Raw genomic sequence first — 48,613 nt, forward strand, 5'->3', positions numbered from 1 at the left:
GTGCAAAGATAGGGAGCGTAACATTACCAACAATCAAGCGTTTCTAAATAAGTTCTTAATAGTTTATTGGGCTATAATTATTGCTTGAACTGAACACCTGATGTCCATTTCATTATTTTCTAGTCCACACTTCATATATATGATCGCCTCTGGAACTCTTTCCACTGTGATGCCACGCTCCATTTTCCAATTTCCCATTAAACGAAAGACTTGCCCCTACCCTGCTGCTATCCCTGGAGAAGAATGCGATATGCTCGGTGTACTTACCCTCCTTAAAGGTGTACTCACCACCACCTGTTCCGTAAAAGCCTTTTGCACCCGGATCAATAGCTACCCACTGAAACCTGGTACCTGTTAGCAGTTTAATTGTTTTTCGTGATCCTGTTTGGTGAATGGTTTGCAGGCTACCCTCCTGCATTCTTTTTGTAATCTGCCAATTACCAGATAAACCCGAAGTACCATAATCCAATTGCTTCCATTTTTTTGGCAACGCTACATTATTATATATAGGTGCTTCAACATCCGTAAGCATTTCCTTATTGAAGCGCATGGGCAATAGTAAAGGTGTACCAACCTTGGTAGTGTCCAGGGAGTGGAACTCGCAGGTTAGCTCCAATTGATCTTTCTTTACCTGCACCGGTCCGCCTAACGTATACAGGAACAATCGATCTTCCTGATTGTAAGCAGTCAGGCTTAGGTAATTGTCTGTTACCAGTAAAACATGTGTAACCCCGTTTTCCTGGCCAATCCAAGCACCTGCTACTTTTTGTTGCAAACGTGTTGCAGGCACAAAAGCCATACAAACAAGTAAAATCATGGTTGTGGCAAGGTATCGCATGGGAAATGATTAGCCAACCAATTTACGCAATGCCATTCGGAAAACAACAACAGGCTGAAACCCAGCAATAACTGGCTTTAACAAAGCTTTGCCGATAAAAATTCCGTCTTTGCCGATCCGGCAATACATTCAATAATATCCCCAAGTATTTTTGCTTCACTTAAGAAAACCACCACAATCGTTACCATACATGAAAAAGTATTTCTCCGAAAAGAACGCCCTTACCGTGATGGTAAGCTTGTTTTGCTTTATTATGATGATCGTTTCCTTTGTTAAAGAACAATCGCTGTGGCAGGCCATTGCTTTTGCCCTTGCATTCAGCTTTTCAATAGAAATCATTTGTCACCGCACCAAAGAGAATTCTTAAGAACGTAAAGCTTCGAAAAAGTACCGGGCCTCACTCCAGAATGCATCGAGCGCAATGATGCGCGGCTTTAGAAATGAAACCAGTTTTGGCCAATCGTCCTTGCGCATCACGCTTACACCATCCAGTTCCAGCACCACCCTGCTGATGGTGCGACCGTGATCGTCGGTAAACGCAGGCTCCCAGGACCAGCTTTCCTGAAGGTGTGCTTCTAATGAGGGTTTTAATTGCAGCAGTTGTTCGTAGTAAATCTGTCGCAAACCATCATCGTGGTGGCGGAGTTCAATGGCAATTAAGGCAGAACGGTTCCCGGCATCCATGCGGAAATGAAGGTTCTTTTCACCTGTTTTATAATTGACCCAATTGATTTTTTCTCCTTCAGCAGAAAGCACGGGATGCATGTATAACCCAAAGGCGGTCCAGAATTCCTGTCTTATTTGTGAAGCTTCGTTACGCGCATACATAAGAGCGCAAAAGTAAAAAGAATGCCAACGGGCAATAACCCTCTAAGTTTAAAACTTGCCCATACACTAAAGAGCGCCTACCTTTGAGCCGTTTTAGTAAAAATGGCACGTTATTCCCCTAATGGAACAAAAACGGTCATTATGAAAAACTATAAATCCCGCCCCATGGAACAACCTAGCTTCAAACAGATCCAAAACAAGATCGCTTTTTTCCTGATCCTGTTCTTTGTACTTTTTGGTGCAGCAAGTTTGTACCTGTTGCTGAACAGTCCTGCTTAATCCGGCATTGATCCAACCGCCCAACTGCGACCGAAAGAATTAACAGCCTTATCATGCAAGGCTGTTTTTTATTATATACAAGCCAATACACCACGTATTGAGGTCGCCCCTCCCCACCTTACCCTTGATATTCTTGAAGTTTAAACAGGAATTAAAAGCGGCATGCTTTTGTGCCTATATCGTTATAGGCAATAAAAACACGAAGCATGAAGCAGCAAGACACCGTGCGTACTTTTCAGGTAATTGAAAACAAAGATGATTTCAACTGGGGTGCCACCATAACCGTGATGGTGCTGATACTGACCTTTATTGGCGCTATCTTTTATGTTCTGGTAAGCAGTTTGAAAGACTTAGCATCCTGATCATTGTGCATCACCCGGTGCACATCATATAATATGGATCCATTCCTGTGAACAATCAAGGTCGCACCCAGGAAACTTCCGAAGAGCCGCATGCGGCTCTCTTTCTTTTCTGCGCACTTTATCTTCGCGCCATGTCTACAACATTCACCATTTCGGCAGCAACCAAGCAAGACATAATGGAGTTGGATAAGTTGGTGAACAGCGCTTACCGGGGTGACAGCTCCCGGGCCGGCTGGACCACTGAGGCCGACCTGCTCGACGGCATCCGCATCACAGCAGCAGGCCTGAACGATATCCTGAACAAACCCGGGGCGACCATTCTGAAAGCTACAGACCAGGCAGGAGCCCTGGCAGGCTGCGTTTACCTGGAGCAGCAACCCGATGCTATGTACCTGGGTATGCTGACCGTGAACCCACAATTGCAAAACAGCGGTATTGGCAAGCAGTTAATGTATGCAGGCGAAGACCTGGCAAAAAAGGGTGGTATTTACAAAATGCGGATGACAGTAATAAGCGTCAGAGACACGCTTATTGCGTGGTACCAACGACATGGCTACCACCCAACGGGTGAAAAACAACCTTTTCCCAATGATCCTAAGTTTGGCTTACCTAAACAGCAATTGGAGTTTATTGTTATGGAAAAAGAACTGAACCGCTGATTTGTATGATTAAAAATGATTACCAAGAATTATAATCATACAGGAGCGTTAACGATAAAGCGGGAATATGCATAAAAGGTAAATTGAACATCGATATTTCGGTACAATTTAACCGGCAGACTCTAGCCTAACATTTGTTCGAGAGCTTTAGTCTCCGAAAATTCTTGTAAAATCAAACGAATACAGATCCAATTAGAAGTAGAAAAACCACATCTATAAAAACCATTTTTAACCATACAAATCTGCGGTTCCGAACTATTCTTCTTCTATTGTTGTTTACCCATCCACATGGTACAGTTATATAACTTTTTAGGCAGCTGGCAGTTGTTTCCGGAGAAAGGTAGTTATGAAGACGGCAGCAGGCCACAAAGCGGTTTGTACCAACTGGAAAGTGTGGAAGGAGAAAAACTGCTTTCTGTAAGCCATAGCTGGGTTACCCTGGAGCAACAAGGTTTCAGCACGAGGTACCAAGTAATTGCGGACGGCGCACCACATTGTTTTCCCTATCCTGAAATAGCAGATAGCGTAGAGGTGAAGATAATTGACTCTATCTCTTTTGACCTGCTTTTTTTTCGTGCAGGCACCCAGGTGCTTCACATTGCACACGAAATTCAACCCAACGGCTACCTTAAAGTAATGCAGCAAGGACAAAAGCCTGATGGGAAGGCTTTCACCAACACAGAGCTGTACCATAAACAAATGAGCGTACTGCCCTATGCTGCGTCCGTGTCAGGTGCGGTAATCAGGCCCACCAAGGAAGGAGTTATCAAACACAAGGCGCTAACTGCCATGGAGGAGCAGACCAACATGCAACTGGAGCAGATCAGAAAGCAGGTGGAACTGCTAGCCATGCAGGCACAGGAAATCCACAAACGAAAGGAGCTTTCGATGATGATTTACAGCGCAAAGCTTTCCTTCAAACCAGAAATCGGCCAAGTGTATTATTTATATGAAAAGAACGACGGCAACCATATCCTTTCCCTGATCTCACCAAGGGAGTGGGGCGGCGCCATGCCCTACAACCGCCACGTAGCCGCTGTGCAATTGCTGGCCGATCATACCTGGAAGGAAGTGGGGTGAGGGAATTTGAGATTGGTGATTAGGTATTAGGTATTGGGCTTAAAGAATGCTCCATTATTTGTTTTGAGCAAGCCAGCTTGCTGAACAGGCTTGAAACAAATATTCAATAAATAATAATCATCAATCAACCCTTCCTATTCATCTTTCCCAATTCTGCAAATCACAGGTTCTTACAAATCATTTCTAATCATACAAATCTCCGGTTCTGGTTATCTTCAATCATCAACCCCGATGATTATGGTGCGGCTTACCCTGGCGTTGCTATTGATTTGTACCCAAAGTTTTGCCCAACAGTTTGGCGGCTTTTCGCCCTACACCCGGTGGCAGCAGATTAACACCGACACTGCCCGCATTATTTTCCAGGCGCCATCGGAAGCATTGGCTCAAAGGGTAGCCACACTGGTGCACCGCATGGCGGCAACAAAGCCCACAGCATTGGGCAACCGCCTGCAAAAGATCAACATTGTACTGCACAACAATACCACGCTTGCCAATGGATACGTGGGCCTGGGCCCCTTCCGTAGCGAGTATTACCTCATTCCCGGCTCCGACCTATTTGAGCAGGGCGCCATTCCCTTCCACGAGCAACTGGCCATACACGAGTACCGGCATGTGCAACAGTACAACAACATGTACCGGGGACTTACCAAAGCCTTCCGCGTTGTGCTGGGAGAAGAAGGACAGGCACTGGCCAACGCATTAACGGTTCCCAACTGGTTTTTTGAAGGCGATGCCGTACATGCCGAAACAGCGCTTACACCACAGGGCCGCGGCCGCACCCCTTATTTCACCAGTGGCCCGCTCAGCATCTGGGAAGCGGGCCGCGACTACAGCCTGATGAAGTGGATGAACGGCTCGCTGAAAGACTATGTGCCCAACCACTACCAGTTTGGTTACCTGCTCGCCAATTTTGGATATAAAACTTATGGCGAAGATTTTTGGCAAAAGGTTATTGCCGATGCCAGTGCTTTCAGGCGTTTGCCCACACCCATGCGTTCGGCAATAAAAGCACATACGGGTAAAAGCTTCCGGACCTTTGTTGCGGACGCTTTTGCCAATTACCAGCAAGAGGCCGAGGTAGAAAAACGCAGCCAACCTGCGGGCCTGGTACGCAACCAGTACTTTCCCATGGCTATTGGTAAAGACTCATTATTGTACCTGGAACAAACTTATCGCTCGCTTTCGCGTTTTATGTTGCAGGATGCCAAGGGCACGCATATCATCAATTTGCGCGACATCAGCAGCGAAAACTGGCTAAGCTACCGCAATGGCACCATCGCCTACACGGCATATGCTACTGATCCACGCTGGAACCTGACCGACTATAGCAATATTGTTTTGCTGGATATCGCTACCCGGAAAGAACGCACCCTAACCCGCAAAGCCCGTTACTTTACCCCCGACCTTTCGCCTTCAGGCAAAAAGATCGTAGCGGTACATGTGGATTCGGCAACAAGAACCCGCCTGCACATATTGAATGCAAACACCGGGGCACTGCTGCAGGAACTGGTGGTAGGCGAAGGCACCTTCTTTTTCCATCCCCGCTTTTTGGATGAAGATCATATCGTGGTGGTACACCGCAGGCGCAATGGTTCGGTGGCCCTGCACCAATGGGACCTCCAAACCGGAAAGCAGCAGATTCTTGTTTATGGCGGGTTCAACGCCATGGGTTATCCATTTGTCCAGGGAAAAAAGGTCTTCTTCAGCGCATCGGCATCGGGCAGTGACGATGTGTATGCCTACGATGTGACAAATGACCAACTAAGCAGGTACACGAGGGCCTCCACAGGCAATTACTTTGTTTCTGTACATGGTGATAGTCTTTTGTTTTCCAATTTTACAGTTAATGGATTGCGCATCCAGGGCTTCCCGGTGCAGGGTGTGCCGCTTTCAAAAGAGGCTTTGGCCGGTGTGTCGCCCCGCTTCGCAGTTGCCGGGGACAGCATCAACCTGTTGCAAACAGAAACCCAGCGTTTTGCAACCAGCCGGTATGCAAAAGGAACCGGGTTGCTGAACCTGCACAGCTGGCGCCCTTTTTACGAAGATCCCGAACTGAGTTTTACTGCCCTAAGCAATAATATCCTCAACACCCTGGATGCATCGGCCTTTTACCGCTACAACCAGAACGAACGTTCCCATGCATTTGGGGCCAACCTGGCATATGGCGGGTTTTACCCCGTACTTACTGCCGGTGCCGATTACACTTTTAACAGGCAACTGCGTACAACCCGGGGCACCCAGGTTTTTCAACAATGGGAAACAAGGGCGGGTTATACCATACCGCTCAACTTTACGCAAGGCAAGACCTACAAAATTTTACGGTTTGGCAGCAGCATCAATTTCAACAGGCTGATGCCCCAGCATAAAGAAAATCCTTTTCTTGCCCGCAACCGCACCTACCTGGCGCATGCCATCAGCTGGAGCCAGTACCTGCCAAGGGCAAGGCAGCATATTTTTCCAAAATTGGGTTATACCCTTTCGCCATCCTACCGCCATCAACTGGGTGGCAACCGATACCAATGGCTGGCCAGCGGACAGCTGTACCTCCCCTCCTGGCGCAACCATAGCCTCGTGCTTTCAGGTGCGGTACAGGCAACCGATACGGCACTGGCACTTTTCTCCAACCGCTTTGCCAATGCACGGGGTTATGCTGATTACTACTTACCACGTATGTGGCGGGTGTCGGCCAACTACCATTTTCCTATTGCCTATCCCGATTGGGGATTTGGCGGCCTGGTATACCTGCTCCGCTTGCGCTCCAACCTCTATTATGACTATTCGGAGGTATGGCAATACAATCAGGCGGATAGGCGGAGACTGCGTAGTGCCGGCACAGAGTTGTTTTTCGACCTGAAGCTCATGAACCAACTGGAAACATCCATAGGCATTCGTTACAGCTACCTGCTCGACCCGGGCTTCAGCCGGGGCAACCGAAATGTTTTTGCCATCATTTTACCTACCGACCTGATCCCGAGATAAGCTCTGAAAAGCAATAACTCCCCAATAAAGCAGGAACAACAACAGCCGCTGTTTTACCCAACAAAGCCATTTTAATAGGAAATAAATTATCTAACCGGCAGCTCTACTTTTATCTAAAAAAGCTTCCCGATTACTAAATGAAAGCAACTTTAACCTGGAATTTGTTGCATGAAAAAAGGTTTTCGCCTACAAAGCTTTAACACCATCGTTTTTATGCACAACTCTTAACAAATCACAACTTTAGCACGCCGGAAAGTGTTGGTGCAAGGGTGTAACTTTGGCACCTTAAATAAAGCACCCCTTTATATGAGCTTTTTGGAAAGACAAGCAACGGAGTTTCAGCGCCGGCATATTGGTCCCGATGAATCGCAGATGCAGGAAATGCTCCGCGTGATTGGTGTATCAAGCCTCGAGGAACTGATCGACAGCACCGTACCCGCAGAGATCCGGATGAACAAGAGCCTCGACCTGCCTGCTCCCATGAGCGAGTTCGAGTACCTCCAGCACATCAAGGAAGTTTCGCTGGAGAACAAGGTGTTTAAAAATTACATCGGCCAGGGTTATTACGATACCATCACGCCCAGCGTGATCCTGCGCAACATCTTCGAGAATCCAGGTTGGTATACGCAGTATACGCCCTACCAGGCCGAGATCGCCCAGGGCCGACTGGAAAGCCTGCTGAATTATCAAACCATGGTAAGCGACCTCACCGCGCTGCCTATTGCCAACGCATCCCTCCTGGATGAAGGCACTGCCGCCGCCGAGGCCATGGCCATGTTCTTCTCTTTCCTCAACAAGAGCGAAAACATCACCCGTCCCAAATTCTTTGTGGACCATGATACGTTCCCCCAAACCAAGGACCTGCTGGTAACCCGCGGCACACCGCTGGGCATCGAACTGGTATTTGGCGACTACCGCCAGGCGCAGTTGGATGAAACCTATTTTGGTGCGCTGGTGCAATACCCCAACGACAAAGGCTCTATCGAAGACTATCGTGGCTTTGTACAAAGTGTACACGCAGTAGGTGCCTATATTGCCATGGCTACCGACCTGCTGGCGCTTACCCTCATCACGCCTCCCGGTGAGCTGGGTGCCGATGTGGCTTTTGGTTCGGCACAACGCTTTGGTGTGCCCCTGGGTTACGGTGGTCCGCACGCTGCTTTCTTTGCAGCCAAAGACGAATTCAAACGCAACATGCCTGGCCGCATCATTGGGGTGAGCATCGATGCACAGGGCAACCGCTGCCTGCGCATGGCGCTGCAAACCCGCGAGCAACACATCAAGCGTGAGAAAGCCACTTCCAACATCTGTACCGCGCAGGCACTGCTGGCCAATATGGCTGCCATGTATGCCGTGTTCCATGGTCCCGATGGCTTAATTAATATTGCCAAGCGCATTGCCCTGCTGGCGCAAACCCTTGCCAACAAGGTGAGTGAACTGGGCTTTGAAGTAGTGCATAACAACTTCTTTGATACTGTGGTGATCAAGGTTGATGATGTGACACCGTTCCGCCAAAAGGCAGAGCGCCAGCACCTCAACTTCCGTTTTTACGACAACCAGCACATTGGCATTGCCATCGATGAAACCACGGCTACAACCGATCTCTTCGATGTAATCAATTCGTTTGTAAACGATGTAGACCCCGTGGCTTTCCAGATCGAGCACAATGCTACGCTGGAACATATTCCTTCTGCGTTGACCCGTACGTCGGAGTTCCTTACGCACCCGGTGTTTAACAGCCACCACAGCGAAACGCAGATGATGCGTTATATCAAAATGCTGGAGAACAAAGACCTGTCGCTGAACCACAGCATGATCTCTTTGGGTTCCTGCACCATGAAGCTGAACGCCGCTTCTGAAATGATTCCCCTGAGCTGGAGCCATTGGGCTAAAATCCATCCCTTTGCTCCCAAGGAGCAGGCCGGTGGTTACCAGTACATGGTAAAGGAACTGAGTCGCTACCTCTGCGAGATCACTGCTTTCGATGCCTGCAGCATGCAACCCAACAGCGGTGCGCAGGGCGAATACGCCGGCCTGCTGGCCATCAAAGGCTACCACGAAAGCCGTGGTAACCACCACCGCAACGTGATGCTGATTCCCATTTCGGCACACGGCACCAATCCTGCATCGGCGGTAATGGCAGGTATGAAAGTCGTAGTAGTAAAAGCACTGGAGAATGGTTATATCGACGTTGAAGACCTGAAGGCAAAAGCCGAGCAGCACTCCGCCAACCTTTCGGGTATTATGATCACCTACCCCAGCACCTATGGTGTGTATGAAGAAACCGTGAAAGATATCACGGCCATCATCCACGAGCATGGCGGACAGGTATATATGGATGGCGCCAACATGAACGCACAGGTTGGTTTGACTGCGCCTGGTTTGATCGGTGCTGATGTTTGCCACCTCAACCTGCACAAGACCTTTGCTATCCCGCACGGCGGTGGTGGTCCCGGCATGGGCCCCATCTGTGTGAAAGAGCACCTCGCTCCTTTCCTCCCCGGTCATGTGAACGAAGGCAATACCGGTTCGGTATCGGCAGCCCCCTTTGGCTCCGCATCCATCCTCCTGATCTCCTATGCCTACATCCGTATGCTGGGTCCTGATGGTGTTCGCAAGGCTACCGAGTATGCGATCCTCAACGCCAACTATATGCGTGCCCGCTTGAAAGATCAATTCGATATCCTGTACACCAACCATAACGGCGAGTGTGCACACGAGTTCATCGTAGACCTGCGTCCCTTTAAGAAGAGCGCAGAAATCGAGGCAGAAGATGTGGCCAAGCGCCTGCAGGACTATGGCTTCCATGCGCCTACCATGAGCTTCCCTGTACCAGGCACCATCATGATTGAGCCTACAGAGAGCGAAGACAAGGAAGAACTGGACCGCTTCTGCGATGCCATGCTGAGCATCCGCCGCGAGATTGCGATGATTGAGGAAGGTGCACTCGACCGCAAGGACAACCCGCTGAAGAATGCACCGCATACACAGTTCCAGGTGTGCAGCGACGAGTGGCACAAACCTTACAGCCGCGAACTGGCAGCATTCCCCCTGCCTTACGTTAAGCTGAATAAGTTCTGGCCTTCGGTTAACCGGGTAAACAACACTTATGGCGATCGCAACCTGCAGTGTACCTGCGAGCCGGTGAGCGCTTACGCTGAGGAATCTTAAAGGAGCCTAAACCCGGAGTGCACAAAGCCCTTCAGGTTTTATATAAGAACACAAATCAAAACAATAGCCCCGCATCTGCCGGGGCTATTGTTTTACCGCAAGGCAACAGCCGCGATATTTATACTACACCTTCATAAACAAAAACAGGCTACATTTATACGTAAAAATACCTATCCAAACCAAGTATTAACCACATGCTTCTTTACACCGCCCTAACCTACATTCGTGCTACAATACTTAACCATGACCGTAAACACCACAATGCATAACATCGACCTCTGGGAAGCCTGGGTTGATATAGAACATACCACCGAATCTACCACTGCAACCCTATATGTTATTGGCGAGATCTGCGTTAACAATACCATGCTGGAGCCCCGGTTCGAAAAGCTCCAAGACCAGTCCACTAATGGCCGCCTTTTTCTTGAAATTGTTCCCAACATCCTCTGCGAAAACGGGCTGGAAACAGAAATTCTTTATTCCGAAAAACTGGATCACCCGCATCAATACAATGCCATTACCATCATGGTGCACGGCGAAGTAATGTTTGAGATCAATGACCTGGAGTTTCTATACGGGTAAAACCAGTTTACAGCTGCATGTGCGCATGGTTCACGCCGTTTAAGCCTGCGGTAGCAGCCGCATCCGGTAGGCGTTCCTGGCCGTGTCTCCCAACTGCCGGAGCAAACGGTAGTTGACTACCACACCCACAACTGCTCCAATTCCCGGTACCAGTTGCGCCATCTTTGCCAGGTCAATATAATCCCGGTACTCCTGCTGAAATGAACGCCAGTCAAAGGCATGTACATCCTCCGGAAGCGTTGTTTTCTTTTGATCCCAATCCCTCATTTTTTCAAATACCAGCTTCCGGTGTTGCTGGCTGCTGAATGCCAGCTCAAAAATGTGCAGGAGGTAAACCCTTTCGCGGTAGTCCGATGCATCGAAGCCGTACATGCCTGCGATATCAAAAAGCATCTTCAGTTTAAAACCCAATAGCAGGGGAAAATCGGCTAGCCCAAGCAGGATGCCCCCTGCCCCGGTAATGCCACCTTCGGTGGCTGCTGCCGTCTGGTAAAATTTGATCCGTTGCTCCACCAGCATTTCCCGCTCTGTAAGGGATGAGGGCGGTGGATAGGTTTTGCCAATATACCCGGCTCCAAACAGTACACCCCGCACCATTTGCTTGATGGCAGTAGTAACTGCTTTATGTACCTGCTCCGGAATGATCCGGTTGATACGGTTTTGAACCGCCTTGCTGAGGTAACCGGCAACAGACGGCCTCCGGGTCATTTTCTTTTCCCAAAGGCGCAATTCCTCGATGATGGCTGGATCGTAGATCATAGCGGTGACAAGTTAAAACTAAATGCCGCGATACAGGTGTTGGGTCAATGCCATAATTGTTCTTACTTCAATCAGTAAAACCCAGCCACTATGCGTTCAATCAGTTTGCTATTCTCTTTGCTTTTGTTTACCCTGCAAGGTATGGCGCAGCAAGCCAGCAAGGTCAGGCCTTTTGTTATCTCCTATTATTCCGGAACTGCGGAGCGGCTGGACAGTTTTGATGTACGGCAAATGACCCATCTTATTTATTGCTTTGGTCATGTGCAGGGCAACCGTTTTCACCTGTCCTCGCGTAAAGACACCCTGTTGATTCAAAAGATGGTAAGCCTGAAAAAAAAGAACACACAATTGAAAGTGCTGCTGTCGCTTGGCGGCTGGGGCGGCTGTGCGCCCTGCTCCGATGTGTTTGGCACCGATGCCGGCCGAAAGGCATTTGCCCGTTCTGTAAAAGAAATGAACAGCTACCTCAAAACCGATGGCATTGACCTGGACTGGGAATACCCGGCCATTGAAGGCTATCCTGGTCACACGTTCAAGCCTGAAGACCGGAACAATTTCACCGAACTGGTAAAAGACTTGCGCCGCGAACTGGGCGCAAACGCTACCATCACCTTTGCCGCAGGCGGCTTTCAGAAATTTTTGGATGAATCGGTTGACTGGCAGGCAGTGATGCCCCTGGTAAGTTTTGTAAACATGATGACCTACGACCTGGTGAGTGGTTTTTCTACCGTCACCGGCCATCATACACCCTTGTACAGCACAACGGAAAATAAAGAGTCTGCCGACCATGCCATTCAGTACCTTCTTGGCAAAGGCGTACCAGCCAGTAAGATCGTGCTGGGTGCTGCATTTTATGCCCGTGTTTGGGAAAACGTAGCGGATGTAAATAACGGTTTGTATCAATCCGGCAAGTTCAAAGCCTTTGTGCCTTACCGCACCTTTGGAAAAGAACTGGCAGGCTATACCACCTATTGGGACAGTACAGCAAAAGCACCCTATGCTTACAACCGCGATCAGAAACTGTACGCCACCTTTGACGACAAACGCAGCATTGCCCTAAAAACACGTTATGTACAGGAACACAACCTTGGTGGCATCATGTACTGGGAGCTGGGGCTGGATGAATACCGCAACGGGTTGTTGCAAACCATCAATGAAAACCTGAAGTGATTTCGGATGTGTGATTTCGGATTTCGGTAATTAACTACAGTTGTAAACAAACTGTTGTAGTACAGATTCCGAAATCTGAAATCCCACATCTTACATCCCCTACCTGCTTTGTGGTGCCATGGTAAACTCAGCCTCGTAACCTTTTTCCCGCAACAGGTGTTTTACCATATCAGGAGTCAGTTTCTGGGTTTCCACTACCAGCACCTTTTCAGGACTTTGCAGGTCCACTTCCCAGCGGTCTATTTCGTTGTTTTGCTGCAATGCATCCAGTCCGGGCTTAATGGTATCTACACAACCGGAACATTTAAGGTTGGTTTTAAAATGATAAGTACTCATGGGTAATTTGCTTTAATCGGTAGTGGATAGTCCAAAGGTTGTTCCAATATTGCAAGGCCGTAGCTTGTAGCCAGCAATTAATGGACAGCAGCAAAACCTAAAATCAAATTGGTAATATTCATTTTCCCTTACCTTCGCACCAGTTCTTACAAAATCGCTTATCAAGAAAGGCTGAGGGAAATGGCCCACAGACGCCTTGACAACCTGTCCCGTTACAAACGGGGTAAGGTGCCAATACCATCCCGTAATGGGAACGATAAGTCAGATCCTGCTGTTTTCTATACCTCATTATACGAATAGCGCTTCTGACACCGGAAGCGCTATTTTTTTGCCTTTCCTGGTAAGCTACCCCTCAAAACCGCGGCTGCGGCCGCACAAAATATCTTTCATGAACACCGCGAATAAACTGACCATCGGTCTTTTTGGTTTTGGCGTAGTAGGCGAAGGCATCTACCAGGTACTGCAGCAAACGCCATCCTTACAGGCAACCATCAAGAAAATTTGTGTTAAGCATCCCGAAAAGCCCCGCAATGCACCACCTGAACTGTTTACCACCAATGGTGACGAACTGCTGAATGATCCCGAGATCAATGTGATTGTGGAGCTGATCAACGACGCGGATGATGCCTACCACATTGTAACCACTGCATTGAAAGGTCGCAAGGCCGTGGTGAGTGCCAACAAAAAACTAATTGCCCACCACCTGCCCGAATTACTGCAACTACAGAAGCAGTATGATATTCCCTTCCTGTACGAAGCTGCGGTATGTGGCGCCATTCCTATAATCCGCAACCTGGAAGAATACTACGACAACGACCTGCTGCGCGGCATTTGCGGTATTGTAAACGGCTCCACCAACTTTATCCTCACCAAGATACTGGCCGAAAACCTGCCCTATGCCAAAGCATTGCAGCAGGCACAGGACCAGGGTTTTGCAGAAACGGATCCCACGCTGGACGTGGAAGGCTACGATGCAGTGAATAAACTCACCATCCTGCTGGCACATGGCTATGGCATTGTTACCCACCCCGACCAGCTCCTGTTCCGTGGCATCAACCAGATACATGCATCGGATGCTACTTATGCGGCGGAAAAAGGATTGCAGATTAAGCTTACCGCACAGGCCAAAAAACTGAGCAATGGCAAGGTGGCCACCTTTGTGTTACCCCAGCTGGTTACCAACCAAAGCAAACTGTTTGATGTACCCAACGAAAACAACGGCGTGGTGATCGAGAGCTCTTTTTCCGATAAGCAGTTCCTGTATGGAAAAGGCGCAGGGCGCTTCCCTACTGCTTCAGCTGTTTTGAGTGATATTTCCGCGCTGCGCTACCAATACCGCTACGAATACCGCAAACTGAAGTCGGCACTCCGCACCGAGCTTACGGATGATTTCTACCTCCGCGTGTTTGTAAGCTGTGCCAGCGACAGTGATGTGAGCCGTGAAGATTTTGAATGGATCGACGAAGCTTATATCACCAACAAGCGCCAATTCTTTGTTGGCGTGATCCGCTTCGACAAACTGAAAGCTGCCGAATGGCTGCGCAAGCCGCAGGTATCGTTGCTGGTTTGCCCTGATGGCATTATCGAAGGCATCGAGGAACGCCAGCTTAAAAAGCGAAGCCTTGAACTTGCGGGTGTCAACAGCCTTGCAGGAGCTTACCTGCTTAATTGATAAATACGGCAGGTAATTGGATTTGCTGAATCCACAGGTAACAGACCACAGACGACTGACTTCTTAGTACATCTCCCATTGGCGCCTGTTGTCCGTCAGCTGTGGTCCATTTTTACCACCTGCTGCTAAATTGTTATCGGTTTTAGTTGTGTTGTGAAAGGAAGGCATTGCCTTCCTTTTTTTGTGCGACATCCAGTTTTTCTATTGCAAAAGAGGTATTGGTATGAATGTTTCAAGTAAACTGAAAAACCAATTATGGCAACTCCCGACAATACACCCAACCGCGGCGAATCGGATCACCTCACGGATAGCCCTCGTGGCGAACAGCAATCTTCCGTGCCTTTTGATTTACCAGACAGTCCTGAAGACCAGGAAAAGTTGAAGCCCGAAGTAACGACCATTAACCTGCCCGATGTTTCGGACATACCGGGCCAGGAAAATGTAACCGTTCCCCAATTGGGTGAATATGCAGATACCACCATTTCATCGGATGATGAAGAAGGCACCCGCATATTTGGCGATGATGCCAACTTCAACGACAGCACTGCGCACACTGCCCGGGGCAACGATGAGGTGGGCCGTGACGGCAATACCATTGAAGGCACACCCTAAAGTTTTTCCAAAACAGCTGGGCTGATGCAGGCGAAGCAATTTTCCTGCATCATTGTTGTGCGGGTAAAGAAATAAACCCCTGGGGTAATGCCGCCGAAAGGGTAAAGCAGTTAACTTGAATATGCAGTCAAAATCGAATCTTATGATGCCCAGCAAACAAACCCTGCTCCATATTGCCGCCGGCAGCCTATTGACCCTGGGCCTGCTGGGTGTATTTGCATTTCGCGACGATCAAAAAAAGCTTGGAAACGAAGTGGAGACCCGCTGGCAACCACCGGCACTACCGGAGGAAATCAGCTTTGCCGGCGAGGCTGTGCCGCTGGATCGCTGGGATGTACAGGAGCGCTTTGACCGCGAACTGCTGTTCAATTACTACAGTCCTGCCAACGTATTGTTTTTGAAAAAACTATCCAACCGCTATTTTCCCATTATTTCCGAAAGGCTGCAGGCCAATGGGGTACCCGATGATTTCAAATACCTCTGTGTTGCCGAAAGCAACCTGCTCAGTGGCGCTACCTCCCGCTCCGGAGCCAAAGGGTTCTGGCAGTTTATGGATGCCACCGCTCCGGGTTATGGGCTTACTGCTAACGACCAGGTAGACGATCGCTCCGATATCATTAAATCCACGGACGCAGCCTGCAAATACCTGAAAGCTGCTTACCAGAAATTTGGTAGCTGGACGGCAGCTGCTGCATCATACAACTGCGGTATGGGCGGCTATAATGGCCAGGCTACCTACCAGCAAACCACCAACTACTACGACCTCCTGCTGCCCGAAGAAACCAACCGGTATATTTTCCGGATCCTCACCTTCAAGCACCTGCTGGAGAACTCCGAAAAGCTGGGCTTCAAACTGGAAGAAAAGGACCTGTATAAAGAAGTGCCCTACCGCGAAGTGGAAGTAAGCAGTTCTATTCCCAACCTGGCACAGTTTGCCATCGATAATGGCACCACCTTTAAGGTACTGCGCGCCATGAACCCCTGGCTTAAAGGACGCTCCCTGACGGTAAGTGGTGGCAAAACCTACAAGATCAAATTGCCCGCAGCAAGTTAATACTACAAGGAAGTTTGTGGTTTGTTGTTTGCGGTTCTGGAGCAGGTTTCTCTTCGTACTTTCGAAAAGCATCTATTGACAAAACACCAAACACAAACCACACATCTTTCATGTCCCAACTGCCCGACCTTTCGCAACCCTTGTGGTTCCTGGCCGTAACGGCAGTGGTATTTGCCATTGTAGTTGGCCGCTACTTTCTGATTGCCGGATTGTTTCACCTGGCATTTTACCGCTGGCAGCCACAGCGGTGGCAACAAAGAAAGATCAGCAATAAAGCGTATAAAAAAGACCAGTTCCGCAAGGAAGTACAATGGAGCATGATCACAGCTTTGCTTTTTGCCGTTGCGGGCGCCATAATGGGTGTGTTGTGGCAAAAAGGCTATACGCTTATATATACCGATTGGGCCGCATACCCTGTTTGGTGGCTGCCGGTGAGCCTCGGCATTGCCATGCTGCTCCACGAAACTTATTATTATTGGCTGCACCGCTGGATGCACCACCCCAAGGTTTTCCGCATTGTGCATAAGGTGCACCACGACAGTAATATCACCTCACCCTGGACGGCCTTTTCTTTTCACCCGCTTGAAGGGGTATTGCAGGCCTTGTTTCTTCCACTGCTGCTACTGGTGCTGCCCATGCATATTTATGTGTTGTTGCTGCAGCTTACCCTCATGACCTTCAGCAGTGTCATCAACCACCTGGATATTGAAGTATACCCGGCCAAATTCCACAAGCACCCACTTGGCCGGTGGCTGATTGGCGCCACCCACCATTCGCTGCACCACAAGCAGTTTAAATATAACTACGGCCTCTATTTTACTTTTTGGGATAAATGGAAAAAAACGGAAAGCCCCAGCTATGCAGTTTTGTTTGAAGAAAAAACAACAGCAGCAGGCGTGGGCCACGAAGTGGTACAGAAAAGGGCAGGCAGTTGATTTTTATGCCAAGGCTTTGCCTATATTGGAGCCTGCAAACACACTTTTTCATGAAAACATTGCTTAGCTTTTTACTTGCTTTTTTTATGATGCAAGCCACCCACGCACAATCAACCGACAAAGTGCTCCGCCACATAGTGATGTTTAAATTCAAAGACAATACCAGCGCAGCCGATGTAAAGAAAGTGGAAGATGCTTTTCGCAAGCTGCCTTCCCAAATTCAAGAGATCAAAGGTTTTGAATGGGGCACCAACAACAGCCCCGAAGGACTAGCTCAGGGTTTCACCCACTGCTTTTTCCTGACTTTTGATTCAGAAGCAGGTCGTGCTGCCTACCTCCCCCACCCTGCCCACAAAGCATTTGGCGGCGTTCTGGGACCACACCTCGACAAAGTATTGGTGGTGGATTATTGGGCAGGGAAATAGTTTAAGATCGGCGTTTCCAACCAATAAATACAAAACATCAAATCAAATGAAAATGCCTGCAGTTTTAGACTGCAGGCATTTTCATTTGAAGTTGAATAAACCTAATTGCTTCCTGAACTATCACATTGCTTTCATTGCTGGAGCTGCCGGAACAAGTCCGGCATGACCTGCCAAGGACGCATTTGGGTTTACTGCTTACCTTTTAAAGTTTTTTTTCCAATCACCAATCACCAATCACCAATCACCTCTTCACCATCCCACTCACCAGCGCCTTCCATTGCAGTTTTGAAAAGGCAGCAACTGCACCGGTTGCTACTGCCGAATTACGCAATTTATCAACTACAGCTTCGGCCTCCACATTGGGTTTCTCATTGCGGCCATGTACGGCAGCACTTACCGTGGCACCTTCGCGTTTGACCACAAAATTGGAGGTAGCTTCTTCCGAAAAGAAATGCGCCACATCCTGCTTTTCGTTATTGGGGTTGGTGGCAGGGCGCACCCTGATCAGCATACAATCGCTGTGCGGTTCATGCACTGTTTCCACGGCTTCGATACGCACCCAGTCAAACCCATCACCCGTTTGGGTGCCCGGTCCAGGAATATCTATCTTAAAATGATCGCCCGCTAAGGGCTCGCGTTGCACCTCGTTGCCAGCCGCATCGGTAAGCCAGAACTCCGCCGTGCCCGGGCCGGCCCATTCGTGCCAGCGGTTAACGGCCAGGAAGCGTTGTTTTACCGTTTCATAAAAATGGGCGGCCTCAGCTTCAGTATCGAAATTTTGCTGCGCTTCGGTATTGCTTTCGGAGCCTGTTTGCTGTTCGGGTATCTGTTCTTCTGGCTGCAACATAGTAAGGTAGTTAAAAGGAAAAAGTTCAAAGCCCGAGCTTTGGGCTTTGAACTTTTAACTTATGACGGAAGACTAAATGTCCAGTTTGCCTTCTGCGCTCTTGGCAACCGCAGGGTTCTTGGTTACCGCGGCGGCAGCCTGCTTGATAAACTGCATCATTTTGCCGGTTTCAGACTCCCAATAATAAACGTCAGATGGCCGGACTTTCAGCAGGGCCAGGTTTGGATCGTCGGCGCCATTGGGAAAATAGGCTTTTACCACAGGGCTCCATTTTTCCTTGATGGTTGCCCGGTCGGTAACGATGCTGCCGGTACCCCAAAGGTCCAGGTAGCTTTCCTTGCCGGGGTGGGCAAAGGTGAGGTGCACTTCGCGGTCGGTAGCAACTTCCTCAACTTTGATCGAACGGATATCGGTATAAAACCACAGGGTACCATCTTCGTCCACTGCTACATTGGCCATGGGACGGGTATGTTCGTGGCCTTCGCCACCCCGTACATTGGTGATAAACATACAGATGCGTACTTCCTCTACTATCTTTTTGAACTTTTGCAGGGCTTCGTCCTGTTGCAGATTTTTCTCCATATCAAAGGATTGTGGCCAAAAGGGTAAAAACATTGTGCCAATGATGCGCCATCAGGCAACAAGCCCTACCCTACGGCTGTGCTCGATGGCATCTGTTGAATGCTGGAAAAAGCAGGTGGGTACGCCGGCATCGGTAATTTTTTGCAGGACAGCTTTTACCGGCTCCCTGTTGGGTTCGTGTACATCGCGGATATAAACGGCGTGTATCCGCTCGGGGAAATGGCGCACCAGCGACTCATAGATATAAGGGTCCTGCTGCGAGGAATCGCCCAGGAGCACAAAGCGCTGCTGCGGATAAGCTTCCAGGATCCGCACGATCCGGGTAAACTTGGTGTGGTGGTTATTTTGTCCCGTTTTGAAAATCTGGCTGGCCAGTTTCAACACATTTAGCAGGAACACGCCACGCGGCAGGCCATTAACGGTTGTAAACTCCATGATATAGTCATAAAGGTTCCACTCCGAGCTGCTGACATAAAAGAAAGGGTTGGGGGCCTCAGGCGTTGTATTACCCTGCGCCAGCAACTGGTAGTGTTGTACCACGCCTTCGAAGGGCCGCCTGCTCCGGGCATTTTGGGTAAATAAAACCTTGAGCCTTTTGCCCATATGGGCCGAGTGGGATACCAGGAAAGTATCATCAATATCGGAGATGAACCCATACTGGGTGGGATAAGGAACATAAACGGACCCCAGACCCTCCTCCCGTACAGTGCCTTCTGCTGTTCGTACGGTAATGGATACATCGTGCCAGCCGGGTTTGAGCGGCGGCTCGTCTTTCCATTCTACCCTGAAGAAGCCATCCTTTTCGGTACAGGCAGTATGCACCTGATTTTCCCACTGCAGGTGCACCATGGCGCCGCCCACCGGTTTCACCACGAACAGGCGAAGAAGGGCAATGGCATTGTGCACCACGCTTTTCCGGTAGCGCTTTGGAGGCTTGGGCCCCAAGCGCAACACGTGCCCATAGATCACCATCTTTTCCGTATGTCCATAACCGTGATAAACCTTAACCTGCAAACCGGCCTGTAAACCAAACCAGTAGAGCAGGCGTTTGCGCAGGCGGCTCAGGAAGGAAGGGCGGTGGTCATTTTTTTGCATAGCTTAATCTCAACACAAAAGCTATGCAAAAAGAACACCCGCAGAAACTCCTCTTTGTGATTAACCCTGTTTCCGGGGGTAAAGGCAAGGAAGACTGGGAGCAGTTTATTCGCGAATACTTCCGCGAGCATACGCACCAGATGGAGTTTTTTTTACTCACGGGGGCCGACGACAGTGTTTCCATTTTGCATCATGTGGAAACCATCAAACCCGATAAAGTGGTAGCCGTTGGCGGCGATGGCACCGTAAAGCTGGTGGCAGAACTGCTCAAAGGCAGCGCTTATACACTGGGCGTATTACCTGCGGGATCGGCCAATGGCATGGCCAAAGAAATGGGCCTTCCCCTTGACCGTACCGAAGCGCTTGAAGTAATCCTGTACGGCGAACAAAAAGCCATCGATGTCATAGCCATCAATGAACAGGAAATCTGCATTCACCTGGCCGATATGGGCCTGAACGCCATGTTGGTAAAATACTTTGATGAGTCGCCCGGCAGGGGTATGTGGGGTTATGGCCGCTCCGTGCTGAAGATGTTGTGGAATAAAAGAGTGATCAGGGCACAGCTGCAAACCGACCAGGGCACCATCAACCGCAGGGCTTATATGATTGTGCTGGCCAATGCGCGGATGTATGGCACTGGCGTTACCATCAACCCAAAGGGGGATTTGCAGGACGGCAAATTTGAAATTGTCATTGTCCGCAGCCTTAACTTCCTGGCGATCCTTAAAGTGCTTACCTCCAAGGGCAAGTTTCCCGATGAGCATATTGAAGTTCATTCCATCAGCGACCTGAAACTGAAAACCCGGCACAAGGCCTATTTCCAGGTGGATGGTGAATACCGCGGCAGGCTTAAAGAGGTACATGCCCGCATTGTGCCGCATTGCCTGAACGTAATGCTCCCGAAAACCGGTGACGTATAGCCATTTTAACGAAAGGATGAGATTCAATATTAGCAGGGCTTGTAACAGTTTCGTTGGTCAAAAATGGTATACCATTCCGCCTTTTGCTGCTATATACCGGTAGTGCATTGCACATCATCTGTTCCTTTCCTTTGATTTTTTTTTAAAATCATAAAAATGCCTGGTCCGGTTTAGCTGGCATAATCTTTTAGCCCATCCTTTAAACTTACAACTATGGACAGATGGGAATTTGAAGGCAAATGGCATGAGCTCAAGGGCAAAGCCAAACAAGCCCACGGCGACCTTACCGATGACGACCTCCGTTACGAAGAAGGTAAGCACGAAGAAACCTATGGCCGCCTGCAGAATAAGCTGGGTAAAACCCGCGACGAGATTGTTCATTGGCTCCGCGGCTTAGGCAGCGACCGCAGGGATTAACCCCTGTCCCCCTGAAGGGGGAACTCAGGTCAAATAACCCTGTAACAACAGTGCCCCTCTGATTCGGAGGGGCACTGTTGTTTATGCATTTTTAACAGGTGATATCTGCCTTATGCGCGAATATTCTGTCCTAAGTCACCCCTTTAAGGGGACAGGGGGTATCTTCGCGCCATGCATTACGTGTCGGTGGAAGGCTTAACCAAGTCATTTGGCATCAAGCCCCTTTTTGAGAACATTTCCTTTCATATTTCCGAAGGCGATAAAATATCGCTGGTGGCCCGCAATGGTGCCGGCAAAAGCACCCTGTTGAAAATTCTTTCCGGCCGCGAGTTTGCCGATGAAGGTAAGGTATGGGTTAACAAGGATGTGGAGGTAGCCCTTTTTGAGCAAAACCCCGACATGCTGGAAAACCGTTCCGTACTGGACAATATCTTCCACCACGAGCATCCCATCCTCAATGCCATTAAAAGGCATGAAGCAGCTATTGATGCCAATGACGAAGCGGCGATCGGCGCCAGCCTGGAAGAAATGGACAACCTGGGCGCATGGGATTTTGATAGCAAGGTAAAGCAGATCCTGGGCAAGCTCAACATCCACCAACTGCAACAGGACGTAAGCACCCTCAGTGGTGGCCAGCGCAAGCGCGTTGCCCTCGCCCGCACCCTCATCGATATTGGTTTTGAGCACAAACATGTGCTGCTGATCATGGATGAACCTACCAACCACTTGGATGTACAGATGGTGGAGTGGCTGGAACATTACCTCAACAAAGAAAATATTACCCTGCTGCTGGTAACCCACGACCGCTACTTCCTGGATGCGGTGTGCGAAGAAATCTGGGAACTGGACCGCAGTACGCTTTTCCCGCACAAAGGCGATTATGCCAACTTCCTGGAAAAGAAGGCGGCCCGTGAGGAAAGCGAAGCAGCAACCATCGACAAGGCACGCAACCTGTACCGCAAGGAACTGGAATGGATGCGCAAGCAGCCCAAGGCCCGAACCACCAAGAGCAAGAGCCGCCAGGATAATTTTTATGAGATAGAAAAAGTGGCCAAACAGCAGCTGGCGACCCAGCAACTGGAGCTGCAGGCCAAAATGAACCGCCTCGGTGGCAAGATTGCCGAGATGAAGAAAGTGTACAAAAGCTTTGGCGAGAAAACCATCCTCAAAGGCTTTGATTATACCTTCAAAAAAGGCGAACGGGTGGGCATTGTAGGCCGCAATGGTGCGGGTAAATCCACTTTTATCAATATGCTGCAGGGAATGGAACAGCCCGACAGCGGCAAAATCGTCATCGGCGATACGGTCGTATTTGGCAACTATTCGCAGGAAGGACTTACCATCAAGGAAGACCTCCGGGTTATTGAATATGTAAAAAACATTGCCGAAAGTTTCCCCCTTGCAGGTGGCGGCTCGCTGACGGCGGCACAGTTTCTAACACTGTTCCTGTTCCCCCCCGAGCAGCAATACACTTATGTAAGCAAGCTGAGTGGCGGTGAAAAACGCAGGCTGCACCTGCTTACCATCCTGTTTCGCAACCCCAACTTCCTGATCCTCGATGAGCCTACCAACGACCTGGACCTGCCTACCCTGGCGGTTTTGGAAAACTTCCTGTCAGAGTTTGGCGGCTGCCTCGTTATTGTGAGTCACGACCGCTACTTCATGGACCGGCTGGTGGACCACCTGCTGGTGTTTGAAGGCGACGGAAACGTTCGCGACTACCCGGGCAACTATAGCCAATACCGCGAATGGCTGAAGAGCCAGGAAGCGGAAGCCAAAGAGGAAAAGAAAGAAGCGGTGCAAACCGTGGCGGCTGCACCGGTTGCCGAACAAAAACAAAAACGCCGCCTGTCCTACAACGAGCAGCGGGAATTTGACGCCCTGCAAACCCAGATTGCCGCACTGGAAAATGAAAAGATAGAAATAGAAGCAAAACTGAACAGCGGCAGCCTGCCTTTTGATGAATTGCAAAAGCTGGCCGCCCGCATTGGCGTGATCAGCGATACCATTGATGAAAAGGAACTGCGCTGGCTTGAGTTGAGTGAAATGGCAGGTTAACCACACATTGTTCACCCTTTTTTAAATGCAGCAAAAAGCAGGAAAACTACGCTGCTTTGTGTCGACATATATACTAACTTTATGTCAAGTTAAAAATCACAGCACATGAGTTTTTAATCAGTAGCCTGTGAAAGCCGGATTGTTGGACCACAAAATCTGGTTTATGAAAAAACTCAACACACTCATGCACGACGAAGCCGTTAAGGACAGTGTATTGGTTGCCGTTATTCTTGCAGCAATTGCAGCGGCCTCCCTCTTCCTTATCTGACTTTGCAGGCAAAACCCAGTTACCATTGCTACAAGTACTTGCTACGAAGGCTTCGGCCTTCGTTTTTTTATGCCGTTTCCTTTCCCTGCCAAAAGCTGGAGGCTAGTTTTAGCCCCTGCTCTACCCAGAGCTTTTCCCTTTTTCCTAAAATGCCCTGTGCAGCCTTGCGCAGGAGTGCCGGCGATGCGGCAGGCCATACCCAGGATGCAAAAGGAGTAGCCGCTCCCTGCCGGTGTTGCGCCTTGGGATAAAGCGGCGGAAAGAAAGGGCTGGCGCCCCGCGCACTGCGGCAAACCAGCAGGGGCCGGTTGAAGGCAACGGCTACCTGCATCAAATCGTTTTCATTGCTTACCACCAGCTTGGCACGCCGCAAAAGATCGGCGGTTTCATTGAGGGTAAACTTACCACAGGCATTGTAAATACGATCCGGATCAATACGGGCCAGGGCAGCCGCATCGGCACTGGCACCGGTGCTGTTTACCAGGATGATGGGCAGCGTAAACCGTTGGCAAAAGGCACTGATCAGGGGTAAAGGCACCTGCTTGTCGTAGCCGCTTTCACCCACTACCAGGGCCAAGTAACCTGCACTGTGGGAAAGCGGTATGTCGGCAGGTGCAATTTCATCTGCCACACCCAGAAAATAGTTTAGTCCCCTGCCATCGTACTGCACGCCAAGAGAGCGCACTACTTCAAAATATTGCAGGGGCAGGGGCTGGTCGGAGTGCTGGTACCACCCGAAATGTTCGGAAAGAAAACTTACCAGAAAAGAATTGTGGGCACTTAAATATGCAATGCGATGGCTGGCAGCCCATTGCCGTAAACTGCGGGAAGGCCTGAAGTCAACCAGCTGGTCAAAATCGGAGGCAGGCAAAAGGTCAGGATCATCCTCCAGCAGGTGAAGGTGGTTGATAAAGGTATTGTGTACCAGGCCTGCACCAAGGTGAGGCGCCACCCAGTAATGCAATTCAAGCACCGGCAGCTGTTGTTGCATACAACGCAACAGTGCCGTACTGCATACCACTTCGCCCAAAGTTTCGGGACCTGCCACTAAAAGCTTCATAATTCAATTTAGGGCAACAAAGCCAAAGCTGAACCTCGTGTTTTGTTCTGCTTAAGCTGCTTCAATTGATTGTTGCCTGAAGGGTATCCTGTTCTACTGATTACAATGCAACGAAATTGGTTTGCAGAAATCTTTGGCGGTGAAATAATTGGGTTGTCAAAGCTGTTCGTTCAGTAATCTTTAAGGTAAACCCTGCCTGCTTCCAGTTGTTCGGAGGTGCTGCCATTACCCGTACGGAACCTTCCGGGCAGTGTTTTACGCCCTTCGAAGCCGGGCAGAAAAACAACGAAATGCAGGTGAGGTGCCGAAGAAAAACCGGTGTTGCCGCTAAGCCCAATGGGTTCACCCCGCTTTACCTTTTGGCCTACTTTAACCAGGGCGCCGTTCTTTTTCAGGTGTGCATATTCGGTGAAGGAACCATCGGTATGAAGAATGGTAATAAAGTTGGCCATCCCTGCACAGGCCCTTTCGGGGCAGCCGCCCTCGTTATGGCTTACCACTTCGGCAATCACTCCTTCCCGAGCAGCCGTTATGGTAGAGGATTCGTCCATCTGGAAGTCGAGTGCATATACACCCTGGTGCGAGAAGCGGCCATTATATCCCTGCATGACCTGGTAACCCTTGCCTGTTTGAAACGGCAGGTCGTACACCAGGGTGCTATCGGGGCCCTTGCCTTCCACATTTCCTTTTACCGAACGGTAGTTGTACGAAAAGCGGAAGCCTCGGGACGACAGCTCCTGCTCCAGCTCCGTAACCCGGAAGTGTACGGCACGGGCGGGCACCACGAAAACCTTTTGCCCGTAATTGCGCCACCGCATATTCTCCAGGGTGAAATTCAGTTGCAAGGACACCGGGTAGTGTTCGTTGTTATCGGCGTAAATGGTTGCGCCATTCCGGTTGTTTTCTGAATACAAGGTAATGTTGATCTGTGCGCCGGTGGTGGCTGCAAAACAAAAGGAAAGCAGTAGCAAAAAGATGCGCATATTTTGGTATCGGATTCAGGACCGAAGATAAACAGGGCCTTGCTTTTGGATGACCAAAATACCCTAAAAAGGGCCATGAATTATTGCGGATCCAGCACCTGCAATACCTGCTGGTACACCTGTAGGGGCGAAATACCATGCATACAGGCCAGGTCGGCACGAGGGCCCGGCTTATTGCCAAATACGGAACAGGGCCGGCAGGCAAGATCGATTTGCACGGCATTGGCGGCTTGTTGACCCCAGCCATAAAAACCGGCATACGGGTGGGTGGCACCCCAGATGGAAACAACGGGTACACCGTACAGCGAAGCCAGGTGCATGTTGGCAGAGTCCATGCTCACCACCACATCCAGATGGGCTATAAAAGGCAGTTCATCGGCAAACTTCAGGGTACCCGCCACTACCTCCACATTGGGAAACGGCTCCGCCCAGGCCTTAAGGTGGGGCACATCAGCTTTTCCACCCAAAAGGTATATTGAAAGCATGGGGTGGCCACTCAGCAGCCGCAGCACTTCCAGCATCTTTTCGGGTGGGTAGGTTTTACGGCTGTACTGGGCAAAGGGCGCAATACCGATCGCTTTACGGCCCTCCTGCTTCAGTAGTTTCAAAATAGGCGGCATCTGCCCTTTTGGAGCAATACCTCCAGGTATATCCAGTTGAATGGGGAGCCCTAATTGTGCAAACACATCGGCATATCGCTGGAAGGTAGCCTTCAGCGGTGCCAGTACTTTGTTTTGGCTACGGGTAAGCGCCTGCTTTTCGGCACGGCCTTTATCAACGGAAGCCCAACGAGTACGGGTAGCCGAAAAGAAGATCCGGAGTATGCGGGTACGCAAAACATGGTGCAGGTCGGCAACAGCATCAAAGCTTGCATTGCTTCGCAACTGACGAAACAATCGGAACAAGCCGGCAACACCTTTATGTTTTCCTTTGAGGTCGGCCGCTACAAAATGCAGCCGCTCCATGCCAGCGAACAGCGGTGCATGAAATGCCGGCGAGACCATGGTTACTTCCAGATGCGGGTACTGGTGCAGCAGGTTGCGGATAACCGGAACGGTCATCGCAACATCACCCAACGAGGAGAAGCGGAAAATCAGTATGTGCCGGGAAGTGCTCAAGCGTTTTTTTGTGCGTACAATACGGGGTTGAGGGCTTCGTCGTTGTACATCTTCATTTGTTTGTACACCTTCATGTACTTACGGCCGGCTGCAATATCCTCCAGCAGCTGGTCGATGGCGGTGGAGAGGTCGGTACGCTGTTCCAGCAATACAGCCAGCTTTTGGGCACAGGCAGCACGGTGAGCATCGGAAGCCGTGGTACGCTCAGCTTCTTGCTGCATGTGGTAAATTTTCAACTCAAGGATGGATAGCCGATCTATGGCCCAGGCAGGACTCTCGGTATTGATGGTAGCCCCTGTTTGCGGCTGCACCGTTTTGTATACCTGCAGCAAATAGCTGTCAATATATTCCACCATATCGGTGCGGTGCTGGTTGCTGGAATCGATGCGCCGTTTCAGTTCCAGCGCAGCCACGGGGTTGATCTGCGGATCACGGATCAGGTCCTCGAAATGCCACTGCACGGTATCGATCCAGTTCTTTGCATATAACAAATACTCAATACTTCCGGCAGCATATGGATTGCTGACAGGTGTAGCTACATCGTCGTGAATATGATAATCGGAAATTGCCTGCTGAAAGATCGGGATACACAATGCACTGTTCATAACTAGGGCTCACGCAATGGCGCGAAGGCGCAAAGATATTTGAATAGTAGCTACAAGTTTCAAGCTGCAAGCTGCAAGTAAGGCTTACAGCTTGAAGCTAAAAGCTTGAAGCTTTTTCATCTTTCCAAAAAATTCAAATCCTTTCCAAAGGTCTCCTTTGCCGCAATGGCGGCCAGCGTGGCAATGAGCATCACTACCCCACCGGTAATCAAACCGGCAGTGGCATACGCCATGGAACCACGCAGCGATTTGAATAACAATAAGATCAAGGGCAGGGAACCCCGCACAACGTTGGGCACGGTAGTGGCGGCTGTGGCCCGCAGGTTGGTACCAAACTGTTCGGCGGCCATGGTAACGAAGATGGCCCAAAAGCCGGTGGCAAATCCAAGGAAACCACAGATCCAGTACATGGTAGCTGCATCGCGTGCACCCTGGTTAAAGAATATCAGGATGCCCACAGCCGTGAGGAAGTAAAAAAGGTAAAGGGCATTTTTGCGGCTGCGCATGGCCTGGCTAACAAAGCCAATAACAATATCGCCAATGGAAATACCTGCATAGGCAAACATGATGGCCTTACCGGGCATTATATTTTCCGCAATGCCAAAGGCTTTTCCAAACTGGTCGGAAAACGTAACCAACACCCCGATGACGTACCAGGTAGGCAAACCAATCAGAATGCTCACCATGTACTTTCTAAAGCGCTCCTTGTTATTAAAAAACATGAGCAGGTTGCCCTTCTCCACTTCGGCCTCTTTGGCGGCTTCAAACATACCCGACTCAAATACCGACACCCGCAACAATAGCAGGAGCAATCCTAAGGCACCGCCGATATAATAACACAGGCGCCAGTCGAAGGACTGCGACACAAAGAAAGCAACAACAGCACCGGTAAGGCCAAGGCCGGCAACAATGGAAGTACCGAGGCCTCGTTTTTCCCTGGGCAACAATTCGGCTACCAGTGTGATACCTGCACCCAGTTCACCCGCCAGGCCAATGCCGGCAATAAACCGCACCAGCGCATACTGGTCTACCGTGGTGACCATGCCATTGGCAATATTGGCCAGCGAGTACATGAGGATGGAACCAAAGAGTACGGAAAGCCTGCCTTTACGGTCGCCCATAATGCCCCAGATGATACCGCCAATCAGGAGGCCTGCCATCTGCCAGGAAATGATGCGCTCACCCTGGGTCACCAGCTGGTCGCCCTGCATACCAAGGTCCATCAGGCTTTGCTTGCGCACGATACCAAATAGCAGGAGGTCGTAGATGTCAACAAAGTACCCGAGGGCCCCTACTACAACGGGGATGGAGAAAATGCCGTAATTACGGTTTTGCGTCATAATCGTCAGTTGGTGGCGTTGGAACTACCGGCTTTTTGCCCAAAAACAATTTGTACAGTACCGGTATGGTAGTAATGGCAATGATACCAAAGGTGATGGGCTCGATATAGTTGATGAGGCGCACCTGGAACCGGTTCCAGAGAAAGTCGTTGAGGTAATGACCCGCCAACATCATGCTGCACACCCAGGTAATGGAGCCGGCAATATTGTACAGGAAAAAAGTAGCCTTGTTCATCTTAACCACTCCTGCCACAATGGGTGCAAAGGTGCGCACCACCGGCAGGAACTTGGCCACGAAGATGGTGCCCTTGCCATACTTCTCGTAAAAGTCGCGGGCCTTCTTCAGGTGCTTTTGTTTGAAGAACATACTGTCCTTGCGGTCGAAAAGTACGGGCCCTGTTTTGTAGCCAAACCAATAGCCAACGATATTACCCAGCACTGAAGCCAGGATTACCAGCAGGATAACAAAAGAGAAATGAAAATGAAAAAATTCACGGGCAAGATCATCCAGCACCAGGCCAGCGGCAAACAGCAACGCATCACCGGGCAGAAAAAAACCAACAAACAATCCCGTTTCGGCAAACACTACCAGCAACAGGAAGTATAATCCCCCGTTGTTGATGATCCATTCGATGAACTGTTGAATAAAGCCTTTGTCCATAGGACGGTTTAGTGGTTTATATCCCTGTTAAGCGGGTTTCAAGATAAGGAGATTTGGGGAGTTGGGTATTGGGAATTAGGTATTGGGTATTAGTGATTAGGGATTGGTGATTGTAAAAGTTTATTTATTAACAAGCACGGAGAATAATTTCCTTGATGCCTTTTTTTACCACAAAAGGTTAGGTGCCTACCAAATACCTAATACCCAATTCCCAATACCTAATCCCTCCTATCCTTCCAGTTCCCCCTCCCACTTGCTCACTACGCTGGTGGCAAGGGCATTACCCACCACGTTGGTACCGGTGCGGAACATATCGCAGAAATGGTCAATGGGCAGGATCAGCGCCACGCCTTCGGGTGGGATGTTGAACATGGCGCAGGTGGCCAGCACCACCACCAGCGATGCCCGGGGTACACCGGCAATACCTTTTGAAGTAAGCATCAGCACCAGCAGCATGGTGAGCTGTGTGCCCAAAGGCAGGTTGATGCCATAAGCCTGTGCAATGGCCAGCGATGCAAAGGTCATATACATCATGCTGCCATCGAGGTTGAAAGAATAGCCCAGGGGCAATACAAAGGATACAATACGGTCGCGGCAGCCAAAGCGCTCCAGTTCTTCGGTGAGCTTGGGAAAAACGGCTTCGCTTGAGGTAGTGGAAAATGCAATGAGCAGGGGACCGCTGATGCGCTGCAACAATGTTTTCAACCTTGGACCCAGGATCAGGTAACCCACCGAAAGCAGCAACACCCACAACAGCGCAATGCCCAACAGGAAATAGAGGAAATAGATAATGTAAAAACGGAAGATGCCGGTACCGTTTACCGCCACTACCGCAGCCAATGCGCCAAACACACCAATAGGTGCGAAGTTCATCACGTAGTTTACAATCTTCAGGATGATGTGGCTGGTTACATCCAGGGCTTTGATAACAGGCTTGGCATAATCGCCAATAGAAGCCGCAGCTACACCAAAGAAGATGGAGAACACCACCAGCTGCAATATTTCGTTCTGCGCCATGGCCTCAAAGAGACTCTTTGGAATAACGTGCTCAATAAAATTCTGAAGCGAGAAGCTTTGCTTTTTTGCCATCAGGTCGCCAAGGGCCGAAGTATCGCTGTGTGACAAATCGATATACTGTCCGGGGCGAAAATAGTTGACCAGCACCATGCCCAGCAGCAGCGAAGCCAGCGAAGCGGTAATAAACCAAAGGATGGCCTTGCCACCCACACGGCCTACGGCTTTCAGGTCGCCCAGCTTGGCGATGCCCACCACAAGCGTTGAAAACACCAGCGGTGCAATGATCATTTGTACCAGCCGGATAAAGATGGTACTGAGCAGCTTTATGTTTTTAGAGAAAGAGGCGCGAAACTCGGGGGTTGTAGTGTTGAAGATCATCAATCCCAACAAAAACCCCAATACCATGGCAAGCAGGATAAAAATCGTGAGCCTGTTCTTTTTTCCCATTTGATCTTTTGTATTTCTGTACCAACCGCAAACACAAGGCAAGTGTAAATTGGATACGCCTTCGCTTCTGGAACTTGTGTGGCAAAGCCTGTACGTGTGAACTTAAACGGGCAACGGCCCGTTTTTCATAAAGGGCCGAAAATCGGAAAAAAAAGAACGCGTGAAAAGTTTTTTGATCGCCTCAATGCCTTAACTGTGGAGTAAAAGAATAAAGGCCAATCGAATTTATCATTACTTTACGCGCTCAAAATACATGAGAATAATATGAGTTTATTTGTCAAAAAGCCTTTGCAACAACTGCTGGCACAAGCTGCCGATGGTGAGAAAGGCTTGAAGCGTACCCTTGGCGCGGGCAACCTCGTTGCACTGGGCATTGGCGCCATCATTGGCGCCGGTTTGTTTGTACGTACAGCTGCTGCTGCCGGACAAGCTGCAGGTCCTGGCGTTACCCTCTCTTTTATTCTTGCTGCTGTTGGCTGTGCTTTTGCAGGCCTGTGCTACGCCGAGTTTGCGGCCATGATCCCTATTGCCGGTAGCGCATATGCCTACTCTTATGTAACCATGGGCGAACTCATCGCCTGGATCATTGGCTGGGCCCTCATCATGGAGTATGCCCTTGGTGCCGCCACCGTTTCCATTGCCTGGAGTGAATATTTAAATACGCTTTTGGGAGGGGCGATACCATATGAATGGAGCCACTCGCCGTTTGAAAGCTTTACCGATGCCGCAGGCGTACTGCACCAGGGCATCATCAATGCACCCGCGCTGGTTATCCTGCTGCTCCTCACCCTGCTGCTGATCCGCGGTACACAGGAGTCGGCCATGGTAAATGCCATCATCGTATTCATTAAAGTTGCTATTGTACTGATCTTTATCGCAGTGGGCTGGCAGTATATCAACCCTGCCAACCATACCCCTTACCTGATCCCCGAAGGCACACCTGCTTTCACCGACCAGGCGGGTAAAGTAATTGCCGACTACTCCGGTGTGTTCAAACACGGATGGGGTGGTGTACTGGGTGGCGCGGCCATCGTATTTTTTGCCTTTATTGGTTTTGACGCCGTTTCTACCGCTGCCCAGGAAGCCAAGAATCCTTCCCGCGACATGCCCATTGGTATTCTCGGCTCGCTGGCTGTTTGTACCGTATTGTACATCCTCTTTGGACACGTGCTTACCGGTGTGTCGCCATGGCAGGACTTCGTGGATCCCGTTAAAGGCCGCGAAGCTTCTGTTGCCTATGCCATCCGCGCCTTTATGCCCGGTTATGGCTGGCTGGCTACCGCAGTTACCGTTGCCATCCTTGCCGGCTTCTCCTCCGTTATACTGGTAATGTTGATGGGTCAAAGCCGTATCTTCTACACCATGAGTAATGACGGGTTGATCCCCAAAGCTTTTGGCGACCTGCACCCCAAGTTCCAAACGCCTTACAAGGCCAACTGGATCCTCTTTGTTTTTGTAGGTGCTTTTGCCGCCTTCGTGCCTGGTCACGTTGCCGGCGACCTTACCTCCTTTGGTACCCTCTTCGCCTTTGTGCTGGTGAGTGCCGGTGTATGGATGCTCCGCAAAAAAGAGCCGAACATCAAGCGTCCTTTCCGTACGCCTGCCGTTGGCTTTGTATCCATCATGGGTGTGGTAGTTTGCACCGGTATGATCGTGGCCCTCGACGTGCAGACGCTCACCGTTGCTTTTGCATGGATGATCATCGGTCTATTCATCTACTTTGGCTACAGCCGTAAACGCAGCAAATTGCGCAGCTTTGCCGATGTGCTGCCCACTGCCGACGACTTTGAAAAAGTGAAATAATACAAACCGCCTCCGGGCGGTTTTTTCTTGCCCCGTTCTGCCTAATTTTGCGAACCGGAAAATAGCGCCGTCCTTTTTACTGCAATGGCAAAAGGACGGGTCAATAACCACAAACCCCAAACTACAAACCCCAAACTCTCTCATGGGTCGCATATTTGAAGTAAGAAAAAGTACCATGTTTGCCCGCTGGGACCGCATGGCCAAACAATTTACCCGCGTAGGTAAAGAGATCGTGATTGCCGTAAAAGCTGGTGGTCCCGACCCTGCCACCAACCCTGCCCTGCGCCGTTGCATGCAAAACGCAAAGGCGGTAAACATGCCCAAGGACCGTGTAGAAGCCGCCATCAAACGCGCCCAGGGCAAAGAGATGGTGAACTACGACGAGATCCTGTATGAAGGTTATGGCCCCCATGGCGTAGCCATCCTGGTAGAAACCGCTACCGACAACCACGTACGTACCGTTGCCAACGTAAAATCTGTTTTCAATAAAGGCGGCGGCACCCTGGGTAATAGCGGCTCCGTGGCCTTCCAGTTCACCAAAATGGGTGTATTCAAACTGGCACCCGAAGGGCTCAACTCCGAAGACCTCGAGCTGGAACTAATCGACTTTGGCCTCGAAGAACTGGGTGAAGGCACCGGTGAAAACGGCGAGGAAGTGCTGGTGGTGCGTTGCGCCTTTACCGAGTTTGGCAATATGCAAAAAGCACTGGAAGAAAAAGGCCTCACCCCATTGAGTGCCGAACTGGAGTGGATTCCCAACACCACGGTATCACTTAATGAAGAACAGGCACAGGATGTACTGAAACTGGTTGACAAACTGGAGCAGGACGAAGACGTGCAGAAGGTGTTTCACAACCTAGCGTAAAATGCTACAAGCTTTTAGCTACAAGCTACAAGTAGTGCAAGCAATGTGCGTACTCAATAAAAAAGCGGCTCTGTTGGGGCCGCTTTTTTATTGCCATAATTGGCCGAGATCCATCCGAACCATGCATTTGTCTGTCAGTTGAAAGGTATCGCCTTTGTGATCGACGTAAGCATTGTTTTGCAGTTGATACATTTCTATTGCCTTTCTTTCCAAGTCAATCATCAGGTAGTACCGTACACCATTGGTTTCATACAACCGAAACTTTAGGTTGCGATCTTTTAACCGTGTAGCAGGTGAAAATATTTCTACCACTAATGCTGGTGGCACTTTTACATAATCAGACTCTGGCGCATCGCAAAGGATCATTACATCAGGCCTGACCACGGTATCCTCATCAATCATCCAATCTGCTTCATACAACACTTCGCAGTTACAGGCCAATGATTGTTCGCGTATCTGGGCAATGGCCAGGTAAACAAACTTACCTCCTACCAACTGATGTTTACGCAGTGGGCCGGGGCTCATGGCATAAGGCAATCCACGAATCAACTCCCACTGACCTTCCCATTGCTGGTAGTCCTCGTAAGTATAATGTGGCAGCCATTCGGTAGGTATGCGTTCCATAGCTTGAAGTTAGTAATTATTAGGGCCAGCAGCGAATGGGTTTGGAAGACGACGGACGACAGACCACAAGGTAGTCTGTGGTCTGTGGTCAACTCCCCATGGTCCATCATCCATGGTCAATGGTCCCCTCACACGTATACTTCCCCCTTCATAAACAACACACAGGTGCCACTCATGTACACACGGTCGCCTTCAAGCCGGCACTGGAGGTCACCGCCACGGGCCGAGAGTTGCTGGCAGTGCAGTTCCGTTTTGCCCAATTTACCTGCCCAGTAAGGCACCACGTTGCAGTGCGCCGAACCGGTTACGGGATCTTCGGGGACACCGGCACCAGGGTAAAAACAACGGCTCACGGCATCCGCGCTGTCGCCTTTTGCAGTTACAATAACACCGGTTGTATCCAGCCGGGTCATCTTGTTGTAATCAGGTGTCACGCTGCGCACAGCGGCTTCATTTTCCAGTACAATAAAATAATCGCGGGAACGCAGCACTTCAACAGCGCTGTTTACGCCAACACTTTCCAGCAAACCTGCAGGTACTTCGCATGGCTGCGGCATACGCGATGGAAAGTTGAGGGTAAAAACACCATCCTTTGCAGTGGCCTGCAGCAGGCCAGCCTTCTGGGTAGTGAAGTTGATCTTTGAAACCTCAGGCTCCAGGATGGTTTTGATGATGTAAGCAGAAGCCAGGGTTGCATGGCCACAAAGGTCTATTTCATAGTCGGGCGTAAACCAGCGGATGTGATAATTGCCTGCACCACCGGTGGGTACAAAAAAGACCGTTTCACTCAGGTTGTTCTCCATGGCAATACGTTGCATCAGGGAGTCATCGATCCATTCAGATAAAGGAATTACTGCGGCGGGATTGCCTTTGAACACTGCCGGTGCAAATGCATCGACCTGGTAAATGGGTAGTATCATGAATCTTGTTTTAAATAAAAGCGGGGCAATGCCAGTTGGTACCTGATGGCCAGGAAACGAATGGCAAAAACCAGGAAAATACAGCCAACCTTCGCCAGGTCGGCAGGCACCTGTAAATGGTACAAGGCATAATAAAAACCACCGCCCGCAATACAGGCAAGGGCATAGATTTCCTTGTGAAAGATCAGCGGCACCTTGTTCAGCAACACATCGCGCAGCACACCACCAAAGCAGGCAGTGATGGTACCCAGGGCAATACAGATGGAAGCACTCAAGCTTTTGTTGATGCCTACTTCCACACCCACAATGGTGAAAAAACCAAGACCTAAGGCATCAAAGAGGAAAAGTGCTTTATCCAACCTTTTGAGCAAACTACCAAAAAGCATGGTGGCAACTGACGCTGCAAATACCACCCCGATGGTAGTGCCGTTGGCCAGCCAGCGCACCGGCAGGTCACCTACCAGCACATCGCGCAAAGTGCCTCCGCCAACAGCGGTGACAAAGGAAATGATCAGCACGCCAAATGGATCAAGGCGGCGTTCCATGGCAGCAAAAGCCCCCGACACCGTAAAGGCGAATGTGCCCATTACATCAATCAGTTGTAAAATGCCGGGGTATACTTCCTTCAATGAATTTGCTTTTATGGCGTTGGAAAAAACCAAAAGTAAAAAGCCAAAACTCAAAAGAGATGGATACTTATACAGCACCTCGCCCCTTCTGACTTTTGACTTCCAACTTCTAACTTCCCACTTATTCCGCCATCATCTGCCGGATCACGTCTTCAATTTCTTCTGCATTGGGCTTGCTGAAATAATCGCCATCGGAACCATATGCCGGGCGGTGTGCCTTTGCAGTAATGGTACGCGGTGCCACATCAAGCCAGCGATAACCACCTTGCAGCTCCATCACCTGCTGGAACATGTAGGCAGCAGCACCACCCGGCACATCCTCATCCACAAATATGATGCGGTTGGTCTTCTTCAGCGAGTCCAGAATTTTATGATGAATATCGAAAGGCATCAGGGTTTGCACATCCACGATTTCGCAAGATATGCCGCGTTTTTCCAAACGCTCTACGGCTTCCTGCACTACCCGCAAAGTAGAACCATAAGTAACAATGGTGATATCGGTACCGGCATGCACCACTTCTGGCACACCCAGGGGCACACGGAAATGCAGCAGGTTGTTGGGCAGTTTTTCTTTCAGGCGGTAACCGTTCAGGCACTCAATGACTACGGCAGGATCGTTGCCTTCCAGCAGGGTATTGTACATACCCACGGCCTGTACCATGTTGCGCGGTACGCAAAGGTGCATACCCCTCAGAGCCCCCAGCAGCATGGCCATGGGCGAACCGCTGTGCCAGATACCTTCAAGGCGGTGGCCACGGGTACGCACAATCATAGGTGCACTCTGCTGGCCCTTGCAACGGTAATGCAGGGTAGCCACGTCATCGCAAAGCTCCTGTAAACCATACAACAGGTAATCGAGGTATTGTATTTCGGCAATGGGCCGGAGGCCGCGCATAGCTAAACCAGCACCCTGCCCCATAATGGTAAGTTCGCGGATACCGGTATCAAAGATGCGCTCCTCGCCATACTTGGCCTGGAGTCCGGCAAAACCCTGGTTAACGTCTCCGATATTGCCTACATCCTCGCCAAATGCTACCACCTTGGGATGGGCAGCAAACAGCTGGTCGAAATAGCGGTTCAGAATTTCATAACCGTTAAGCACCGGTGCATCGGCATCGAAACTGGCCTTTGCAGCAGCCACCTTCAGCGGGCTCCTAGGCCCCTCGTGATACAGGTGGGTATTATATAAAGCTTCGTTTTCTTTTTTCAGGTCGTTGAAATAATCACGCAGCCAATATGCAGCATCATTGCCCTCTGAAATAGAAATAGCGGTATGAAGGGTCGTCATTACATCGCGGCGCATGGGATCTTTCATACCCTGCAGCTTACCTGCAAGCTGGCGCAACTGGGCCGCCGCCTGTGGCATCGATGCAGCCACCTGCTCCATCAGTTCGGCAGTGCGGGCTACCTGTTGTTTAATGGGTCCCAGGAAATTATTCCAGGCGGTGTTCTTGCTTTCACGTACCGCTTCCTTGGTTTCTTTTTCTACTTGCAGCAGCTCGTCCTCATCGGCCAGGTTATTGGCCAGGATCCACTCCCGCATTTTTACCAGGCCGTCCCATTCGCGTTCCCACTGCAGGCGCTCTTTGTCTTTATAGCGTTCATGGCTACCCGATGTGGAGTGTCCCTGCGGTTGCGTGATCTCTTCAACATGGAACAGTACCGGTGTATGTTCTTCGCGGGCAAGGCGGATGCCTTCTTCAAAAGCCTCGCACATGCCGGCATAATCCCAGCCTTTCACGCGGTAGATATTGAAACCATTGGTTCCTTCTTCTTTTTGAAAACCTGCCATCAGCTCCGAGATAGACCCCTTGGTTGTCTGGTATTTTTTGGGTACCGAAATGCCATAGCCATCATCCCAAACAAAAACAGCCAGGGGCACCTGCTGCACGCCGGCGGCATTTACCGTTTCCCAAAACTGTCCTTCCGAAGTGGAAGCATCACCGATGGTGCAAAAGCATACCTCGTTGCCATTATTGGACAGGTTGGTAAAAGGCTGCAATTGGGCAATCTCGCGGAAGCACTTGCTGGCAAGGGCCAATCCAAGTCCGCGGGCCATCTGTCCGCCTGTGGTAGAGATATCTGAAGAAATATTCTTGCGGTAAGCCAGGTCCACCCACTCGCCGTTTTTGTCTACAAAAGGCGTAGCAAAATGCGAGTTCATCTGGCGGCCAGCACTGAATGGATCGTGGGTTTCGTCGGGGTCGGCATAGAGCTGCGCAAAAAACTGCTCCACGGTAGCGAGGCCCGAGGCGAACATAAAGGTTTGGTCGCGGTAATACCCCGAGCGAAAATCACCGGGTTGGAAAAACTTGGCCATTGCCACCTGCGCCACTTCCTTTCCATCGCCAAAAATGCCAAATTTAGCCTTACCCGTCAGTACTTCCTTGCGGCTGATCAGGCTGGTTTCGCGGCTCAGGCATACCCAGCGGTAGTCGTGCAACACTTCCTGGCGGAAGGTTTCAAACGACAACTGCTCCAGGGATGCCGTGCCGGCCTCAAAGCTTTTTTCCATCCGGCAAAAATAGGGTGTTGGCTGCATTACACACCAGCCGTTAAAAAATGGCAAATCATTGTTTCAACTGGCATTTAAAGCGGGTTTCCGTTATTTTTACAACCAAAGCAACCCGGTTATGAAACCCATACTCTTTTCCCTCCTGGCCCTTTTACTGTTCACCGGCGCCCGTGCCCAACAAAACGATGCCGCTGCTGCGGAAACCCTTTCGTTTAAGGAAACGGAATTCAACTTCGGCAAGATAGCCCAGAGCAAACCGGTATACCACCTGTTTACCGTGTACAACAAATCGGGAAAGCCCGTGCAAATCGCCAATGTGCAGGCCTCCTGCGGTTGTACCACGCCCGAGTGGAGCCGTGATGCCATTGCACCGGGCGGCAAAACAGATATCAAGGTAGGGTACAACGCCGCCGCTGAAGGACCTTTTGAAAAAACAATTACCGTAAGTTATGGCGACGCAAGTCAGGTGCTGCGCATCAAAGGGGAAGTTTGGAAGACACCTTCCACACCTGCGCCGGGAAATGCACCCGTACAATTTCTGAACAGTCGCTTGCAACCTTAATTTTGTATACGCATCTTTATCTTCAACAAAGCAATTCCCCAGCAAAAACAACCTGATATGAAAAAATTACTGATGATGGCCGCCGCTCTGATCGTAACTGCAAGCGCCATGGCACAAAAAGCCGACGAAGTTATTAAAGTGGCTGCCGAAAAAATTGATTTCGGCAAGATCAAACAAGGCGTGCCCGTAACTACCTTCTTTGAAGTAAAAAATACCAGCGGCAAGCCCGTAGTGATTGAAAATGCATGGGGCAGCTGCGGTTGCACCACCCCCGAAGTGCCCAAGGCGCCCATTATGCCCAACGCATCTACCAAGCTGAAAGTACAGTACAATGCCGCGGCACTGGGTTCTTTCAATAAAGATGTGTACATCAAACTGGCCGGTATCGACGAGCCTAAGGTGCTTAAAATTACCGGTGAAGTACTTGAAGGCACTGCTTACGACGCAGCCAAGAAAGGTGCGGTATCTAAAAAAAGCAAGTAACAGTAGGCAAAGCTTAACAACTGAAGTTTTTCGAAATCCCTGCTGGTTCAGCAGGGATTTTTTTATTTACCAGCCCCATTCTTTTCATAGTATTTAATAAATGGAGTTGGCTATGCCATTTTATTTACAATCATAGGGTTGAAAAGAGCAGCCGCCCTGCTGCCGGCAGCCGCCTCCACACAATTGACCTAATTTTGCGCCATGTTGTCGATCTCAGTGCGCGGGGAACAAATGCCCGCATCGCCCATCCGAAAGTTGGTTCCCTATGCCGAAGCTGCCAAGAAGCGAGGCACTAAGGTTTATCACCTCAATATCGGCCAGCCCGATATTGAAACGCCGCCCGCAATCGTGGATGCGGTAAAAAACGCGGACATCAGGGTGCTGGAATACAGCCACAGCGCAGGTAACGAAAGCTACCGCCGCAAACTGGTGCAGTATTATACCTCAGTAGGCATTGATGTTACCCACAACCAGATCATGATCACCACCGGTGGTTCGGAAGCCATCCAGTTTGCCTTTATGGTATGCCTCAACCCCGGCGACGAGGTGATCATTCCCGAACCTTTTTATGCCAACTACAATGGCTTTGCCGTTGCCGCAGGCGTTAAGGTGGTGCCCATCACTGCCAGTATTGATAATGGCTTTGCCCTGCCGCCCATTTCGGAGTTCGAAAAAGTAATTACGCCCCGCACCAAGGCCATCATGGTGTGCAATCCCAACAACCCTACCGGTTACCTCTACAGCCGTGCGGAGATGGAAGCCCTGAAAAGTATTTGCCTGGAGCGAGACCTGTTCCTGTTTTCGGATGAAGCTTACCGTGAGTTTTGCTACGACGGTGCTTTTGTAAGTGCCCTCCACCTGGAAGGCATGGACCAGCACGTGGTGCTGATGGATACCATTTCCAAACGCTATAGTGCCTGTGGTGCCCGCATTGGTGCCCTGGTAACAAAGAACGCTGCGGTGTACAATGCCGCTATGAAGTTTGCGCAGGCACGCCTCTCCCCTCCCGGGCTGGCACAGATCATGGGTGAAGCAGCCATCGATCTGCCCGCATCATACTTCGATGCACCCAAGGCCGAATACCAGGCCCGCCGCGACCTGCTGGTGCGCCGCCTCAATGCCATTCCCGGTGTATTTTGCCCCAACCCCGGTGGTGCTTTTTATGCCATTGCCCAACTGCCCATTGATGATTCCGACAGGTTCTGCCAGTGGATGCTGGAGTCGTTTAGCCATGAAGGTCAAACGGTGATGATGGCACCGGCTACGGGTTTTTATGGCACACCCGGGCTGGGCAAAAAAGAAGTGCGCCTGGCCTATGTGCTGAACCTGCATGATATTGCCGCAGCCATGGATTGTTTGGAAGCTGCATTGCACCAATACCCCGGCCGCACTGCTGTAACTGCGCCTGCTGCTTTAGCCAGTGGCGTTTGATGCACGGGTAAATTGCGTACAGTTTTCCTCAAATACTGAACTACAAGGTTTTACAAAAGTCCTGCTAAACGGCAGGACTTTTGCTTTTATATTGATTATCAATTATATACAATAACCTGACAGCCTTTGATAAAGGACGCAAGGGCTAAGCATTATTTTAGTAGCAACTCACCCCTAAACACAACTCTTATGGCAACAAACGAGCAATACGGAAACTTTCAGGGCGAAAGCGAGTTTACGCCCCGCGAGTACAGCGGCAACGAGGTAAACGTTGGCAACAACGAACGCATCATCAGCGCAGCCATTGGTGCATTCCTGCTTTCCAGTGGTTTGGGCAGCCTAACCCGCCACCCGCTTAATGGATTGGTTAAGACAGCACTGGGCGGCTTCCTGTTGTATCGCGGTGCTTCAGGCAATTGTCCCATGTACAGCGCTATTGGCAAAACCAAGGGCGTTTCGCACACCCAGGCCATTAATATCCGCACCAGCCTGGTAGTAAACCGCCCCAAGGACGAAGTATATGCCTTTTGGCGTAAGCTCGAAAACCTGCCCCTGTTTATGAAGCATATTGCTACCGTAACAGAGATCGACCAAAAGCATTCGCATTGGGAAGCCGTGGTACCCGGCAATATCGGCAAAATCAAATGGAACGCCGAGATCGTGAAGGAGGAACCCGGTTATATGATTGGTTGGCAAAGCATCCCTAATGCTACCATTCACAATGCAGGTAAAGTGGTATTCCACGATGCCATGGGTGGACAGGGTACCGAGCTGGAAGTGGTGATCAGCTACCATCCCCCTGCAGGCGAAATCGGATCCGGCATGGCTAAGATGCTCAACCCGGTTTTTGAAAAGATCGTGCGCCAGGATGTGATGAACTTCAAAGAGTATATTGAAACAAAACACAATTCAAAGACCGGCCAGACCAATACAGCCAGCAGCGCCATGATGGAAACCATGAGCAGCGGCCCTTCGGGCAGCACCGCAGGCAAGCACATGGCCGATAATGAAAAGTCCAGCACCAGCACTACGCCTGGTATGGGTTCGCAAATGGGAGGCATCAGCGGTACCCATGTAGACGATGGCGGTGTGATTGGCGGTGGTGCACCAGGTACCACTGGCGATAGCCAGCACAACAGCGGCCAGGGTGGCAATGGAGGCTTGGGTAAAACGGGTCCCGGCACCAGCAACCTGGGTTCAGGTGGCGGCGCAAGCTCCAACCCGAACGAGAGTATTGTACCATAAGCAAACTGTCGGATAACATATACAATAAAAGCAGGATATAAACCCTGCTTTTATTGTATATGACCATAAGGGTATATCCGCATTTTCAGGTAATTAACAATTTGGTATTATGAATTGTGGGAATTGTACCCTAGTTTTGCAAGTGTTAATTTGACACTTAAATAAAAGGCTACTTAAAAAAGCTTTTTCAAGATATTTCGGCAACAAGTTTGCGTTGCTGATTACAGATTTCATATGGCAAGCAATCGTTAGTCGCCCGCTGTTTCCACAGTGGGCTTTTTTTTGCCTGCCGCTGTAAAAAGTTTTGGATTGTGTTGGTGCACAAACCTATATTTGCACCCCCAACAAGGGGATGCCGAGGTAGCTCAGCTGGTTAGAGCATCGGATTCATAACCCGAAGGTCGGCAGTTCAAGTCTGCTCCTCGGTACGGCAAAGGTCCTGCACCACAAGTGCGGGACTTTTTTTTTGTTCTGTTATTTTTTATTTCATTGCCCGGCTGTATTGCCGTTCTGTTCTAATCACCAGCATTATTTGCAAACATTGCTGTACCAACAAGACAATTGTGGCTTTGAAAGTTGACCAACGGACAGCTACTCACCGATACTGGCTGTAAACAGCTGTGTTGAGCACAGCTCTTGTACCGGCAAAGATCCCTAGAATAATTTTTGCAACTATTTCCCGCACCAAAATTCCCGCCTGAACCGCTAACCAACAAAACACCCCCAATATGAAACCCCTGCTCCGATCTTTTGTGGCTATTGCCCTATTGGGCGGCCTTGCCTACAGTTGCGAAAAAGACGATGACCTCTGGGACTGGATGATCCCGGAAACCGAAGACACCGCTACTACCGGCCAGGTTGCCGGCTATGTTTTTCACCCCGCAGTTGTGGCGGCCACGCCACAGAATATTAGCCAACTTAAAGTACCCGAAGGGTTCCGCGTAGCGCCCTTTGCTACCAATTTGGGCAAGCCCCGCATCCTGGTAACCAGCCCTGCCGGCCACCTGTATTTTTCCGACCGCGAGGCAGGCACCGTTACCCTGCTGCATGATGCCGACGGCAATGGAGCCGCCGAAGTAAAAACAGTGGTTGCCAATATCCGGCAGGCACACGGCCTGGCCATTCACAATGGCAATATGTACATTGCCGCGGTGCGGGAACTATACCGTGCACCCATCAACCCCGACGGTAGCCTGGGCACCGCCACCCTGCTGCGCAACGACCTGCCCGATGCAGGGCAGCACCCCAACCGTACGCTAGCCTTTGGTCCCGATGGCCGTATGTACCTGAGCATTGGCAGCACCTGTAATGCCTGTGCCGAACCCAACCCGCTGAACGCAACCATGGTAGTGGCAGACGCTGACGGCAATAACATGCAGGTACTGGCAAAAGGCCTGCGCAATACCATCGGCTTTGGATGGCAGCCCCAAACCGGCGAGCTGTGGGCCATGGACCATGGCATCGACTGGCTGGGCGACAACGACCAGAAGGAAGAACTCAACTTATTGAAACAGGGAGGCATTTACGGCTGGCCCTACATTTATGGCGAAGGCAAGTATAACCCCCAACCCCGACCGCAGGGTGATACTACCTATCAGCAATACCTGTCGCTCACTACCCTGCCTACCCTGCTGTACGATGCCCATGCGGCGCCCATGCAAATGGCGTTTTATGGCGGCACCTCCTTTCCTGCCGACTTCCAGGGCGATGCCTTTGTGGCCATGCGCGGCTCGTGGAACCGCAGCCAGCCTGTAGGGTATAAAGTAGTGCGGGTGAACTTCGAAAACGGCAAACCCACAGCCATCCAGGACTTTCTCACCGGCTTCCTGGTAAACAATAACCGCTCTGTCTTTGGCCGACCTGTTGGCGTAGCGGTTCACCCCGATGGATCCTTGCTGGTGTCGGATGATACCGGTGGGGTGATATATAGGGTGAGCAGGCAGTAGCAAAACAAGCCCCTTCAACAACTTGCAAAAAACAGAACCCCGGTGTAGGCTACACCGGGGTTCTTGTTTGAATCAGGAAGCTATCGAACATTCATATTGTTTTCCGGGGGATGAAGTGCTTCCCATTCCAAGCCAGCCTATTACGAGGCCAATACCCGGAAACATCCCACCAGCTTTTGCACCTTCCCTTTCAAAAACGCCTCCAGCAATTCGCCGTCGCTAAAACGGTCGCTGCGGCAAATGGCAGTGAGCATCATGGAAGCCTCCAATGGCGACAGGCTGCCGAAATCAAAATGAGGGTCATTATAAATTTTCCGGCCTTCGTCCCAATCCATCCATTGAAAGTTGAAAATAAGTTTGAGGTCGTAAAGTTTTTGGTTTACGGCGGAGATGGTTTCATTACCGCCGTAGGGTGGGTTTACGCCAGCGAGGTCAACAGCATCGGTTAAACGAAAAAGTTCCTGCCAGGAAACAGCAGGGATGCTTGCCAGGTGGCTTTGCTGCAGGTACAGCAGTTCCGGATTGAGGGTACTTGGTAGTTTCATTGGTGCCTGCAAACTACTGTAAAACAAACACCGGTATATGAAATGCTTATTTGACATCCGGCATTCGGTCAAAAGGTATCAGCGTTACAGCCCACAGTGAGCTATTGAAACTTCAGAACCGGCATGTTGTTGCAACCTTTGACGCATAGGCAGGCTCCCAAAAGGGCCAGTCATTTACTTGACTGCTTTAATGCCTGCATTAGGGTAAAACCAAATGAGGCTACCAAGCTTCCACAATGAACTTACGCTAATGCTTAGGCGAAAAATATATTTATTTTTTTTCTCAATTCAAGCTCAACTATTAACTTGGCGCTCTGTAGCTGTTGTACTACTTTCCGTAGCACAGCTTATTTACTTCAATATCCCCTGCATCCCTGCGCATTTGCCGCATCCATACGCTTCAACAATCACCAACAATAAATGAAACCAAAACTCTGGAGTTTACTCCTGTGTCTCTGCTGTAGTATTGCTTATGGCCAATCTGTTTACTGGAACAATACCTTCGGCAATGGGGGTATGTTACAAAAGTCTGCCCCACAGCCAGGTAATGCCGACTATGAAGTAGGCGAGTCATCGGTGCAGCTTTCCTATGGTAAAATGCTGGTGGCGGTAAGCCGGCCTAATGTTTACCTGGTTCGTTACCTGGCCAATGGTTTGCTTGATTCAACCTTTGCCAACTCGGGCCGCAGCAGCAGGTTTTTTATAAACCGGCCGAAGCTCCTTAAGCTTGCCGACGGTCGCTTATTACTCATAGGTACCGGTTATGGCAATGGCATCTCCATTGCCATTCAACGGCTATTGGCTGATGGCGCTATTGATCCTTCATTCAACGGAGGCAATATGCTGATGGTGCCTTATAGTTCACCGGTACCCGGCCCGGTGTACCATGGCACATTGCCAGACGGCAAGCTGCTGTTGCTGGCCACCACCCCGTCCGAGTACAGTGCCAACAACGGCCCATCCATTTTAAGGCTGCTGCCCAACGGAATGCCGGATCTTACCTTTGGTACGGGCAGCAAAGAGCTTCCCGGCTTTCCTAAAAATGTTCGATGTATAGGCATGAGCCTCAGTGGCAGCCGCATAAACAGCGGTTATATTCATCCGCAAACCGGAAATATCATACTGGTGGCCCACAATACAAATGGCGGTGTGGATAGTGCGTTTGGCAATGAGGGCAACGGTAAGGTTGATCTGGGCGTACAACCCCTGCAGCAAACGGCTGCGCTTTCGGCATTGGCTGATGGGCGTATACTAGTAGGTTTGAATAATCTGAACCCGGCTAATAACCAACAATGGCAAGAGGTAAGATGTTTGCTCCCCAACGGCAACCCTGATCCCGAATTTGGCACTAATGGTACTGCTGTTGTTCCGCAAACCACCACTGTAGCAAGTGGCATATGGTTGGCACCGGACACAGACGGTTTCAACAGCATCAGCTACAGCAGTTTTGGTACCTATCAAAAGGTTACGTTCACCCGCTTTAACAATGCGGGACGACTCCAAACAACTTACGGTATCAACGGCCAACAATTCATCCAGTTTACTGCCGACTATCTAGAAGTAAAAGAGGCTACCGTAAATAGCAATAAGCAGCTGACGCTTATCGGCAGACTGAGCACCTACCCTTCCGATTATTTCTTCCTTACCCGTATCAATGCCAATGGGCAACCCGATAACACCTGGTCGGCAGGCGGAACCAAGTTCGACTTCTTTCCTTCAAAAAGAGTTGAAATGGATAACATTAAACCAATGAGCAGTGGCAGCCTGCTTGTACGCTACACTGGCATGGGTATTACCCGCCAAACAGGCATAATTAAACTAACGCCTAAAGGAAGTACCGACACCACTTTTGCCACTAAAGGTTTGTTGTCTTTTGATTCAAGATATTTCGATACCCTTTCCAACGGAGGTTTGATAACTGCTGAACCCAGTACGGTCTCCACTTCTCCTAACCCACAGGTAAAATTGAGCCGTTATGGATTGAACGGAAGGTTGGATAATAGCTTTGGCAATGCGGGTGTCAGGCTGGTAAGCATGCCGCTTAATTTTCAACTGACTTTATTCCGGGTGCTGCCAGGCAATAAACTATTGCTGTACGGTTCCTTTTACAACTTTCAAAATAATTACCGGTATGTACTCTGCCGCCTGTTAGCCGACGGCACGCCTGATGCCAGTTTTGGTGAAAACGGATTGGCCTATTTAGACAATACAATAACTTCTACCCGGGAAATAGTAAACATGCCAGACGGTGGCTTGCTGATTTCGGGTGATTACAGTAACTATAGCACCAACCCTAAGTTTGGGATGACAAAGCTGCTGTCCAATGGCAAATTGGATCCGTCTTTTGGCAACAATGGAATTGTAACAGACAGTTCGGGACAGGGAACCTATTCTCAAAAAGTAATGCTACAGCCGGATGGCAACATAATCGTTGCTTATTATGCACTGTTGCCATCTAACGGCTATTATAAAGTGGTACTGGGCCGCTACAACGCACAGGGGCAGCGGATACAAAGTTTTGGTAATAATGGCACGGGCATATTGGATCTTAACACCACCACCTTCGCTGTCCTGCCCGATAGCCGCTTGCTGGCATTAAGTCTTGACTATAATTACGCCCCACCGATGTTGCGATTGGAACTTCGAAACAGTAATGGAGTGATCGACAGCACCTTTGGCATCCATGGCGTAGAACGCCTTCCTGTTCCGGCTGCCAATTTCAGCTTTATGGAAACGGTTTATGCAGGCAACAAGATTTACCTGAGGGGCGCACAATATGAAGAGTTTGAAACCAATGGCCTGATTGGTTCACTGCTGATTGACACCACATCAGCCGCGATTGCTTCTTTTACCCTTGTGGATGCTACCTCCAATAAGGATATCCGAACCATCAAGGAAGGGGACATAATTAACATCGCCGATGTCCGTGGCAAAAGTGTCAACATACGGGCAAACACCAACGGAGCTCCGGTGGGCAGCGTGGTAATGACCCTGAGCGGCGCACAACAGAAAACACAAACCGAAAGCAGTGCTCCCTTTGCCCTGTTTGGCAATACCAACAATGACTACTGGAACTGGACCCCGGTTGCAGGACAGTACAGCCTGTATGCACGACCTTTCAAAGGCACAAAGGGAGCCGGAGCGCCAGGCAAAGCTTTGAATGTTTCGTTCCGCGTTAAAGATGAATTAACGCTTGCCGGACTGTCGCTGATCAATGCCGACAATAACAGGGTGATTCGTTCACTGGTAAACAACTCCGTAGTTGACCTGGCTTACACACCGAACATAAACGTGCGGGCTAACCCTGGTGTTGGTTATACAGAAAGCGTGTTGTTTATGGTGAACGGATTTTACCACCGGGTAGAAAATACGGCGCCATTTGCCATTGCAGCAGATAACAATGGCGATTACAACAATTGGAACATTACACCCGGCGTGTATAATATTGCCGCCTTCCCCTACCCAGAAAATGATGCAAAAGGACTGGCAGGCACCCCTTACAATATCTGGATCAATGTAATCAACTCAGCACCGGTGGCAGGTAGCAGTATCAAATCCTCAGGTAATGCTCCCGCACTTAAAAACGAAGGTGGCTTTACCGTGGGTGTTTACCCCAACCCAACGTCAGGCGAGGGCACCCTTACCTATGGTGCATTAAAAACCAGCTACCTTTCGGTAACCCTTTTTGATGCCACCGGCGCCAAAGTGCAACAAGTGTTTAACGGCAAGGTGGAAGGCGGAGTATTGTACCGCACGGCCTTGAATATTCGACACCTGAAAGCGGGAACTTATTTCTACCGCATCCTCACCGCCGATGGCGGCATGCAGACGGTGCAGGTAGTAAAACAATAGGCAGCTGTTCTGATCTTTTCGAATTGTCAACACA

Annotated in this window: 44 protein-coding genes, 1 tRNA gene and 1 riboswitch; of the genes, 26 read left to right on the forward strand and 19 right to left on the reverse strand. The window is 50.0% G+C overall.

Going from position 1 to position 48,613, the window contains the following annotated elements; all coding sequences use genetic code 11:
* Positions 1-112: 112 nt before the first annotated feature.
* Positions 113-817: a hypothetical protein gene (locus tag BUE76_RS17290; RefSeq protein WP_143157299.1), complete on the reverse strand. Its 705-nt coding sequence runs from the start codon at positions 815-817 to the stop codon at positions 113-115.
* A 211-nt stretch (positions 818-1,028) separates the two neighbouring features.
* Between BUE76_RS17290 and BUE76_RS24550 the strand changes: the two genes are divergently transcribed.
* The gene (locus tag BUE76_RS24550; protein ID WP_158069995.1) at positions 1,029-1,205 is read left to right on the forward strand and encodes a hypothetical protein; all 177 of its coding nucleotides are present in this window, start codon (positions 1,029-1,031) and stop codon (positions 1,203-1,205) included.
* On the opposite strand, the gene BUE76_RS17295 is transcribed toward BUE76_RS24550, so the two are convergent.
* Positions 1,202-1,666, reverse strand: a complete 465-nt coding sequence (locus BUE76_RS17295; protein WP_073043188.1) for a DUF4268 domain-containing protein — start codon at positions 1,664-1,666, stop codon at positions 1,202-1,204. The two genes, BUE76_RS24550 and BUE76_RS17295, sit on opposite strands and share 4 nt — an antisense overlap.
* Before the next feature lie 141 nt (positions 1,667-1,807).
* Between BUE76_RS17295 and BUE76_RS24555 the strand changes: the two genes are divergently transcribed.
* The 7 genes from BUE76_RS24555 to BUE76_RS17320 all read left to right on the forward strand — a co-directional run bounded on the left by BUE76_RS24555 (position 1,808) and on the right by BUE76_RS17320 (position 10,778).
* Positions 1,808-1,945 carry a hypothetical protein gene (locus BUE76_RS24555; protein ID WP_158069996.1) on the forward strand — a complete coding sequence of 46 codons (138 nt, stop codon included), beginning with the start codon at positions 1,808-1,810 and terminating at the stop codon, positions 1,943-1,945.
* Positions 1,946-2,151: 206 nt separating this feature from the next.
* Positions 2,152-2,307 carry a hypothetical protein gene (locus tag BUE76_RS24560; protein WP_158069997.1) on the forward strand — a complete coding sequence of 52 codons (156 nt, stop codon included), beginning with the start codon at positions 2,152-2,154 and terminating at the stop codon, positions 2,305-2,307.
* A 131-nt stretch (positions 2,308-2,438) separates the two neighbouring features.
* Entirely contained in the window at positions 2,439-2,966 is a 528-nt protein-coding gene (locus tag BUE76_RS17300) for a GNAT family N-acetyltransferase (RefSeq protein WP_073043190.1), read from the forward strand.
* Between the two features lie 288 nt (positions 2,967-3,254).
* On the forward strand, positions 3,255-4,046 hold the full coding sequence (locus BUE76_RS24780; RefSeq protein ID WP_216820674.1) for a DUF2452 domain-containing protein: 792 nt from the start codon (positions 3,255-3,257) through the stop codon (positions 4,044-4,046).
* Positions 4,047-4,283: 237 nt separating this feature from the next.
* Positions 4,284-7,025: a TolB family protein gene (locus BUE76_RS17310; RefSeq protein WP_073043192.1), complete on the forward strand. Its 2,742-nt coding sequence runs from the start codon at positions 4,284-4,286 to the stop codon at positions 7,023-7,025.
* A gap of 306 nt (positions 7,026-7,331) precedes the next feature.
* On the forward strand, positions 7,332-10,196 hold the full coding sequence (gcvP, locus tag BUE76_RS17315; RefSeq protein WP_073043194.1) for an aminomethyl-transferring glycine dehydrogenase: 2,865 nt from the start codon (positions 7,332-7,334) through the stop codon (positions 10,194-10,196).
* 261 nt (positions 10,197-10,457) lie between these two features.
* The gene (locus BUE76_RS17320) at positions 10,458-10,778 is read left to right on the forward strand and encodes a hypothetical protein (RefSeq protein WP_143157300.1); all 321 of its coding nucleotides are present in this window, start codon (positions 10,458-10,460) and stop codon (positions 10,776-10,778) included.
* A 39-nt stretch (positions 10,779-10,817) separates the two neighbouring features.
* Here BUE76_RS17320 and BUE76_RS17325 read toward each other — a convergent pair whose 3' ends face one another.
* Positions 10,818-11,537 carry an EcsC family protein gene (locus BUE76_RS17325; RefSeq protein ID WP_073043199.1) on the reverse strand — a complete coding sequence of 240 codons (720 nt, stop codon included), beginning with the start codon at positions 11,535-11,537 and terminating at the stop codon, positions 10,818-10,820.
* Between the two features lie 90 nt (positions 11,538-11,627).
* Here BUE76_RS17325 and BUE76_RS17330 point away from each other — a divergent pair, with 90 nt between their 5' ends.
* Positions 11,628-12,707: a glycoside hydrolase family 18 protein gene (locus BUE76_RS17330; RefSeq protein WP_073043201.1), complete on the forward strand. Its 1,080-nt coding sequence runs from the start codon at positions 11,628-11,630 to the stop codon at positions 12,705-12,707.
* 99 nt (positions 12,708-12,806) lie between these two features.
* On the opposite strand, the gene BUE76_RS17335 is transcribed toward BUE76_RS17330, so the two are convergent.
* Positions 12,807-13,043, reverse strand: coding sequence for a heavy-metal-associated domain-containing protein (locus BUE76_RS17335; protein WP_073043203.1), 237 nt, complete (start codon positions 13,041-13,043; stop codon positions 12,807-12,809).
* Between the two features lie 155 nt (positions 13,044-13,198).
* Positions 13,199-13,306: riboswitch (SAM riboswitch) on the forward strand.
* Between the two features lie 125 nt (positions 13,307-13,431).
* Between BUE76_RS17335 and BUE76_RS17340 the strand changes: the two genes are divergently transcribed.
* The 5 genes from BUE76_RS17340 (at position 13,432) to BUE76_RS17360 (ending at position 17,741) form a co-directional block, all read left to right on the forward strand.
* The gene (locus BUE76_RS17340) at positions 13,432-14,715 is read left to right on the forward strand and encodes a homoserine dehydrogenase (protein ID WP_073043204.1); all 1,284 of its coding nucleotides are present in this window, start codon (positions 13,432-13,434) and stop codon (positions 14,713-14,715) included.
* A 255-nt stretch (positions 14,716-14,970) separates the two neighbouring features.
* Positions 14,971-15,327, forward strand: coding sequence for a hypothetical protein (locus BUE76_RS17345; RefSeq protein WP_073043206.1), 357 nt, complete (start codon positions 14,971-14,973; stop codon positions 15,325-15,327).
* Between the two features lie 142 nt (positions 15,328-15,469).
* Positions 15,470-16,381, forward strand: a complete 912-nt coding sequence (locus BUE76_RS17350) for a lytic transglycosylase domain-containing protein (RefSeq protein ID WP_216820675.1) — start codon at positions 15,470-15,472, stop codon at positions 16,379-16,381.
* Positions 16,382-16,491: 110 nt separating this feature from the next.
* On the forward strand, positions 16,492-17,316 hold the full coding sequence (locus tag BUE76_RS17355; protein WP_073043208.1) for a sterol desaturase family protein: 825 nt from the start codon (positions 16,492-16,494) through the stop codon (positions 17,314-17,316).
* Between the two features lie 50 nt (positions 17,317-17,366).
* Positions 17,367-17,741 (forward strand): Dabb family protein, encoded by a 375-nt coding sequence (locus BUE76_RS17360; protein WP_083596511.1) that lies wholly within the window; start codon positions 17,367-17,369, stop codon positions 17,739-17,741.
* Between the two features lie 241 nt (positions 17,742-17,982).
* Here the strand turns inward: BUE76_RS17360 and BUE76_RS17365 are convergent, their stop codons facing one another.
* The 3 genes from BUE76_RS17365 to BUE76_RS17375 all read right to left on the reverse strand — a co-directional run bounded on the left by BUE76_RS17365 (position 17,983) and on the right by BUE76_RS17375 (position 20,265).
* Positions 17,983-18,588, reverse strand: a complete 606-nt coding sequence (locus BUE76_RS17365) for a hypothetical protein (protein ID WP_073043210.1) — start codon at positions 18,586-18,588, stop codon at positions 17,983-17,985.
* 72 nt (positions 18,589-18,660) lie between these two features.
* Positions 18,661-19,170, reverse strand: a complete 510-nt coding sequence (locus tag BUE76_RS17370) for a pyridoxamine 5'-phosphate oxidase family protein (protein ID WP_073043592.1) — start codon at positions 19,168-19,170, stop codon at positions 18,661-18,663.
* Between the two features lie 51 nt (positions 19,171-19,221).
* Complete coding sequence (locus BUE76_RS17375; protein WP_073043212.1) at positions 19,222-20,265, reverse strand: App1 family protein; 1,044 nt, start codon at positions 20,263-20,265, stop codon at positions 19,222-19,224.
* Between the two features lie 23 nt (positions 20,266-20,288).
* Between BUE76_RS17375 and BUE76_RS17380 the strand changes: the two genes are divergently transcribed.
* The 3 genes from BUE76_RS17380 to BUE76_RS17390 all read left to right on the forward strand — a co-directional run bounded on the left by BUE76_RS17380 (position 20,289) and on the right by BUE76_RS17390 (position 23,660).
* Entirely contained in the window at positions 20,289-21,185 is an 897-nt protein-coding gene (locus tag BUE76_RS17380) for a diacylglycerol/lipid kinase family protein (RefSeq protein ID WP_073043214.1), read from the forward strand.
* A gap of 213 nt (positions 21,186-21,398) precedes the next feature.
* Positions 21,399-21,602, forward strand: coding sequence for a CsbD family protein (locus tag BUE76_RS17385; RefSeq protein WP_073043216.1), 204 nt, complete (start codon positions 21,399-21,401; stop codon positions 21,600-21,602).
* 171 nt (positions 21,603-21,773) lie between these two features.
* Positions 21,774-23,660, forward strand: coding sequence for an ABC-F family ATP-binding cassette domain-containing protein (locus BUE76_RS17390; RefSeq protein WP_073043217.1), 1,887 nt, complete (start codon positions 21,774-21,776; stop codon positions 23,658-23,660).
* A 335-nt stretch (positions 23,661-23,995) separates the two neighbouring features.
* Here the strand turns inward: BUE76_RS17390 and BUE76_RS17395 are convergent, their stop codons facing one another.
* The 7 genes from BUE76_RS17395 to BUE76_RS17425 all read right to left on the reverse strand — a co-directional run bounded on the left by BUE76_RS17395 (position 23,996) and on the right by BUE76_RS17425 (position 31,159).
* On the reverse strand, positions 23,996-24,988 hold the full coding sequence (locus BUE76_RS17395) for a glycosyltransferase family 9 protein (protein WP_073043219.1): 993 nt from the start codon (positions 24,986-24,988) through the stop codon (positions 23,996-23,998).
* A gap of 170 nt (positions 24,989-25,158) precedes the next feature.
* The gene (locus BUE76_RS25350) at positions 25,159-25,971 is read right to left on the reverse strand and encodes a M23 family metallopeptidase (protein WP_073043221.1); all 813 of its coding nucleotides are present in this window, start codon (positions 25,969-25,971) and stop codon (positions 25,159-25,161) included.
* Positions 25,972-26,051: 80 nt separating this feature from the next.
* Positions 26,052-27,089: a glycosyltransferase family 9 protein gene (locus BUE76_RS17405; RefSeq protein WP_216820676.1), complete on the reverse strand. Its 1,038-nt coding sequence runs from the start codon at positions 27,087-27,089 to the stop codon at positions 26,052-26,054.
* The gene (locus tag BUE76_RS17410; protein WP_073043223.1) at positions 27,086-27,694 is read right to left on the reverse strand and encodes a DUF4254 domain-containing protein; all 609 of its coding nucleotides are present in this window, start codon (positions 27,692-27,694) and stop codon (positions 27,086-27,088) included. Before BUE76_RS17410 ends, BUE76_RS17405 begins: the two co-directional genes overlap by 4 nt.
* A gap of 116 nt (positions 27,695-27,810) precedes the next feature.
* The gene (locus BUE76_RS17415) at positions 27,811-29,034 is read right to left on the reverse strand and encodes an MFS transporter (RefSeq protein ID WP_073043224.1); all 1,224 of its coding nucleotides are present in this window, start codon (positions 29,032-29,034) and stop codon (positions 27,811-27,813) included.
* Entirely contained in the window at positions 29,018-29,695 is a 678-nt protein-coding gene (locus tag BUE76_RS17420; RefSeq protein WP_073043226.1) for a DedA family protein, read from the reverse strand. The genes BUE76_RS17415 and BUE76_RS17420 overlap by 17 nt, the downstream gene beginning before the upstream one ends.
* A 228-nt stretch (positions 29,696-29,923) precedes the next feature.
* Positions 29,924-31,159 (reverse strand): dicarboxylate/amino acid:cation symporter, encoded by a 1,236-nt coding sequence (locus BUE76_RS17425; RefSeq protein WP_073043228.1) that lies wholly within the window; start codon positions 31,157-31,159, stop codon positions 29,924-29,926.
* Between the two features lie 264 nt (positions 31,160-31,423).
* Between BUE76_RS17425 and BUE76_RS17430 the strand changes: the two genes are divergently transcribed.
* Together BUE76_RS17430 and BUE76_RS17435 are read left to right on the forward strand one after the other, a co-directional pair.
* Entirely contained in the window at positions 31,424-32,962 is a 1,539-nt protein-coding gene (locus tag BUE76_RS17430; RefSeq protein WP_073043229.1) for an amino acid permease, read from the forward strand.
* A gap of 142 nt (positions 32,963-33,104) precedes the next feature.
* Positions 33,105-33,827 (forward strand): YebC/PmpR family DNA-binding transcriptional regulator, encoded by a 723-nt coding sequence (locus tag BUE76_RS17435; RefSeq protein WP_073043231.1) that lies wholly within the window; start codon positions 33,105-33,107, stop codon positions 33,825-33,827.
* Between the two features lie 87 nt (positions 33,828-33,914).
* Here the strand turns inward: BUE76_RS17435 and BUE76_RS17440 are convergent, their stop codons facing one another.
* From BUE76_RS17440 to BUE76_RS17455, 4 genes are all read right to left on the reverse strand, one after another.
* Positions 33,915-34,451, reverse strand: a complete 537-nt coding sequence (locus tag BUE76_RS17440) for a Uma2 family endonuclease (RefSeq protein ID WP_073043232.1) — start codon at positions 34,449-34,451, stop codon at positions 33,915-33,917.
* Between the two features lie 128 nt (positions 34,452-34,579).
* Positions 34,580-35,371 carry a PhzF family phenazine biosynthesis protein gene (locus BUE76_RS17445; RefSeq protein WP_073043234.1) on the reverse strand — a complete coding sequence of 264 codons (792 nt, stop codon included), beginning with the start codon at positions 35,369-35,371 and terminating at the stop codon, positions 34,580-34,582.
* The gene (locus tag BUE76_RS17450) at positions 35,368-36,000 is read right to left on the reverse strand and encodes a trimeric intracellular cation channel family protein (RefSeq protein WP_245798352.1); all 633 of its coding nucleotides are present in this window, start codon (positions 35,998-36,000) and stop codon (positions 35,368-35,370) included. The genes BUE76_RS17445 and BUE76_RS17450 overlap by 4 nt, the downstream gene beginning before the upstream one ends.
* 121 nt (positions 36,001-36,121) lie before the next feature.
* Positions 36,122-38,515, reverse strand: coding sequence for an alpha-ketoacid dehydrogenase subunit alpha/beta (locus BUE76_RS17455; protein ID WP_073043236.1), 2,394 nt, complete (start codon positions 38,513-38,515; stop codon positions 36,122-36,124).
* Between the two features lie 118 nt (positions 38,516-38,633).
* Between BUE76_RS17455 and BUE76_RS17460 the strand changes: the two genes are divergently transcribed.
* The 6 genes from BUE76_RS17460 to BUE76_RS17485 all read left to right on the forward strand — a co-directional run bounded on the left by BUE76_RS17460 (position 38,634) and on the right by BUE76_RS17485 (position 44,182).
* A complete protein-coding gene (locus BUE76_RS17460; protein ID WP_073043599.1) occupies positions 38,634-39,077 on the forward strand; it encodes a DUF1573 domain-containing protein in 444 nt (147 codons plus the stop codon).
* Positions 39,078-39,134: 57 nt separating this feature from the next.
* Positions 39,135-39,560, forward strand: coding sequence for a DUF1573 domain-containing protein (locus BUE76_RS17465; protein ID WP_073043237.1), 426 nt, complete (start codon positions 39,135-39,137; stop codon positions 39,558-39,560).
* A gap of 201 nt (positions 39,561-39,761) precedes the next feature.
* Positions 39,762-40,991 carry a pyridoxal phosphate-dependent aminotransferase gene (locus BUE76_RS17470; protein WP_073043239.1) on the forward strand — a complete coding sequence of 410 codons (1,230 nt, stop codon included), beginning with the start codon at positions 39,762-39,764 and terminating at the stop codon, positions 40,989-40,991.
* Between the two features lie 189 nt (positions 40,992-41,180).
* Positions 41,181-42,236 carry an SRPBCC family protein gene (locus tag BUE76_RS17475; RefSeq protein WP_073043240.1) on the forward strand — a complete coding sequence of 352 codons (1,056 nt, stop codon included), beginning with the start codon at positions 41,181-41,183 and terminating at the stop codon, positions 42,234-42,236.
* A gap of 354 nt (positions 42,237-42,590) precedes the next feature.
* Positions 42,591-42,664: transfer RNA gene (locus BUE76_RS17480), tRNA-Met, on the forward strand.
* Between the two features lie 300 nt (positions 42,665-42,964).
* The gene (locus tag BUE76_RS17485; RefSeq protein ID WP_073043242.1) at positions 42,965-44,182 is read left to right on the forward strand and encodes a PQQ-dependent sugar dehydrogenase; all 1,218 of its coding nucleotides are present in this window, start codon (positions 42,965-42,967) and stop codon (positions 44,180-44,182) included.
* Positions 44,183-44,322: 140 nt separating this feature from the next.
* On the opposite strand, the gene BUE76_RS17490 is transcribed toward BUE76_RS17485, so the two are convergent.
* Positions 44,323-44,727: a DUF6508 domain-containing protein gene (locus tag BUE76_RS17490; protein ID WP_073043243.1), complete on the reverse strand. Its 405-nt coding sequence runs from the start codon at positions 44,725-44,727 to the stop codon at positions 44,323-44,325.
* 420 nt (positions 44,728-45,147) lie between these two features.
* Between BUE76_RS17490 and BUE76_RS17495 the strand changes: the two genes are divergently transcribed.
* Positions 45,148-48,579, forward strand: a complete 3,432-nt coding sequence (locus BUE76_RS17495; RefSeq protein WP_083596514.1) for a T9SS type A sorting domain-containing protein — start codon at positions 45,148-45,150, stop codon at positions 48,577-48,579.
* Positions 48,580-48,613 lie beyond the last annotated feature (34 nt).

Source organism: Cnuella takakiae, from assembly GCF_001953305.1.
GTDB classification, from domain to species: Bacteria; Bacteroidota; Bacteroidia; order Chitinophagales; family Chitinophagaceae; genus Flavisolibacter; species Flavisolibacter takakiae.

Coding starts and splice junctions, on each gene's coding strand:
- BUE76_RS17375 (WP_073043212.1), bottom strand. CDS start 20,265: ATGCAAAAAAATGACCACCGCCCTTCCTTCCTGAGCCGCCTGCGCAAA.
- BUE76_RS17395 (WP_073043219.1), bottom strand. CDS start 24,988: ATGAAGCTTTTAGTGGCAGGTCCCGAAACTTTGGGCGAAGTGGTATGC.
- BUE76_RS17385 (WP_073043216.1), top strand. CDS start 21,399: ATGGACAGATGGGAATTTGAAGGCAAATGGCATGAGCTCAAGGGCAAA.
- BUE76_RS25350 (WP_073043221.1), bottom strand. CDS start 25,971: ATGCGCATCTTTTTGCTACTGCTTTCCTTTTGTTTTGCAGCCACCACC.
- BUE76_RS17300 (WP_073043190.1), top strand. CDS start 2,439: ATGTCTACAACATTCACCATTTCGGCAGCAACCAAGCAAGACATAATG.
- BUE76_RS17455 (WP_073043236.1), bottom strand. CDS start 38,515: ATGGAAAAAAGCTTTGAGGCCGGCACGGCATCCCTGGAGCAGTTGTCG.
- BUE76_RS17445 (WP_073043234.1), bottom strand. CDS start 35,371: ATGATACTACCCATTTACCAGGTCGATGCATTTGCACCGGCAGTGTTC.
- BUE76_RS24550 (WP_158069995.1), top strand. CDS start 1,029: ATGAAAAAGTATTTCTCCGAAAAGAACGCCCTTACCGTGATGGTAAGC.
- BUE76_RS17490 (WP_073043243.1), bottom strand. CDS start 44,727: ATGAAACTACCAAGTACCCTCAATCCGGAACTGCTGTACCTGCAGCAA.
- BUE76_RS24780 (WP_216820674.1), top strand. CDS start 3,255: ATGGTACAGTTATATAACTTTTTAGGCAGCTGGCAGTTGTTTCCGGAG.
- BUE76_RS17345 (WP_073043206.1), top strand. CDS start 14,971: ATGGCAACTCCCGACAATACACCCAACCGCGGCGAATCGGATCACCTC.
- BUE76_RS17295 (WP_073043188.1), bottom strand. CDS start 1,666: ATGTATGCGCGTAACGAAGCTTCACAAATAAGACAGGAATTCTGGACC.
- BUE76_RS17425 (WP_073043228.1), bottom strand. CDS start 31,159: ATGGGAAAAAAGAACAGGCTCACGATTTTTATCCTGCTTGCCATGGTA.
- BUE76_RS17470 (WP_073043239.1), top strand. CDS start 39,762: ATGTTGTCGATCTCAGTGCGCGGGGAACAAATGCCCGCATCGCCCATC.
- BUE76_RS17380 (WP_073043214.1), top strand. CDS start 20,289: ATGCAAAAAGAACACCCGCAGAAACTCCTCTTTGTGATTAACCCTGTT.
- BUE76_RS17355 (WP_073043208.1), top strand. CDS start 16,492: ATGTCCCAACTGCCCGACCTTTCGCAACCCTTGTGGTTCCTGGCCGTA.
- BUE76_RS17420 (WP_073043226.1), bottom strand. CDS start 29,695: ATGGACAAAGGCTTTATTCAACAGTTCATCGAATGGATCATCAACAAC.
- BUE76_RS17370 (WP_073043592.1), bottom strand. CDS start 19,170: ATGGAGAAAAATCTGCAACAGGACGAAGCCCTGCAAAAGTTCAAAAAG.
- BUE76_RS17350 (WP_216820675.1), top strand. CDS start 15,470: ATGATGCCCAGCAAACAAACCCTGCTCCATATTGCCGCCGGCAGCCTA.
- gcvP (WP_073043194.1), top strand. CDS start 7,332: ATGAGCTTTTTGGAAAGACAAGCAACGGAGTTTCAGCGCCGGCATATT.
- BUE76_RS17390 (WP_073043217.1), top strand. CDS start 21,774: ATGCATTACGTGTCGGTGGAAGGCTTAACCAAGTCATTTGGCATCAAG.
- BUE76_RS17320 (WP_143157300.1), top strand. CDS start 10,458: ATGCATAACATCGACCTCTGGGAAGCCTGGGTTGATATAGAACATACC.
- BUE76_RS17340 (WP_073043204.1), top strand. CDS start 13,432: ATGAACACCGCGAATAAACTGACCATCGGTCTTTTTGGTTTTGGCGTA.
- BUE76_RS17495 (WP_083596514.1), top strand. CDS start 45,148: ATGAAACCAAAACTCTGGAGTTTACTCCTGTGTCTCTGCTGTAGTATT.
- BUE76_RS17360 (WP_083596511.1), top strand. CDS start 17,367: ATGAAAACATTGCTTAGCTTTTTACTTGCTTTTTTTATGATGCAAGCC.
- BUE76_RS17415 (WP_073043224.1), bottom strand. CDS start 29,034: ATGACGCAAAACCGTAATTACGGCATTTTCTCCATCCCCGTTGTAGTA.
- BUE76_RS17440 (WP_073043232.1), bottom strand. CDS start 34,451: ATGGAACGCATACCTACCGAATGGCTGCCACATTATACTTACGAGGAC.
- BUE76_RS17435 (WP_073043231.1), top strand. CDS start 33,105: ATGGGTCGCATATTTGAAGTAAGAAAAAGTACCATGTTTGCCCGCTGG.
- BUE76_RS17485 (WP_073043242.1), top strand. CDS start 42,965: ATGAAACCCCTGCTCCGATCTTTTGTGGCTATTGCCCTATTGGGCGGC.
- BUE76_RS17335 (WP_073043203.1), bottom strand. CDS start 13,043: ATGAGTACTTATCATTTTAAAACCAACCTTAAATGTTCCGGTTGTGTA.
- BUE76_RS17460 (WP_073043599.1), top strand. CDS start 38,634: ATGAAACCCATACTCTTTTCCCTCCTGGCCCTTTTACTGTTCACCGGC.
- BUE76_RS17330 (WP_073043201.1), top strand. CDS start 11,628: ATGCGTTCAATCAGTTTGCTATTCTCTTTGCTTTTGTTTACCCTGCAA.
- BUE76_RS17325 (WP_073043199.1), bottom strand. CDS start 11,537: ATGATCTACGATCCAGCCATCATCGAGGAATTGCGCCTTTGGGAAAAG.
- BUE76_RS17290 (WP_143157299.1), bottom strand. CDS start 817: ATGATTTTACTTGTTTGTATGGCTTTTGTGCCTGCAACACGTTTGCAA.
- BUE76_RS17430 (WP_073043229.1), top strand. CDS start 31,424: ATGAGTTTATTTGTCAAAAAGCCTTTGCAACAACTGCTGGCACAAGCT.
- BUE76_RS17475 (WP_073043240.1), top strand. CDS start 41,181: ATGGCAACAAACGAGCAATACGGAAACTTTCAGGGCGAAAGCGAGTTT.
- BUE76_RS17465 (WP_073043237.1), top strand. CDS start 39,135: ATGAAAAAATTACTGATGATGGCCGCCGCTCTGATCGTAACTGCAAGC.
- BUE76_RS17410 (WP_073043223.1), bottom strand. CDS start 27,694: ATGAACAGTGCATTGTGTATCCCGATCTTTCAGCAGGCAATTTCCGAT.
- BUE76_RS17310 (WP_073043192.1), top strand. CDS start 4,284: ATGGTGCGGCTTACCCTGGCGTTGCTATTGATTTGTACCCAAAGTTTT.
- BUE76_RS24555 (WP_158069996.1), top strand. CDS start 1,808: ATGAAAAACTATAAATCCCGCCCCATGGAACAACCTAGCTTCAAACAG.
- BUE76_RS24560 (WP_158069997.1), top strand. CDS start 2,152: ATGAAGCAGCAAGACACCGTGCGTACTTTTCAGGTAATTGAAAACAAA.
- BUE76_RS17365 (WP_073043210.1), bottom strand. CDS start 18,588: ATGTTGCAGCCAGAAGAACAGATACCCGAACAGCAAACAGGCTCCGAA.